Origin of the sequence: Streptomyces scabichelini, assembly GCF_011045015.1 — a bacterium.
In the GTDB taxonomy this organism is placed as follows: domain Bacteria; phylum Actinomycetota; class Actinomycetes; order Streptomycetales; family Streptomycetaceae; genus Streptomyces; species Streptomyces scabichelini.
Map to the genome: position 1 here is coordinate 1 of NZ_JAAKZY010000074.1, position 45,077 is coordinate 45,077.

A 45,077-nucleotide genomic window follows, 5' to 3' on the forward strand; every position below is an offset into this window, starting at 1 on the left:
GTGTCGGGGACGTCGGGGACGTCGGGGACGTCTTCGGTGGTCGCAGTGGTCATCGTCGTTGTCACCTTTGGATACGGCTGGGTCGGCTGAGCTGTCGTCTCTGGGTACGGCTGTGTCTCGTGCGGCGTGCCATCGGCGCCCGCGGCGGCTACCACGTGACGGGGAGCCCTACCGGGCCCCGCTGGATGCTGCCGACGCGCCAGACCAGCTCCTCGGGATCGACGGCCAGTCGCAGGGTGGGCAGGCGGGCGAACAGCGTGCCGATCGCCACCTGTAGCTCCATCCGGGCCAGCGCGGCACCGAGGCAGTAGTGCGGGCCATGGCTGAAGGCGATGTGCCGGTTGGGCGTCCGGCCGATGTCCAGGGTGGCGGCCGCGTCGAAGGCGCTCTCGTCGCGGTTCGCGGAGAGCTTCGAGACGAAGACCAGGTCGCCCTTGCTCATCTGCACGTCGCGGAACTCCAGGTCCTCGTCGGCCGCGAAGGGCAGGCCGGCGTGGCCGAGCGGCACAAAACGCAGCAACTCCTCGACGCAGGTGTCGATGAGTTCGGGATGCTCGAGCAGCCGCGTGCGCTGCTCGTCCGACCGCAGCAGCACCAGGCAGGAATTGACCATCTGCGTCATGGTCGTCTCGTGGCCGGTCACAAAGAGCAGCATCGCGAGCCCGACCAGTTCCGAGTCGCTCAGCGCGGTGCCGCCGTCCGTGCCGTCATCCCTCGCGTCCCGGATGAGGTCGCTGAGCAGGTCGTCACCGGGCTTCTCGCGCAGCTGCCCCACGTACCTGCCGAGATATCCGTAGACATGGGTGAACGCTTCGCGGATCTCGTCGCCGGACGTGCCCTCGATGTGCATGAGCAGTTCGACGCTGTGCCGGAGGGTGTCGCTGTCGGTCACCGGAATGCCGAGGAGTTCGCAGATGATCCGGATGGGCAGGGGGCGGGCGAGGCTCTCCAGCAGGTCGACCGGACCGCCCGCGGCTTCCATCCGGTCGATCAGGCCGTCGACGATCTCCTGCGCCCGCGGTCGCAGCGACTCGACCCGCCGGGTGTTGAAGTAGCGGGACACGAGTTTGCGGGACTCGGTGAGCAGCGGCGGGTCCGCATAGATGAGCGCCATCCGTCCCGCGGGCCCGGCAACTCCCATGGCCTGCACCGTCTGCGCGTCCAGTGTGCCGCCGCGGGTGAAGCGCGGATCGGTGAGTGCGGCCTTGGCGTCCTCGTACTGGGTGATCAGCCAGGCCCGCTTCCCGTTCTGCACGGTGACGGGGCAGACCGGGCGGCCGGCCCGCAACTCGGTGTAGCGGGGGTCGGGTTCGACGAACACGTCCCCTTCGAACGGGAACTTCGGTGTATTGACCTGCTCGGTGGTCATCGTTCCCTGCTCCCGGTGGTGTTGACGGCGGAATGACGATGCGCCGGGGAGTTCCCGGCCGACGCGGCGAATCGGCGCACGGTGTGCGCGGCGTCCGAGGCGGGGTCCAACTCACCCTCCTGCGCCGCCTTCTTGATCGCTGCCAGCGTCGCGCGGGCCTGCTCGGCGTCGAGTTCCAGACCGAGCGAGTCGGCCACCGCGCGGACGGCGGACAGTCCGGAGTGCTTGCCCAGCACGATGCGCCGCGTACGGCCGACGAGTTCGGGCCGGTACGGTTCGTACGTCTGGGGATCCTGGCTGATCCCGTCCAGGTGCAGCCCGCTCTCGTGGGTGAACGCATGGGTTCCGACGACCGGTTGGTACGGCGGAACGGGGACCTTGATGAGCCCGGAGACGTACTCGGCCAGCGGGTGCAGCGCCTTGAGGTCGAGCCCGGTGTCATGGCCGAGCGCGGCACCCAGGGCCATCACGACCTGCTCGAGCGGCGCGTTGCCCGCCCGCTCGCCGATGCCGAGCACGGAGCACTGCACGCCCGAGGCCCCGGCAGCCACGCCGGCCAGCGAGTTGGCGGTGGCGAGACCGAGGTCGTTGTGGCAGTGGACCGCGATGGGGAGCGGGCATCGGGCGGCGACCGTCCGGACCATCGCCGCCATCGACATCGGGTGGGCGATGCCCACGGTGTCGGCGAGGCCGAGGGAGTCGGCTCCGGCGTCGGCGGCGGCGAGGCAGACCCGGACGAGCATCTCGATGTCGGTCCGTGTGGCGTCCTCGGCCGCGAACACCACCTGCCGTCCCGCGCGTTTCGCACGCCGGACGGCCAGGTCCACGGCGATCAGCACCTCGTCCGGCGTCATCCGCAGCTTGCCCGACAGGTGGCTTTCAGAAGTGCCGATGAACACCGCGATGCTGTGTGCCCCGGTCTCGATCGCAGCGTCGACGTCGCGGTCCACGGGCCGGGCGATCACCTGCACCAGCGCGTCCCCGCCATCGTCGACGACGGCACGGATCGCTGCCGCTTCCTCGGCGGAGACGACCGGGAACCCCGCCTCGATCAGCGGGATCCCGAGGCTGCCCAGGCGTCGTGCGATCTCGCGTTTCTGCGCGGGAGAGAAGACCACGCCCGGCATCTGCTCACCGTCGCGCAGGGTGGTGTCACTGATCACCACGGTGTCCGGGAAGCCGGTCTCCGCGTCCGCGACGGCAGGCTGCGGTGCGTCCAGCTGCGGTGCGTCCAGCTGTGGCGCACCCTGTCGTGTTGCGTTCCGCCGTGTCGCGTTCTGGCGTGGCGCGTCCTGCCGTGGCGCGTCCTCCCGTGGTGCGCCCGAGATCCCGCCGGATGGTGATGGTCCGGATGGTGATGGTACGGAGAGCTGGCGGAAGCTGTTGAAGAGCTGGTTGAGGCGCATCATGTCGGCCGCGGACGCCTCCATCGTCAGCCGCCGGGTGAGGTAGGCGCGCCGCGGATTGCTTCTGCGCAGCAGGAAGATGTCGCGGAACACCTCGCCGGTGGTGGAGACGGACACGACGCGCGCAGCCGGGGGAGAGGCGTCCGGGTCGAGGAGTGTGACCCGGCCGTTCGCCGTCGCGAGCCGGACCCGTACCTCCGGCTCGCGCAGCCGGATGTCGATGAGGCGCTCCCAGCCGGCCAGACCGGACAGCGCTCCCTCTTGGGAGTTGAGCACGGCCAGCTGTCGCCGTACGAAGTCCTGGACCGCCTCGGGCGAGAGCGCGGCCCCGGCGGGGGCGGCCGAACCGGCTGTCGAGGGCGGTGCCGCCCCGAACTCGTAGCGCTCCCGGAGCAGTCGCTGACTCACCCAGGTGGCGCCCATCGCGGCGATGACCAGCACCGGACCCACACCCTCACCGAGCGTCCAGACCACAAAGGCCCCGGCCAGCAGGATGCGGGTGAACACCAGCACCTCATGGGCGTGGTAAGCGGGGCGACGCGTCTCCCCTGCCAGGCGGAACAGCGGGCCGACCGCGAACGCCGCGCTCGCGGCGGCCGACACCAGCAGGACGGCGAAGCCGGTGCGCCAGGGGCGGCCGAGGATCGCGGGGGCGGCCAGGGCCAGCGCGTAGGCACCGGTCAGGAGAAGTGCGGCCACGCGGGTGGCGGCGGAGGAGCCGTGGTTGACGGCGAACGTGAGGTAGCCGCCCTTGCGGTCGCCCTCGATGTCCCGCACGGTTCCGACCAGGTTGGACGCGGCGTCGTGCAGCCAGAAGACCAGAGCGAGCGGCAGCAGCCGGGCGGGCGGGTAGTCGGTGACCATCATCGCGCCGTAGAGGAAGGCCAGCGCGGTCATGCCGCCGCGCACGATGTTGCCGCTGAGACCGCGTGCCTTGAAGACGGTGCTGTAGGAGACCCCGGCGGCCAGCGCGACGAGCACCAGGAGGACGGTGCGCCAGTTGAGGGCGAGCGAGAGCAGTCCGCCCGCCACGGTGCAGGAGACGAAGCAGCACAGTGCGGTGTTCGCGGACATCCGCCCGGAGGGGATGGGGCGTTGGGGCTTGGCCTCCGCATCGAGGTGGCGGTCGAAGTAGTCACCGCCGTAGAGGCCGCCGAGCCATCCCAGCGTCGGTGTCGCCCAGGCCGCCAAGTACCGTCCGGGCGACGGGTGTTGATCGGCGAGGACGGCGCCCGCCAGACCGACAAGACCGATGTAGAACGCGGTGTACGGGCGCCAGGTCTCGAGGTGGGCGAAGAGCACGGTCCGGACCCTGGTGCGGTCCATGCGGTTCATGCGGTCCATGGGTTCTATGGGGTCCATGGGCTCTATGCCGTCTATCGGCATCTGCTCACCGCCGCCTTCGCGAAGTACTCCAGGCTTTGTCTGCTCGGGCTCCGGGGCAGCGGTACGAGCGCGCCGATGGCGTCGCCGGCGTACCTGCGCGCCTCCTCGGCCGCCCGCTCGACGGCTCCGTGCCGGGTCAGCAGCGCGGCCAGCCGCAGGTGCCGGTCCTCCAGGTCACCCTCACCGTTGACCAACTCGTCCAGTTCCGCGGCGAGTTCGGGGCCGGCTGTGGCCCGGCACAGCAGGAACGGCAGGGTGAGCCGCCGGTTGGCGAGATCGCTGCTGTGCGGTTTGCCGGTCTCCTCGGCGGTGGAGAGGTAGGGGAGGAGGTCGTCCTGGATCTGGAACGCGATGCCGAGCCCGGTCCCGTAACGGGCGAGCGCATCGGCGTCCTCGACGGATCCGCCGCCCAGCGTGGCACCGATGCAGCAGGCGGCGCGGAACAGGGCCGCCGTCTTGTTCTCGATCATCCGCAGGTACGAGGCGACCCGGCTGTCGTAGTTCTGCCGGATCTCCTCTTCCAGCATCTGGCCCCGGCAGAGTTCCGCTCCGGCCTTCGCCGCCCTGCCCATGGCCAGGACGATGCGCTGTGCCTCGACACCGTTGGCGGCGCAGGTGGCCAGGGCCGCGAACAGGTAGAAGATCAGCGCGTCCCCGCTCACGATGGCGTCGGCCTGGCTGTACTTCGCGTGGACCGCGGGCATGCCCCGGCGCAGTTCGTCGCCGTCGATGATGTCGTCGTGCATCAGGCTGGCCACATGGGCACCCTCGGTCCCGGCTGCCGCCGGCATCACCTGATGCAGGTCGCCGCCCACGGCCGCCGCGCTCTCCAGCAGCAGGATGGGACGGAAGTACTTGCCGGGGGACCCCAGCGCGTAGTTGCACACCTCGGTCAGGCGGTCGTCGGCCGCCCAGTCGCCCTTGAGCCGTTGCAGCACCAGGTCGACGAGGTACGCGGAACGGTCCCGGATCGACGCCTCCTCGGCTTCGCCGTACGACAGGATGCTGTCGTGGGGGTCGGTTCGTCCTGAGTCGGTTCCGCCCGATTCGGTTCGTCCCGAGTCGGGTTGTCCCGAGAGGACTGGCACGGATGGTTTGTGCATGGCCTACCTCAATTCATCAGGACCTGGGCAGGGCAGGTCGCGATGCCGGTTCAGTGAAATGCGCATGCGGGCGCCAATGCCCGAAGGCATGGGGAAGGGATACGCAAAAAAATGGGGAACCCTGCATTGCGCGGGGAAGGAGCGGCCGCCGGGTTCAGAGCGGGGCCGGAAGGTACCGAGGAAGTTCCTGTTCCTCGAAGTTCCTATTCCTCGATGGTGCGGCGATGCGGGTGACTGCGCGAATGAATCAGCAAGGAGAACTTCACTTTTGTGCCCCCGTGTTCATCTTGATGCTCTCAGCGAGTTCTGAGCGAGTTCTGAGTGAGTTAAGTCGGCGCAGATCCATCACGAAAGATCCATCACGTGATGATGGATCGTAGCGACTATATCCAGACGATGTCAAACAGTCGTCCGAACGGATCTTTGCCGTACCGTGGAAAAGGCCAAGAAAGCCCCATCGAATATTTAAGGGAGGCTCAAGAGGTTTCAAGAGGTTCCGGGATCGTGTGGGTATCACAGCAGGTCAGCGCGGTAATGGCGCGGTAATGGTTTCGGGAGCCCCAAGAGTTTCCCATCAACGGGAAACGGCTACCGCGCAACACGGTCGGCAAAGCTATTGTTCGCGACATGGCCAGGACCATGCACAGGTACGACGTCATTATTTGCGGTGCAGGGGCGGGTGGACTTGCAGCCGCGGTCATGTTTGGCCGTCAGGGGAAGCAGGTCCTCCTGGTGGACAAGCTCGGGGACACCGTCGAAACATTCAAGGGAGAGCTGCTGCAACCTGGTTCACTCGCCGTCCTCGACGGCTTGGATGCACTCGACACTCTCCGCAAGGCAGGGGCGCGAACCATCGACCGCCTGGCCTGTACGACGGCAGTCGGCGAAGAAATGTGCGCAATGGACTACCGGTGGCTGTCCGGCGACTACAACCACTGCCTCACGCACACGTACAAGGGGATACTCGACAACTTCATCGCCGCTCTGCCGGCCGAAGTCGAGTTCCGCCGTCACGTGTCGGTGGAATCGCTGGTACGGGATTCCGACGGCCGGGTGAACGGCGTGCGACTGCGTCAGGGCCAGGGCCAGGACCGGGAACAGATCCACGCCCCTCTGGTGATCGCGAGCGACGGCCACGGATCCAAGCTCCGTACGCAACTGGGCATCAGCATCGACACCATCCCCTACGGGCACCAGGTCGTCGCCGTCGACCTGGTCGACGAACCCCATCTGGCCACCCAGGCGACCACCTTCGTCACACCCGAGGGCATGCGCGTCATGTACCCGATGCCGAACGCTGGCGGACGCCTGTATCTCCAGGTGCCCAAGGGGTTCGTCAACCGGATCGGCAAGCAGGGGCTCACCCAGTGGATAGATTCCGCGCTGGCCTCGTGTCCGGCGCTGGAACCGGTGGCCGACTCGGTCCGCAGGGGCATGGCGACCTCGCGGGTGCTCTCCGCCCGCCGGTTCATCGCACCGGAGTTCCACCGCGACGGTGCGCCGCTGGTCGGGGATGCCGCACACGCGGTGCATCCGATGGCGGGACAGGGCATGAACGCCGCCATCGCCGATGCCGCCGCCCTCTCGCGGCTGCTGGAGGGTGTCGATCACGCGGACCTGAGCGGGGTCGACCGGGCGCTGGCCGCCTACGGCGTGCGGCGCCGTGCGGAGGTCCGGACGATCGCCGAGTTCAGCCATCGCTTCGCGGCGCTGTTCACCGAGACCGTCACCAGGTTCCGCTTCGCGCGCTCCGCCTACATCCTGCGGTGCCATGGGCGGAACGAGCGGCTCTGCTACAAGATCATGCACAACATCTCCGGGCTCGGCCACCAGCCGTTCAGCGTCCTCGACCGTCTGCAGCAACTCGGCCTGCCCGACCGCCACGCACAACTGCCGCCGGAGGCCCGGCTGCTCGGCACCGCGCACTGAAGCAGCGTCCCGAACCACGAACACCGATCGACCCGCTCGCTCATCGAGCGGGTCGATCGGCGTTCCGGAAGGCCAACCGCAGCCGACTCGGTCAGCCCGGCACGGGTGCCGGCCCGACGTCGTTCTGCCGGCGCGCCATGTCCGCCAGATGCGCTCGGTCCAGCTTGGCGTGCGCGGTGAGCCGGAACGGCTCCATGGCGATCACCCTGCCGGGGACCATGTATTCAGGCAGTATCCGTCCGAGTTCCCGGCGAAGTGCCGGTTCGTCCACCGACGGCGCCTCTGCGAACAGGACCAGCTCGACATCCAGGGGGCCGTCGGAGATCCGTAGCGCTGCAGTCCTGGCACCGCCAAGGAACCGCGAGGCGGCCTGCTCGATCTCGCCGAGTTCCACCCGGTATCCGCGAATCTTCACCTGGCCGTCGCTCCGGCCCCGGTGGTGCAGCAATCCGCTCGCGTCCCGGTCGACCAGGTCACCCGTGCGGTACCAAAGCCGTCGATCCTCCTGGGTGGACTGGGTGAACTTCGCCGCGTCGAAGGCCGGGTCGAGGTAACCGCCGAACACCTGAGGCCCGGAGAGCAGCAGTTCACCCGTCGCGTCGACCCGCACGTCCATGCCGGGCACGGGGGTACCGATCGGCACGATGCGGTCGTCGGCCGGCAGGGGCTCGTCCGGGGCGATGCGGTAGGTGGTGGCCCACACGGTCGCCTCGGTCGGCCCGTACACGTTGTCGATGATCGCGTGGGGAGCGGCCGCCCGCGCGAGCAGGACGGTGCTCACCGGCAACGGTTCACCGCCGATCACGATATGGCGCAGGCCGGGCATCGAGTCCGCGGCAAGGTGACCGGCGGCCGCGGCGGACTCGATCAGGCTGGGCGTGCACGCCCACACCGTGACCCCGTACGCGGCTGCCGTGTCCGCCGGGTCGAGCGCCTGGATCCGGGACACGGCCAGCAGCGCGGCGCCCGTGCTCCACGCCCCCCACATCTCGAAGACGGAGAAGTCGAAGGTCAGCCCGTGGCACTGGGAGAACACGTCTCCCGGCCCCACCACGAAGTCCGGGAGCGCCTGAGTGAGGAACGCATCGGCATTGCGATGGGTGATGCCGACGCCCTTGGGCCGACCGGTGGATCCCGACGTGAAGATGTAGTAGGCCACGGCGTCGGGCGAGACGTCCTGAGTCGCGGGGATGTCGGCGACAGTCGACGGCAGCACCAGACTGTCCACGACCTCCACGTCCCCCATCGCCGCGAGCTGCGCCGCCACCACCGGGTCTTCGCGCCGGTCGGTGACCACGACGCACCGCACGCCGGCCTGCCGGACGATGTCCGCGTTGCGCTCCGGCGGGAAGGCCGGCGACAGCGGGACCACCGTGGCACCCGCGTACAGCGCCGCCAGGTAGGCGCGGTACGTGGACGTCTCCCGCTCGCCGAGCACGGCGACCACGCCACCGGTGCCGATCACCGAGGCCAGCGAGGCCGCCTGGTCGGCCATCTCGGCGTACGTGAGGACGTTGCCGGCGTCGATGAGGCACACCGCGTCCGGGTGCAGACGTGCCGACTCGAGGAACCGGTCGGCCAGTCCGCGCACTGTTCCGTCGGCCGGCTGCCGAGCGGCCTGTGGGTGCGCGTCGTGCGCGTCGTGCGCGACGCCGGTGTGCCCCGGACCGTTCTCATTCTCATTCTCGTTCTCGTTCTCGCTGACGAAGGTCCACAGTGATCGCACGGTCCGAAACGCCCGCTCGTTGAACGAACGCAGGTCGACTCCGTAGTGCTGGGACAGCTGCCTGCCGAGTCGCAGACTCCCGAGTGACGTGAGCCCGTAGCAGGTGAGCGGTGTGTCGGGGTCCAGCTCCTCCACACCGTTGCCCGGACCGGTGCCCGGTTCCTTCAGTACGGACAGCAGCAGGTGCTCGAAGGTGGTGTCCCACGGTCCGCGCATGATCAGAGGTCCTCCACGATCTCGAGCACCGCGGCGGTGAGGGTGTAGCCGGTTCCGCCACCGAGCAGCAGCACCTGGTCACCCCGCCGCACCCTGCCGGTGGTGACCAGATGGTGCAGGCCGATGAACTGGTCGCCGGTGCCGACGTGGCCGGTGGTGCGACCGAGGTCCCAGGTGGACCGTTCGACCGGCAGGCCGAGCATGCGGTCCAGTTGGATCTCAGTCCGCCATTTCGTGGTGACCACCGGGATCACATACGACAGCTCCGCGGCGGTGACCCCGGCCTCGGCGAGCACCTGGCCGACGCAGTCGTGGAGCAGGGTCTCCATCCGTCCGTAGTGCTCGAGCATGGGCACCTCGGTGTCGTGGAACTGCTTGCGCAACTCCTCGAAGTCGATCAGCGAGAGATCGGCCCCGGAGCCGAACGCACCTCCGCGGGCCTCCGCCTCGAGCGAGTTCTCCGCCAGGGTGACCAGCGACCTCACCTTCGCGAAACCGCGCGCTCCGCTGAGTACGAGCGCACTGCCGCCGTCGGCGAGCACCGACTGGTCGCCGTACCACCGCTTCACCCAGGGGTTGTCGAACCGGTCCCCGGTGGTGACCAGCACCGCGTCCTCGGGCCCGGTGATGAACCGTCGCCCGAGTTCGATCGACCCCATCGCGCCGTTGCACTCCTGCACGATGTCGAACGACGGCACCGAAGGACCCACCGTGTGCAGGGCGACATACGGCGCGGCCTGCCAGTACCGCGCGCCCTGGTAGTCGACGTAGGAGTGGAACACCGCGCGCCAGGTGCCGATGCCGTCGCCGGCCATGTCCAGGGCGGCACGGCCTGCGGCGGCGGCCATCTCGGCGGGGAACAGCGTCGGCTCCACGCAGGCCGAGAGCACCTCGTCGGCGCGCGCGGACTCGGCGTCGTAGTGACCCGCCTCGATCGCCTCGGCCGCGGTTTCGCGGGCGGGCAGGTGGACGCCGACGCCGGCGACGTACAGGTCGTTCATGTCATCAACTGCCTCTCGCTCAGGAGGGTTTGCCTCAGAAGGGTTCGGCGAAGCGGCGTCCCGGCCGGGTCCGCACGGTCCACGTACCACCTCAACTCACGGAGGCCTGCGGGCTCTTGGCATCAGTGGGCTGCCATGACTGCTTCAGCGCCATGCGGTACTTGAGCAGCAACAGGACCGTGCGGGACAGCACCTCACACAGCGCCATGAGGATCAGGGCGGTCGGCCAGGTGTTCTCCGAGTGCAGGCTGAGCTTCTCGCTGAGCCGCCCGATCGCCTCGGCACCCCCATTGAGGGCGATGATGCCGAAGGCGAGCCGGCTGGACATGCCGGTGATCCACAGCGCCGCGGCCGGGACGGTCGCCCGCGCGACCACCTTCTCGCCGTCGTGATAGACCCGCGTCAACCCACCACAACCGAGTCCGAGTGCGAGACCCACCGCGGCCAGGCAGAGGGCGAAGATCCAGTCGGAGGTGTACGCCGGGAAGTCGCCCAGGTACTCGAACCCGGCCCACGCCACCAGGCCCACCGGCCACAGCAGGCTGGCCACGGTCAGCTTCTTTCCGCGGATCTGTCGCAGGACCAGTGCGATCAGCCCGAGCGAGATGGCCCAGTCGGTCCAGGTCATGATCCTCCTCCTAAAGCATCACCTGTGATGCATCTTAGGTGATGCATTGCTGATGGGAGGTGAATCACCAGGTCAATGACTCGCAAAAGCGGCGTCGCCCGCACGTGTAGGATCCGTCAGGTGGACGTTCTCCGACTGCACCGGCTGGCCAGACAGCTCCGGGAGATCGCGCTCAAGGCCAGCCAGGACGGAGCCGAGCTGCCGATCTCGGTCGGCGATCTTGCCGTCCTCGAGACCATCGCCCGCAATCCGAACAGCGCCATCAGCGAGATCAGCCGGAGCGTCGGCCTGGCGCAGAGCAGGGTCTCCAAGGTCGTTCACGAACTGACCAAGGCGGGCGTACTCCAGTCAAGCAAGGACCCCAACGACCGACGGCAGACCCGGGTGCGCCTCCACCCCACCGCACACCGGCAGACCTTCGAGGAGTACGGCAGGCGCCCGGTCGACGCGGCACTGGCCGAAGCCTTCCCCCACCTCGACGCGGCGAGCGCGGCCCGGGCCATGGAACTGCTCGGTGAGCTGTCCGACCTGCTGGACAAGGGGTCCACGTCCGGTACGGAAACCGCGTCCGGCTGAGGAAGCTCCAGCAGAGGGGACTCGCTCCGTCATTGGGTGTCGCGGTTCGCGCGCCCGCGGCGCCGGAGAAGGAGCAGGCCGCCCGCGAGGGCGGTGATGCCGGTGGCGGCGGTCCAGGCGGGGATGTCCGAGGAGCCGGTGGCGGCCAGGTCGCCGCCGTCCCTGCCGCCCTGCGGGGTGGCGGAAGCTGACGGTGTGGCGGCACCGGCACCGGCACCGGAATCGGAGCCGGAGCCGGACGCGGCGGAAGCCGAGGTCGAAGGGGAGGGCGAGGCCGGGGCCTCCGGCTTGGTGGACCGGTCGCGGGTGAACGCCAGGGTGCCGAAGCCGAGTTGGTCGTAGCCACCGCTGTTGGGGCCGTAGTCGCCACCGCCGCCCTCGGGCGCCGACTTGGCCGCGATCCGGGTGATGTACGACGTGGACAGGCCCCGGCGCTTGGTGTAGTGGTTGGCGATCATGGCCCAGATCGGGCGCGTCATGGCCGGGTCCACGGGAGCGGCCTCGGTGACGGTCTCCGAGCCCGACCAGCCGTTGATCGCACCCTTCGCGCGGGTGTTCGGCGTGAACGGCACGTCCCCGCCCAGGTTCCACCTGGCGACGTACTGGGCGCCCTTGAGGAAGCGGCTGTCGTCGTATCCGTACAGGTCGATGCCCTGGTTCCAGGCCATCTCGCAGAACGTGGCCATCAGGCCGACGCCCAGCAGGGCGTGGCCCTGGTCGCGGCCGGCCTCGACCCACTCGGCGAGACCGTCGTCCTCGTGCACGACCGGGATGGCGTTCTCGATGGAGCCCAGGCCCTCGCCGTGCTTGAAGTACTCGACCGCGGTGTCGACCTTGGCCCGGTCGTCGCAGAGGATGCCGACGGCGAGGACGCAGGCCATGTTCGCCAGGTCCCAGTTGGTCCAGTAGTTGGAGACGACGGCGCCGTTGTGGTTCTTGAGGAAGTCCTCGCTCGGCGGGGAGAAGACGTCTCGCATCATCTTCTGGAAGCGGGCCAGGTCGAAGTCGTCGTGGTCGCGGACGAGTTCGGCGGCGTTGGCGAACTGGTAGCCGTACAGGCCCGCCGCGAGGAACCGGTCCGCGGAGCCTTCGACGCTGGTCAGTTTCTCGGACCAGGCGTTGAGGATGGCGACGGCGGTGGCCAAGTGCGCGTCCTCGCCGGTGACATGGCCGCGGAGGGCGTTCTGGTAGGCCGCGTGGATGTCGTTGTAGAGGATCTGGTAGTTCTGCGGCGAGCCCACGCCCCGGTAGACCTTGGCCTGCGGGTTGGGCTTCCAGTCGGTCTGCGAGTGGCGGTTGGCGGTGAGCTTGGCGAAGCCCGCCGTGTACGGGGCCACGCCCGCCTTCATCTTCGCCGCCATGCGGCCGAGGTCGGCCCGGGTGTGCAGCAGTCCGGGGTGCGCGAAGGCGGCGCCTGCCGCTGATGCCGGGGCCGCGGGGACGGCGGCGCCGATGGCCGCCGCGCCCGCGGCCGTACCGGCGATCTTCAGCATGCTCCGACGGTTGATCTCTGCTCTCACGGCTTCGGTCCTCAGGGGTGGGGTGCGTGCCGATGCGTAGGCGTACGGACAGGAGACGCCCGGCCCCTCCGCCGATAACAAAAACCGAGCAGGAAGGCGGTGATTGGAAGGTTTGGGACGCCTGAGGGGCGCTATGGGTGTCCCGAACCTTCCAATCCCCCCCGGGGGGACGGGTGGGGCGGTGTCACGGTCCGGAAAAGTGATCGAAACCGAACCCGTCGCATCCATTGACGCTCCATACGCCTCACCTTTACCTTCTGGTCGAAGTTACGCACAGTGTTCGTGATCTCGAACGTGATGCTGTGCTGCCGCCCCAGAAGGGACTCACCGTGTTCCGCACACGCCACTGGTTCATCCTCGGGGCGGCGTTGCTGGCCCTGTTGGGGTCGCTCGTCACCGCCCAGCCAGGTGCCGCCGCCGAAGGGCGCCCGTACACCAATCCCGTCAAGACGCAGAAGGGCGCCGACCCTTGGCTGGAGTACTACAACGGCAACTACTACCTGGTCACGACCTCGTTCACTGGTGAGCTGACCATGCGCAAGTCGCCGACGCTCGCCGGGCTGAACACCGCGCCCAGCGTGCAGGTGTGGTCAGACAGCACCTCCAGCCGCAACTGGAACATGTGGGCCCCGGAGATCCACTTCTTCGACGGCAAGTGGTATCTGTACTACTCCGCCGGGCCGCGCGGCTCCGCCTGCTGCGACGACCAGCGCACCCATGTGCTGGAGAGCTCCGGCTCCGACCCGATGGGGCCGTACACCTACAAGAACACCTTCGCCGGCTCCAACCTGAACCCCAACGGCTGGCTGATCGACGCCAGCGTGCTCAAGCACAACAACAAGCTGTACCTGGTGGGCAGCGGTTCGGCCGGCGGCAGCAAGCAGAGCCTCGTCATCGCGCCGCTCAGCAACCCGTACACGCTCGCCGGCTCCACCTTCACCGTCATCTCCAGCCCGACGCTCAGCTGGGAGACGCAGAGCGGTGAGGTCAACGAGGGGCCCGAGCCGCTCTACCGCAACGGGCGCACTTTCCTCGTCTACTCGGCCAGCGCCTGCTGGGGCCCCGACTACAAGCTCGGCCAGCTGGAGCTGACCGGTTCCGACCCGCTCCTCGCCTCCTCCTGGACGAAGAAGCAGACCCCGGTCTTCCAGCGCAACGACGCGAACAGTGTGTTCGCACCGGGTCACAACGGGTTCTTCACCTCGCCCGACGGCACGGAGAACTGGATCGTCTACCACGCCAACGACGCGGCGGGCGACGGCTGCGACAACGGCCGTACGACCCGCGCCCAGAAGTTCACCTGGAACGCCGACGGCACCCCGAACTTCGGCACTCCGGCCCGCCTCGGCACGACGATGCCCGGCCCCTCCGGTGAGACGGCCACGACTCCGACCGCCTACACCATCGTCAACCGCAACAGCGGCAAGTGCCTCGACGTCAACGGCGGCAGCACCGCCGACGGCGCCAACGTCTTCCAGTGGACCTGCAACGGCGGGGCCAACCAGAAGTGGCGCGTCGAGGACCGCGCCGATGACACCAGCCGCCTCGTCAACGTCGCCACCGGCAAGGTCGCCGACATCGCCGACTGCGGCACCGCAGACGGCGCCGACGTCCGGCAGTGGTCCTGGCTGAACAACGACTGCCAGAAGTTCCGCATGGTCTACCTCGGCGGTGACTACGTGCGGATCGTCAGCGCCGCCACCGGCAAGGTCATGGACGTCGCCGACTGCGGCACCGTCAACGGCAGCGACGTACGCCAGTGGACCTGGCTCAACAACAACTGCCAGCAGTGGCGCATCCAGCCCACCACCGCCTGACCACCGCCTGAGCACTGTCTGACCTCGCCTGATCAGGAGACCCCCCATGTCCCCCATGAGACGCAGAACCTTCCTCGCCGGGGCGGCCACGGCGATGGCCGCCGGACCGGCCGTACTGGCCACCGGCACCCCCGCCTTCGCCGCCGCCCCCGCCTCGCCCGCCGTGACCTTCACCAACCCGATCGCCGCACAGCGCGCCGACCCCCACGTCTTCAAACACACCGACGGCTACTACTACTTCACCGCCACCGTGCCCGCGTACGACAAGATCGTGATGCGTCGGGCCACCACCCTCCAGGGCCTGTCGACCGCCTCGGAGACCACCATCTGGACCAAGCACGCCAGCGGTGAGATGGGAGCCCACATCTGGGCTCCGGAGATCCACTTCATCGACGGCAAGTGGTACGTCTACTTCGCCGCCGGCTCCACCAGCGACATCTGGAAGATCCGGCCGTACGTCCTGGAGAGCGGCTCCGCCAACCCGCTGACCGGGACCTGGACCGAGAAGGGGCGTATCGCCCTGCCGCTCGACACCTTCTCGCTCGACGCGACGACCTTCCTGGTGGGCGGCAGCCGCTATCTGAGCTGGGCGCAGAACGACCCGGCCGTGGGCAGCGGAACCAACCTCTATCTCGCGAAGCTGTCCAACCCGTGGACCATCTCCGGCACTCCGGTACGGATCTCCACGCCGACGCACGCCTGGGAGACCGTGGGCCACCGGGTCAACGAGGGGCCGGCGGTGATCCAGCGGAACGGCAAGGTCTTCATGGCCTTCTCCGCCGCCGCCACCGACGCCAACTACTGCCTCGGCCTGCTGACCGCCTCGGCCTCGGCCGACCTGCTCAACCCGGCGTCCTGGGCGAAGAATTCACAGCCTGTCTTCCGGAGCAACGACGCGACCGGGCAGTACGGTCCCGGCCACAACTCCTTCACCGTCTCCGAGGACGGCAAGTCGGACGTACTCGTCTACCACGACCGCAACTACAAGGACATCAGCGGCGACCCGCTCAACGACCCCAACCGCCGCACCCGCTACCAGAAGCTGTACTGGAACGCCGACGGCACGCCCAACTTCGGCATCCCGGTCGCGGACGGCGTGACCCCGGTCCGCTTCTCCTCGTACAACTTCCCGGACCGCTACATCCGCCACTGGGAGTACCGGGCGAAGGTCGAAGCGAACGTCACCAACCTCGCCGACTCACAGTTCCGCCTCGTCACCGGCCTGGCCGGCAGCGGCACCGTCTCCCTGGAATCGGCGAACTTCCCCGGCTACTACCTCCGCCACAAGAACTACGAGCTGTGGGTGGAGAAGAACGACGGCTCGACCACCTTCAAGAACGACGCCAGCTTCTCGCGGCGCGCGGGCCTGGCCGACTCCGCGAGCGGCGTCTCCTTCGAGTCGTACAACTTCCCGGGCCGCTACATCCGGCACTACGAGAACCTGCTGTACGTCCAGCCGGTGAGCACCTCACTCGACCGGCAGGACGCGACGTACTACGCGGAGTAGCCGACCCCCCTCACCGGTCTGCCGCCGGCTCCGGGCGGTGGACGCCGCGGGGGCGGTAGCCGAGGGCGTCCGAGCGGCCCAGCAGGTCGGCGAGCAGCCAGATGATGGCCAGCCACATCTCGGTGCCCTGAAGTCCTGGCTCCCGGCCCGGACCCGGATCCGCAGGACCGTGACCGAAGCCGAAGCCCTTGCCGTCCTGCCAGCGGGGCAGGGCGGCGGCGAGTTGCCGTTCGGCCCAGGCACGTATCTCGGCCGATCGGTAACCGCCGTTGCCCGCGCCGCCCGTACCGAGCTGCCGGGAGCACAGCCACAGCGGATGGGCGACGTCCAGCACATTGCAGGCGTTCTCCCGCTCCTCGCCGAAGTGGCGCACATCCCGGGCGTGGTCGAGGACCGCGTCCACGACCCGCTCGGGATGCGGCACCGGGAGCCCGAACTGGGCGAACGACCCGCGCGTCAGCCGGTAGTAGCCGTTGACGACCTGGAGCCGCCCGGCGTCGGGCGAGGGGCTGCCCCACATACCGGTCCAGGGATCGGCCCTGGTCAGCAGCCAGCCGAACAGCGCCTCCAACGTGCCAGGTTCGAGGCCGGGACCGGTATCACCTGAGGCCGCGTGCCGCAGGTTCCAGTGGGCCGCCGTGGCCCAGGAGTCGATCCACGCCCCGGCACCCCACGCACCGTCCCGCCACGGCAATCGCCCCAGCCGCGCGACGAGCTGCCGCGCGGTCATCTCCCGCACCCCGCGCACCGGATGGGGGAAGGAGGTGCCGAGCAGGTCGAGGGCGTAGCCGACGGACAGTACGTGGTACAGGGCCGCACCTTCGCCGATGAAGCCGTCCGCCGCCTCGTCCGCCGCCGTCTTGTCCGTCGTCGGCAGCGGCTCGTCGAACTCCGGTACCAGCCCGGTGTACGGGTCCTGGATGCCCCTCAGCCGCTCGCCGTGCTCCTCGGCGGTCAACTGCCCGGGGGCGGCGCCCAGCAGCAGGTCGGCGATCTCGATGGCGTCGCAGTGCGCCCGTACGGTGGGCTTCTCCCCGGGGCGGTCGGCGTACCGTTCGCCGTCCCAGCACCGGTCGAGGATGTCGGCGGCCTGAGCGCGGGCGGTGTCGGCGAACCGGGCCAGGGCATCACCGGCACGGTCCGCGGCGGCCGGCCGCACAGCGCTGTCCCGTCCCACAGCGCTGTCCCGTCGGTCGCGTAGCGGCCGTGCCGGATTGCCGGCGGCCACCGTCCAGTCCGGCAGATCCCTGGTGACCACCGCGCCCGCGCCGATCACGCAGTGATCGCCGATGGTCACCCCGTCCACCACGACCACGTGCGAGCCGATCCACACGTCGTCGCCGACAGTGATCCCCCTGCTGGTGAGGGGCTGTTGGAACACCGGCCGGTCGGGGGCCATGGAGTGGTTGAAGCCGAGCAGTGAGGTGTGCGCACCGATCCGTACACCGTTCCCCAGCGCGACGGTGCCGCGCACCACGGTGAACGGGTTCAGCGTGCAGTCCGTCCCGGTCGTCAACTCCCCGGTGACATAGGCATGCGCGGCGATGTACGAATCGTCCCCGAGCCGCAGCCGGTCCGTGAACACCGCCGCGGACTCGGCGACGTAACACCGCTCGCCGGTCTCCCGGTCCCCGCCGATCGCCTCCTGCCGCTTCCGCTGCCCGCCGCGCTGCTCCTCGGACGCCTCGGCGGCGAACAGCCAGGGGCAGTGGTCGAAGTACCGTGCGGCCTGCCACGATTCGGAATCCATGGCCGGAACATTACGACGGCCGGAACATTACGACGGGGCGAAGCGCAGCCCCGAACGGACGGACAGCAGATGGAACTTGGTGACGCTGCCGTTGAAGCCGAAGTTGTCGTCGGCGACGAGGACGAGCGAGCGGGAGCCGTCGGGCAGGGTCGGCCCCCAGGTCATGCCCTCGACGTTGTCGGCGTCGATGCCGGAGGTGGTGAAGTCGTACAGCAGCTTCTTCGGCATCGGCTTCTCGGAACCGGACAGGGCCTCTTTGCCGCTGACGTCCGTCGCGCCGATGGTGCTGGTCCAGTACAGCCGGATGGCGAAGCCGACGCCGGAGGCGAAGGACCGCTCGACGGTGAGGTAGTCGGTGCCGTTGATCGCGAGGATCTCGGAGACGCCCCGGTCCGCGGAGTACGTACCGACCGGGGCGGGCAGCGGGGCGGTGGGCGCGTCGGAGATCGGGTCGACCTCGTAGACGTGCTCGGCCCGCGGCGCGCCGGACTTGCGGTCCATCACCAGCAGTCGGGACGGACTCTTGGTCGTGAGTCCGGCGGCGGGGCCGTCCTGGACGAGGGCGTTCTCCGTGATGGTGACGGCTTTGCTGCCGTCCGGGGAGAGCGTGAGCCCTTCGAGGGCCTGGTTGTTGCGGACCCCGGCGGTGAGCGTGCCCGAGGCGGACCTGACCGGTGCGTACGCCTTGGGCAACGGCAGTTCGCGTACGTACCCGCCGGAGGTGGTCGTCTCGCGGACGAAGGCGGGCTGTCCGGAGTTCGAGGCGCCCTCGCTGGTCCACAGCAGGCTCTTGCCGCCCGGCGTCCAGCGGATCGCCTCGGGGTCGGCCGCCTTGGCCGCGAAGGGTTCGCCGGTGGTGTCGTCGAGCACCGTCAGACCGTCGAGGGCCGGCTTGTCGTCGGCGAAGGCGGCGCCGTCGAGCGGCAGGCGGAGGGTGTAGAAGCGGGCCTTGCCGTTCTCCGAACGGTCGTCGCTGACGGCCGCGTACGCACCGGATTTCCGGTCGTAGTCGATCCCGGACAGCCCCCCGAACGGCATGCCGAACTCCGTCGTCCCGGCGGGCACGGTGAGGGTGTCGAGCAGACGCACGGCCTGCGGCCTCTTGGCGGTGTCCGCCCCGGTGACCGCTCCGGTCTCCGCCGCGAACCCGTCCGTGAGGGACAGGCTGCCGAGGAGTCCGGCCACGGTGAGGGCGCCGAGGAACGCGCGTCCGCGGCGCGCTCGGGGTCTGTGTCGCATGGGTGTCCTTCCGGAGGGCAGTGAGTGGATAGGCCGCGGCAGTCGTCAGAGTGAGGCGGCGACCTCCGCGGTCGCGCCCCGCCGCTTCCGCCGCCAGGCGTACACCGCGAGTGCGACCAGCGTCAGCGCGTACGGAATCGTCGACACCAGCTGCGGCGGCACGTCCAGCGTGCCGAGCTGTACGGCCAGGGCCTCCGCCGCGCCGAAGCCGAGCGCCGCGAGGAAGACGCCCCAGGGCCGCAGCCCGCCGAGGAAGACGGCGGCGAGGGCGATGAAGCCGCGGCCGGCCGTCATGTCCCGTACGAAGAAGGACACGTAGCCCATGCTGAGGAAGACACCGGCGAGTCCGGCGAGCGCGCCGCTTAGGGCGAGCCCCGCGTACTGCACGCGCCGTACCGGAATCCCCACCGACGCGGCGGCGTCCGGCATCTCGCCGACCGCCCGCAGGTGGAAGCCGAAGCGCGTCCGGTAGAACAGCCAGGCGACGAACGGAGCGGCCAGGAAGGCCAGCCAGGTGACCATGTTCTGACCGCTCACCACATCGCCGACCACCGGGATGCTCTCGATGCCGGGCAGCGTGACCGTCGGCAGGGTGCCGCTCTTGAGGCCGGAGGTGCCGCCCTTGTCGTCGAGGAGCGTGTAGACGGCGAACGCCGTGCCGCCGGAGGCGAGCAGGTTGAGGCCGATCCCCGCGATGATGACGTCGGCGCCCAGCTCCAGGCGCAGCGCGGCGAGCAGCAGGCCGAGAAGCGCGGCCACCCCCACTCCGCTTGCCGCACCGGCTGCGACGGAGCCGCTGTATCCGGCGACCAGGGCACCCGTGCAGGCGGCGCTCAGCATCTGGCCCTCCAGGGCGATGTTGCTGATGCCGGCGCGTTCGGCGACCAGGCCGCCGATGGCGGCGAGCAGGTACGGGGTGGCGACCCGCAGCACGGCCGCCAGGAAGGCGCTGCTGAGGACGACGTCGACGACGGAGTTCATCGGGCGCCCACCTGCTTCCGCGCGATCCGGCGCTTGAGCAGGTCCGGCAGGGCCTGCGCGGTGACCAGCAGCACGATGACCGCCTGGATGACCACCACGATCTCGGTGCCCACGTCCGTCTGCTGTTCCATGATGTCTCCCCCGGAACGGAGGTACGAGTAGAAGAGCCCGGCGACCACGACGACCAGCGGATTGTTGCGGGCCAGCAGGGCCACCACGATCCCTTCGAAGGCGAGGCTGCCGGCCAGGCCCGGTTCCAGCCGGCCGTACACGCCCTGTACGAGGTGTGCTCCGGCGAGCCCGGCGACGGCGCCGCCGATGACGAAGCTCCACTCGATGGCCCGGGGCACCTTGATGCCGCCGTACTCGGCGAAGTCGGGGTTGGAGCCGGTCATCCGGATGCGGTAGCCGAGCGGGGTGCGGGTGATCAGCAGCCACAGTGCGACGGCGGTCAGCAGCATCAGGAAGAGGCCCACATTGGCGCGGCCCAGGGGGACGCCGAACCACTCCTGGAGCGGGGTGAGGGCGGAGTCCGGCCGGATGGGCCCGGAGTGGACGGCGCTGCTGCCGGGCTGCTTCAGCGGGCCGTTGACCAGGTAGTCGTAGACGCGGACGACGATGGCGTTGAGCATCAGCGTGGCCACGATCTCGTTGGCGCCGAGGCGTGCCTTCATCGAGCCCGGCACCAGGCCCATCCCGGCGCCCGCCGCGGCAGCCGCGACGAGCGGGACGAGCACGGCGGCGACCGGCGGCAACGGCAGGAAGATCGCGACGGTGGCGGCCGCCAACGCCCCCGCGTACAGCTGGCTTTCGGCGCCCAGGCTGATCTGCCGGGCCCGGAAGGGGATGGCCACCGACAGTCCGAGCAGGGTGAGGGTGGTGGCGTCCTCCAGCCAGCGGCCGACGCGGAAGGAGCGCTCCAGCGGGCCGGTGAGGAGTGCCTCGTATGCGCGGACCGGGTCCTTGCCGGTGGCGAGCATGACGAGGAAGCCGACGACGAGGGCGGCCAGGACGGTGGCCAGGGTCATGCTGAGGTCGACGGCGAAGTCGCGGCGGCGGGTGGCGCGGAACTCCCGGCGGTCCTCGGTCTCGACGAGGGTGGCGGTCATGCGGCGGGCGCCTCTCCGGAGTCGTCGAGACCGGCGGTCAGCCGCTCGTGGTCGTGGTGCTCCACGCCGAGCATGTAGAGCCCGACCTGCTTCTCGGTGAGGCCGGCGGTGTCGTCGAACCGGCCCACCAGGCGACCGTCCTTGAGGACGAGCAACCGGTCGGAGAGCGCGAGCAGTTCGGTGAGGTCGGCGGAGATCAGCAGCACGGCGGCGCCCGCGTCGCGCGCGGCGACCAGCCGTTCGTACATGAACCGCATGGCGCCGACGTCCACGCCACGCGTGATCTGGGAGGCGATCAACAGGCGTGGCCCGGCGGAGAGTTCGCGGGCGACGATCACCTTCTGCATGTTTCCGCCGGACAGCGAACGGACGGGGACGGACGGGTCGGGCGTGCGGATCGCGTAGTCGGAGACGAGCTGTTCGGCGTGGGCGCGCAGGGCCTTCGGCCGCAGGAGGCCGCGGCGGGCAAGCGGCGGGCGGTCGTGCCGGTCGACGACGAGGTTGTCGGCGATCGACTCGTCCAGGGCCGCTCCGTTGTGCAGCCGGTCCTCCGGCACGTAGCCGACACCGGCCCTGCGGTGGCCGGCGACGTCGAGTCCTGCCGTGTCGGTGCCGTCGACGCGGACGGTGCCCGCGGTGGGGCGGCGCAACCCGGCCACGATCTCGGCGAGTTCGGTCTGGCCGTTGCCCTCGATGCCGGCCACGCCGACGATCTCTCCGGCGGCGACATCGAAGCCGAGGCCGTGCAGGGCCTGGCCGGCAGCGGCCTGGTACTCCAAGTGCCTTACTCGCAAGGCGACTTGGGACGGACGAGCAGGGGTACGGTCCACTTCCAGTGACAGGTCGCGGCCCACCATCATCGCGGCCAGCGAGCGTTCGGTGGCGTCGGCTGTCGCGACGGTCCCGACCAGCGAACCGGCGCGCATCACGCTGACCTTGTCGCTGATCTCCCGTACCTCGCGCAGCTTGTGCGAGATGAACAGCACGGTCATCCCGGCGTCGCGCAGCCGGCGCACGGCGGCGAACAGGTCCTCCGTCTCCTGCGGGGTGAGCACGGCGGTCGGTTCGTCGAGGATGAGCACCCGCGCCCGGCGGTGCAGCGCCTTGAGGATCTCCGTGCGCTGGCGCATCCCGACCGACACCTCGTCCACCCGCGCCCTGGGGTCGACGGCGAGCCCCGACTCCTCGGCGAGCCGGGCGGTCGTCTCCACGGCCGCCTTCGGGTCGACGAGGCCGCGGCGGCCGGGTTCGACACCGAGGACGACGTTCTGCGCGACGGTGAAGGAGGGCACCAGCATGAGGTTCTGGTGCACCATGCCCACGCCCAGGGCGATCGCCGCGGCCGGACCGCGCAGGACCCGGGGCCTGCCACCGATCAGGATCTCGCCGGAGCCGGGCTGCTCCAGACCGTAGAACATCTTCATCAGCGTGGACTTGCCCGCGCCGTTCTCGCCCACGACCGCGCGGATCTCGCCCGGCGGGACCTCCAGGTCCACACCGCGCACCGCACGGACGCCGTTGCCGTACGTCTTGGTGACCGCGCGGGCGGCCACGGCCCCTCCGGCCGCCTCGTCCCAAGTCTCGTTCATCTCAAGGCCGTTCGGGCTAGAAGGCGCTGGGGACCGTGGCGGAACCGGACTTGACCTTGTCGGCGGCCGACTGAAGTTCGGTACGGATCTTCTCCGGCACCAGCTCCCGGAAGTGGTCGTCGTCCACGTAGCCCACGGCGTCGTCGGCGAGGCCCACCGTGTCGACGGCGCCGTACTTCAGGGAGTCCTCCTGGTCCGCGCGCGCCGCCTTGTAGAGGGCGGTGCCGACGTTCTTGAGGATGGAGGTGACGACGGTGTCCTTCTGGGCCTGGTCGGTGAGGGTCCGGTACTGGTCGGAGTCGACGCCGAAGGTGTACCGCTTCGCGGTGACCGCCGACTCGAAAGTGCCCAGTCCGGAGAGTCCGGCGACCGGCCACACCAACGCGGCGCCCTGGCCGTACATGGCGGTGGAGATCTCCTTCCCCTTTGCGGGATCACCGAACGGCTTGTCGCCGCCCACGTACTGCACGAGCACATCGGAGTTCTTTCCGCCCGCGTCCTTGAATCCGGCCTTGAAACCGACGACGAAGTCCTCGATCACCGGGGTCTTCACGCCACCGATGACACCGACCTTCCTCGCGGATTCGGCCCCCTTGAGCGCTTTCTCGGCCACCAGCTTCTCGGCGAGGAATCCGGCGAGATATCCGCCCTCGTTCTGCTTGAAGGTCACGGAGTACACGTTCTCGCACTTGTTGGAACACGTGCCGTTCGCACCGCTGTAGTCGACGGGCGCGTCGAACACCCAGAACTTCTTGTCCGGGTATTGCGGGGCGAGATCACCGATGAAGTCCGTGACCTCGAAGGTGCCTGAGGCGAGGATGTCGTAGTCGTCGGCCGCGGCGGCGTCCTCGAATCCGGGCTGCCACTTGGTGCGGTCGGAGCCCAGTTCAACCACCTTGAGCTCATAGTCCAGATCCTTCTGACCCTTCTTCAGACCCTCGTGGGCGGAGTCGAAGAACGACTTGTCGCCGAGCCCGCCATTGATCACCAATTTGATGCGCGGCTTGCCGGACCCGCCCGCACCGGACTCCTCTCCGCCCCCACCAGAACCCCCGCACGCGGTCACCGCGAGCATCGCCGCCACCATGAGGGCGGCACTTCTTGCGTATCGCATCATTGATCTCCTGATCTTTGAGTTACAGGTCCGTGAGTTACAGGTCCGGCGGATGCGTTGACAGTAGGAACTGCAAAACGTTTTGGCTATGCTGCCGGGTTTCCGTCTCATTTCCTCCGGGGGAAATTCAGACATCGCCGAGCAGTGCCGTGGCGGCGGTGCGTACGGCGGTGTCGAAGCGGGTCTCGCGTTCCCCGGCGGACAGGGCCTCGCCGGTGCGGACGTGGTCGGAGACGGTCAGTACGGCGAGCGCTTCGCCGCCCTCCGTGCCGGCCACGGCGTACAGTCCCGCCGCCTCCATCTCGACGGCGAGGGTGCCCCTGCGTTCGAGCGCGTCGAAGAGGGCCGGCCGGTCGAGGTAGAAGTGGTCGCTGGTGAAGACCGGGCCCACGTGGACCGTTCCCCCGTCCTGCCCCGCGTCCCGTTCCGCAGCCGTCGCGGCCGTGGACAGCAGGCGGTAGGAGGGGGCGAGGGACAGGGTCACGCCGTCCAGCAGGACGCGGCCGATACTGGAATCCGTGTGCGCGGCCGAGGCGATCACCACGTCCCGTACGGACACCGAGGCCGGCAGCGCTCCGGCCGTGCCGACCCGGACGATCCTGCGGACGCCGTAGTACCGGAACAGCTCCGTCGCGTAGATGGCCACCGAGGGAATGCCCATGCCCGAGGCCAGGACCGACATCGGCTCGCCCCGGTGGGTGCCGGTGTAGCCGAGGACGCCGCGGATGTCCGTGACCAGCCGGGCGTCGTCGAGGAACGTCTCGGCGATGCGCCGGGCCCGGCGTGGGTCTCCGGGCATGAGCACGAGGGGGGCGAACTCGCCCGGGGCGGCGGCGATATGTGGGGTTCCGACGCCGGGCGCTCCGCCGGAAAGGCGGTTCGACGACTGCGGGTCGGCTGTGGCTGGTCGCGCAGTTCCCCGCGCCCCTGACGGGGCGCTGGGCGCAGGCTCGGGGCCAGGGCCAGGGCCAGGGCCAGGGCCGGAGCCGGAGCCTGGGTCGGAGCCGGAGCCGGAGCCGGAGCCGGAGCCGGAGTCGCAGCCCGGGCCGGAGCTGGAGCCGGAGCCGGAGCCGGAGCCTGGGCCTGGGCCGGAGTCGGGGCCCGGGCCGGGGCCCGGCACAGGCCCGGGCACAGGCCCGGGTGCAGGCCCCGAACCTGAGCCGGACGGGGGCTCGGAGGCGGAGGTAGGCATCACAGTTCCGCCCCCGCGAGCCAGTGCACCAGGCGGTCCCACAGTTCCGCGTATCCGTCCCAGGCCAGGAACGGTGGCGGTGCCCAGTGCGGTGCCACGTCGGAGGTGAACGCCGCGGATCTGCCCGTGCCGTGGTCGCCGACGACGAGCAGCGGGTGTCCGGCGCACTCGGCCAGCAGTGACGCCTCCGGCCGCGCCGTGACCTCGTTGAGGCCGAGCAGCGCGGGCCAGGAACGCTCAAGTCCTCGTACGATCCCGTGCTTGCCCACCACCTCGGGCGTGGCACCGGCCGGCAGCTCCACCCGGTCGTCGCGGTCGGCGATCAGCACCGGCATGGCCGCGGCGAGCGGAGTACGCCCCCAGCGCGCGCGGGCGTCGATGCCGCTGAACGTCAGGTAGCCGCCGATCATCAGCACCCCGCCGCCCCGCTCCACGAACGCGCGCACCAGCTCCGAGCGGTCGGGGGAGGGCACGGAACGGCTGAAGGTCTCGGGCGGCAGCTGGAAGCTGTTGGCGCCCACATCGCTGATGACCACGACGTCGTACGCGTCGAAGCCGTCGGCCGAGTCCGGGACCCGGGTGGGGATCTCGTGCGAGGGGACGTACGTCACCTCGTGGCCGCGCGAGCGCAGCGCGTCGAGGAAGACGCCGCCGCCCTCGGTGTACTCCGCGGTGTGGAAGGCGTCGAAGCCCTTTTGATGGACCGTGTACGTGAACCAGGACTCGCCGACGACGAGGACTCTGGGCATGTCTGACCGACCGCCTTTCCGGGGCAGGGCATGGGGGTATGGCCGCGTGGCACGGCGGGTCCGTACGCGCGGTGGTGGGCGAAGCGAACTCAGGCGAAGGAACTCAGCGGGCCGGCGGCGCCGTGCTGCCCCGTACCTTGAGTTCGACGGGAAGGGTGTGGCGGGACGCGGGCGGGACCTCGCCCCGGGTGACGTACTGGAGCAGTTGCGCGGTGGCGGTGCGGCCCACGTCGTAAGCCGGCTGGTGGACGGTGGTCAGCGGCGGGTGGGCCAGCGAGGCCGCGCGGATGTCGTCGAAGCCGACCACGGAGACGTCCTGAGGAACCGAAAGACCCGCCTCTCTGAGCGCGGTGAGGGCTCCGAACGCCATGAGGTCGTTGGCCGCGAAGACAGCCGTGCAGTCGAGGCCGCCCTCCTTGGACCCGCCCTCCTTGAGGCGTTCGGCGACGAGTCGGTAGCCGGAGGCTTCCTTGAAGTCGCCGACGCATTCGACGACTTCGCCCTGGAAAGCCCGCACGAAGCCGTTCGCCCGGGCGACGCTGCTCCTCAGAGCGCGTGGACCGGTCAGCATCAGGGCCCGGCGGTGCCCGAGCGCCCGCAGGTGCTCGCCGACGAGCCGCCCGCCCGCCTCATGGTCGGCGGTCGCGATGAGGGCGCGTTCGAGCCCTTCGACCTCCTCGTCGGCGAGCGCGATCGGGAACTTGCCCATCAGGGCCTCCAGCCGCCGCCGCGACGGCGGGGACCCCGACGCGTACACCATGCCGTCGATGAACCGGCTGCGGATCATGCCGAGGTAGCGGTCCTCGCGGTCGGCGTCGAACTCGGTGTTGCACAGGATCAGTCCGTAGCCCAGGTCGTGGGCGGCGTCCTCGGCGCCCTTGGCGAGTTCGGCGAAGAAGGTGTTGCTGATGTCGGGGATGAGCAGGCCGATCACCGAGGTGGAGCCGGCCTGGAGGCTGCGGGCGAGCGAGGCCGGGACGTATCCGAGCCGGTTGACGACGCTGCGGACCCGTGCGGCGGTCTGTTCGTTGACCGGCCGGTTGCCGCTGAGGACATGGGAGACGGTGGTGGCGCTGACCCCGGCCGCCGCGGCGACGTCCTTGATGGACGCGGGCCTGCGGACGGCCGCCCGGCGGCCGGGCCCGTGGGACTCGTAGGCTCCCTGGGACTCGTAGGCCCCGCGTGACTCGTACGCCCCGTGGGATTCGTACGCTCCGTAGGACTCATGGGTCATAGTGCTGCACCGCCCGTCCGTGGGAGGTGTCGAGGATCCGGGCCACCCGGGCGTCGGCCTCGGCGAGCAGCGCGGGCTCGTCCACGGTGAGCAGCCTGCCGTCACGCATCAGCACCCGGCCGTCGACGACCACCGTCCGCACGTCACTGGCACGGGCGCTGTAGACGAGCGCGGCACGGGGGTCGTGCAGCGGGCGGCAGTGCAGCCCGGTCAGGTCGGTGAGGACGATGTCGGCGCGCATCCCCGGCTCCAGCGCCCCGACGCGGCCCTGCAGACCGAGCGCGCGGGCCCCGCCGCGCAGGGCCAGGCGCAGCGTGTCGGAGACGGTCATCCAGGTCGCGTCCCGCACGGCCTGCTTCTGGGTGAGGGCGACCAGCCGCAGCGCCTCCCACACGTCGAGCGTGTTGTGACCGGCGGCGCCGTCCGTACCGACCGCCACCGTGACGCCGGCGCCGAGCAGTTCGCGGACCGGGGTGAGCGGGGACAGCGCATGCTTGAGATACACCTTGGGGCAGCAGGCCACGGCGGTCGTGCCGGCGTACTCGGCCAGCAGCGGCAGATCCTGCTCGACGATTCCGCAGCCGTGCGCGATCAGCGCTCCGGCCGCCAGCACCCCCGTCTCGTACAGCACGCGGACGGGTGTGATGCCGCGCCGTTCCACACTGGCCCGGGTCTGCTCCAGGTGTTCGGCGGCGTGAATGTGCATCCGCAGGCCGAGGCGCCGGGCGTGCCCGGCCAGGGTCCGCAGGTCCTCGTCGTTCACGGTGTACGGGGCGTGCGGCCCGAGCGACACGGTCACCCGGCCGTCGGCTCCGCCGTGCCACCGCTCCGCGAACTCCACGGTCGCTTCCAGGGCCTCCGGGCCCCGGCTGCTGAAGTAGGTGGGCGCGATGTCGGCCCGCAGACCGGTCTCGGCGACCGCCTCGGCGATCTGGTCGGGGAAGAAGTAGTGGTCGGCGAAGGTCGTGACACCCGAGCGGATCATCTCGGCGCAGGCAAGCCGGGCGCCGGTCCGTACGTCGGCGGGGGTCAGGTTGCTCTCCATCGGCCAGACGCGGTCGTTGAACCAGCCCTCGACCGTCACGTCCTCGGCCGCGCCGCGCATCAGCACCATGGCGCTGTGCGTGTGCGCGTTGACCAGGCCGGGGACGGCCAGCAGACCACGGCCGTCGATCACCTCCTGCACACCCGCCCCGCCCTTCGCGCGGGCGGTGCCGGGCGCGGGCGCGGCGGTCGGCCGTACGTCCTGGATGACGCCGTCCGCGACGACGATGTCCTGCGCCCGCAGGATCTCGCACTCGCCCTCCGGCGGAACGCGCAGCACATCGCAGCCGGACACGAGAAGGCCGCCCGTCGACACGGGCGCTGTCTCACTCATGGCGCTCACTCATGGCGCACAAGCTAGATATCCAAAACGTTTTGCACAACAGGCCGCCAAGCGCTCCGCTGGGGGCGCGGTTCTAAGCCGCGGGTTCGTCGTGGCTGGTCGCGCCCGCGCGGCGGAGCCGCACATTGATACAGCCCCGCGCCCCTTACGGGGCGCGGTACCGCACCGGACTCAACCAAGCCCGCTCAGTGGGTCGCGCGCCCGCCCCGTGGTGGGGGGTGCGTGCCGTGTGTGCCGTGCGTGCCGTGGGTCAGCAGCAGCGGCTCTGCGGGTGGTTCTCACGATGGCGCGTCCGCAGAACCTCGTACTCGCGTCGGCTGGGCGCGGGAGCGTGCGGGTGCCGGCGCCGCTGCCGCTCGCAGTAGCGGTCGTACTCCGACTCGCCGGTCAGCTCGCGCAGATACCAGCGCACCCAGCGCACCCAGCGCACCGTCCGCGCCCAGTGCCGGGCCCTCATGAACGGGCTCCCGCCAGCGGTTCCCCCGCCTGCTCGGGAATGTCGATACGGGACTCGACGTAAGGCGCCTCGGTCGTCGGCAGTGACCCCGGAGAGCGGACGGCACGTACGCAGACCACCGCCGCGTTGACGATCACCACGGCGACCAGCAGCAGGAACAGGGCGATCAGGACCCCGTCGACCGTGGAGTTGGTGACGACGGTGTGCATGTCGTCGAGGGTCTTGGCGGGCGGCAGGATCTGGCCCGCGTCGATCGCGTCGGCGTACCGGGTGCGCTGGGCGAAGAAGCCGATACGCGGGTCGTCGGAGAAGACCTTCTGCCAGCCGGCGGTGAAGGTGACGGCGACCACCCAGGCCAGCGGGATGCCGGTGACCCAGGCCCAGCGCAGCCGCCCGGACTTGATCAGAACGGTGGTGCAGACGGTGAGGGCGATGGCGGCGAGCAGCTGGTTGGCGATGCCGAAGAGCGGGAAGAGCTGGTTGATTCCGCCGAGCGGGTCGGTGGCGCCGGTGTAGAGGAAGTAGCCCCAGGCGGCCACGACGAGTCCGCTGCACAGCCAGATACCCGGCTTCCAGTTGACCCGCCCGATCGGCTTCCAGACGTTGCCGAGCATGTCCTGGAGCATGAAGCGTCCGACCCTGGTGCCCGCGTCGACCGTCGTCAGGATGAACAGTGCCTCGAACATGATCGCGAAGTGATACCAGAAGGCCTTCATCGCCGTGCCGCCGAAGACACCCGAGAAGATCTCCGACATGCCGACCGCGAGGGTGGGCGCCCCGCCGGTGCGGGCGATGAGTGTCTGCTCCTCGACGGCCTTGGCCGCCTGGGTCAGCTGGTCGGGGCTGATGGTGAAGCCCAGGCCCGCCACCGCCTGAGAGGCGGACTCGGCCGTCGTGCCGAGGAGCCCGGCGGGTGCGTTCATCGCGTAGTAGAGGCCTGGTTCGAGGGTGGCCGCCGCGATGAGCGCCATGATCGCGACGAACGACTCCATCAGCATGGCGCCGTAGCCGATCGCCCGGACCTGGGACTCCTTCTGGATCAGTTTCGGTGTCGTCCCGGAGGCGACCAGCGCGTGGAAGCCGGAGAGTGCGCCGCAGGCGATGGTGATGAAGAGGAAGGGGAAGAGGGATCCGGCGAAGACCGGACCGGCACCCGAGGAGGCGAAGTCGCTGACCGCGTCCGAGCGCATCACGGGTGCGGCCACGACGACCCCGACCGCGAGCAGTGCGATGGTGCCGATCTTCATGAAGGTGGAGAGGTAGTCGCGCGGCGCGAGCAGCATCCACACGGGCAGGACGGAGGCGACGAAGCCGTATCCGACCAGGCAGAAGACGAGGGTCGTCGGGCTGAGGGTGAAGGTGTCGGCCAGTGAGGACTCCTGGATCCAGCTGCCGCCGACGATCGCGAGCAGCAGCAACGCCACACCGATCAGGCTGGTCTCGACGACCCGGCCAGGGCGGATGACGTGCATCCAGAAGCCCATGAAGAGGGCGATGGGGATGGTCATGGCGACGGAGAAGGTGCCCCAGGGGGAGTGAGCGAGGGCGTTGACGACGACCAGGGCCAGTACACCGAGCAGGATGATCATGATGGCGAAGACCGCGATCAGGGCCGCCGCGCCGCCCGCCCGGCCGATCTCGTCGCGGGCCATCTGCCCGAGCGACTTACCGTCCCGCCGCATCGACAGGAACAGCACCACCATGTCCTGCACTGCTCCAGCGAAGATCACTCCGGCGACGATCCAGAGCGTGCCGGGCAGATAGCCCATCTGCGCCGCGAGCACGGGCCCCACCAGCGGTCCGGCTCCGGCGATCGCGGCGAAGTGGTGGCCCAGCAGGACCCGGCGGTCCGTGGGCTGGAAATCGACGCCGTCCTCGAGCCGTTCGGCGGGAGTGGCCCGGCGGTCGTCCGGCTTCAGTACGCGCCGGGCGACGAAGCGGGCGTAGAAGCGGTAGGCGATGGCGTACGAGCCGAGGGCGGCCAGCACCAGCCAGACGGCGGAGATCCTCTCGCCCCTGGCGAGGGCGAGGACACCCCAGCTGACGGCGCCCACCAGGGCGACGGCGGCCCACAGCAGGATCGACCGCGGGGTCATACGGGACCGGATCGACTCGGGGGAGGGCGGGTCTTCCGGTGCCGGAGGAGCGGTTTCGGGCATGGCTGACGTAGGCATGGCGGCTCCTGGCCGTGGTGGTGGTGTCGGGTGGTACGCGGGGGGTGGTGGCGTTGGGCGGTACGCGGGGCGGTGCGGATCAGGGATCGTGCCGGTCGGGCCGGTTGGTCAGCGCGTACGCGGCCAGCAGGCACAGGCCGCAGCCCGGCACCCAGGCGAGCTGGTACCAGTAGAAGAACGGCGTCCCGGCGAGCCGCGGGCCCTCACCGGCGTACCAGGGAACCCACAGCAGTCCCGCGGCGGGCGCGAGGAGCAGTACGGCGATCGCGACGCGCCGCAGTCGGTGATGACCAGTGGGACCAGTGGGACCAGTGGGTGCCATGACGTGCGCTCCTCTCCCGCTCGCTGTCGGTCTGTGCAAGAGTTGCCCGCCGCCCGGAACTGGTTGACAGGGAATTTCCAGAAGATTTCCCGCCGGTTTTCTGTCCTCCGGACCGGCCCTCCGCGCAACTCTCCCGCAAGGCACAGCACACCAAGGACGGTGACCCATGGCGGACGGCGCCATGACCGCGACGTTCCTCGCCGTGACCGGCGGAGCGTCGCTGCTCGCCGTCACCGCGCCCCGTCTGCGTCCCTCCGACCGGCTGCCTTCCCTGGAGGGCTGGGCACTGGCCGACCGGAACCTGGGCCCCGTCTGGACCTGGATGCTCCTCGGCGGCACGATCTTCACCGCGTACACCTTCACCGCCGTACCGGGACTGGCGTACGGGAACGGGGCGCCCGCCTTCTTCGCCGTGCCGTACACGGTGATCGTCTGCCCGCTCGCCTTCGTCCTGCTGACCCGCCTGTGGGCGGTGGCCCGCCGCCACGGCTATGTCACCGTCGGCGACTTCGTGCGCGGACGGTACGGATCGCCGCCGCTCGCCCTGGTCGTGGCCCTGACCGGGATCCTCGCCACGATGCCCTACCTGGCGCTGCAACTGCTGGGCATCCGCGCGGTGCTCACCGCCGGGGGCGTCTACACGCGCGGCGCGACCGGCGATCTGGTGATGGTCGCGCTCTTCGCGGGGCTCGCGGTGGCGACGTACCGGCACGGGCTGCGCGCGCCGACCGTCATCTCCGCGTTCAAGGCGGTGGCCGTCTTCGTCTCGCTCACCGCCGTGTGCTGGCTGGTCCTCGCCCGGCTCGGCGGACCCGGCGCGGTCTTCGACGGCGCGGCACGACGCCTCGGCGGCACCGGCGTGGCGGACTCCGCCCTGCTCCTGTCTCCCGAGCAGCAGCCCGCCTACGCCACGCTCGCCCTGGGCTCGGCGCTGGCTCTGCTGATGTACCCGCACGTCCTCACCGCCGGGTTCGCCGCCGACGGCCCGCGCACCCTGCGCAAGGTCTCCGTGGCACTGCCCGCCTGGACAGGACTGCTCGCCCTCTTCGGCTTCCTCGGCATCGCGGCACTCGCGGCGGGCGTACGGGCGCCCGAGGGCGGCGCCGAGACGGCCGTACCGATGCTGGTCGACCGTCTGATGCCGGGGCCGCTGGCCGGCCTCGTCTTCGGGGCGATCACCGTGGGGGCGCTGGTTCCGGCGGCCGTGATGTCGATCGCGGCCGCCACCTGCTTCGTACGCAATGTGTACGTCGAGTACGTCCACCCCACCGCCACACCCAAACGGCAGGTGCGCATCGCCAAGACGGTCTCGCTCACCGCGAAGGTGGGCGCGGTCGCGTTCGTGTTCGGGCTGCGTGACCAGGACGCCATCAACCTTCAACTGCTCGGCGGCGTATGGATTCTGCAGATCTTCCCCGCCGTGGCCGTCGGCCTGTTCACCGGCCGGCTGCACCCCCGGGCGCTGCTGGCCGGGTGGGGCGTCGGCATGGCGGCCGGCACCTTCCTCGTGGTGCGCGAGGGCTTCTCGTCGATCGTGCCCTTCGGGGGCGGCGACCAGCCGCTGGAGATCTACGCCGGGCTCGCGGCCCTGCTGCTCAACCTGACCGTCGCGGTGGCCGGCACCGCGGCCCTCGAACGCTTCGGCGTCCCACGGGGCGCCGACCTCACCGACCTACCGTCCCGCCTGACCGTCAGGCGGCGCCCCGAGACGGGAGCGAGCAATCCGTGAGACGCAGACAGCCCACCCGAGTGCCGCTGGCGCAGGCCGCTCCGGCCGCCGTCACCGAGCCCCGCATCCCGCGGCCCGCCACCACCGGCGAGACGGCGGCATCCCCGCCGGCCGGCGACGAGGTGCTGTCCCCGTCCATGAGCGATCCGGCCGACCTCGAGCGGGAAGCCGCCCTGGCCCGCCTCTTCGAGCTGCACTACGCCTCGATGCTGCGCCTGGCGGTACTGCTCGGCGCGGACGACCCGGAGAACGTGGTGGCCGAGGCGTACTACCAGATCTACCGGAAGTGGCGGCGCCTGCGGGACGCCGAGGCGGCGGAGGCGTATCTGCGCTCAACGGTGTGCAATCTGACCCGGATGCGCATCCGCCACCTCCAGGTCGCCCGCAAGCACGTCCAGCACGTCGAGAACCCGCCGAGCGAGGTCGTCGCCTCCGCCGAGAGCACCGCGCTGCTCCACGACGACCAGCGCGTACTGATCGACGCCCTCCAGCAACTGCCCGCCCGCCAGCGCGAGGCGCTGGTCCTGCGGCACTGGCTCGGGCTGAAGGAGAGCGAGATAGCCGCCGCGATGGGGATCTCCTGCGGATCGGTCAAGACACACACCGCGCGCGGTATCGCCGCCCTGACCCAGGCGATGGAGGCCCGGCGATGAACGACATGTCTCCGAACCCGACGGAACGGGATCGTACGGAGCAGGCGCTGCGCGAGGCGCTGGGGACGCTGGCCGACGGGGTGCGGGCCGCGCCCGACGCCTACCGCACGGCCCGCGGTGACTGGGTGCGCCGCGAGCGCCGTCGCCGCCTGGTCCTGGCCGTCCTGATCGCGGTCGTCTTCACCTTGGCCACGCTGATCGGCCTCTGGGTGCTGAACCGGGCCCCGTCGGACCCGGGCGTCATCTTCTCGAACGTCTCGGACGTCTCGAACATCTCGAATGTGAGCCTCTCCGGCGAGGGACCGGCTCCTGGGTGACCGTGGCCGGGGTGACCGTTCCTGGGATCCGCCCCCGGACGGGGGACCGGCGTGCCGGGTCGCCTCGGCTGATGGAGCATGCTGTTTTGAGGTCGAGGGCGGTCGGGCAGGCGCCGGGTCGCCATTCCTCATCGGAAAGGAACCCCCATGGACGAGCAGGGCGAGCAGGGCGAGCACTTCGACGTCGTCGTACTCGGAGCGGGCCCCGGCGGATACGTCGCCGCCGTCCGAGCCGCCCAGCTGGGCAAGCGCGTGGCCGTGGTCGAGGAGAAGTACTGGGGCGGCGTCTGTCTCAACGTCGGCTGCATCCCCAGCAAGGCCCTGCTGCGCAACGCCGAGCTGGCGCACATCTTCACCCGCGAGGCGAAGACGTTCGGCATCAAGGTGGACGGGCAGGTCTCCTTCGACTACGGCGAGGCGTTCCGGCGCAGCCGCCGGGTGGCGGACGGCCGGGTCAAGGGCGTCCACTACCTGATGAAGAAGAACAAGATCACGGAGATCAGCGGCCGCGGCACGTTCCGCGACCCGCACACCCTCGACGTGGCCCTCTTCGACGGCTCGACGCAGACGATCGGCTTCGACCACTGCATCATCGCCACCGGCGCCACTCCCAAGCTGCTGCCCGGCACCCGCCGCACCTCGCGCGTGGTGACGTTCGAGGAGCAGATCCTCGCCGAGGACCTGCCGCGCTCGATCGTGATCGCGGGCGCCGGCGCGATCGGCGTCGAGTTCGCCTACATCCTGCACAACTACGGCGTGAAGGTCACCGTCGTGGAGTTCCTGGACCGGGTCGCCCCGACCGAGGACGCCGACGTCTCCGCCGAACTGGCCCGGCAGTACCGGAAGTTGGGCATCGACGTGCTCACCTCCACCCGCGTCGAGGCGATCGACGAGTCCGGCGAGCAGGTCCGTGTCACCGTCACCGGCAAGGACGGCAACCAGCAGATCCTGGAGGCCGACAAGGTGCTCCAGGCGATCGGTTTCGGGCCGAACGTCACCGGCTACGGCCTGGAGAACACCGGCGTGCGCGTCACCGAACGCGGCGCCATCGACGTCGACGGGCGTTGCCGCACCTCCGTCCCGCACATCTACGCCATCGGGGACGTCAACGCCAAGCTGATGCTCGCGCACGCCGCCGAGGCGATGGGCATCGTCGCCGCCGAGACCATCGCGGGCGCGGAGACCATGGAGCTGGAGTACGTGATGATCCCGCGCGCCACCTTCTGCCAGCCGCAGATCGCCAGCTTCGGCTACACCGAGGCGCAGGCCCGTGAGAAGGGCTACGACGTGCAGGTGGCCAAGTTCCCCTTCACCGCGAACGGCAAGTCGCACGGCCTGGGCGATACGTCCGGATTCGTGAAGCTGATCAGCGACGGCACGCACGGCGAACTCATCGGCGGCCACCTCATCGGCCCGGAGGTCACCGAACTGCTGCCCGAGCTGACCCTGGCCCAGCAGTGGGACCTGACGGTCCACGAGGTCGCCCGCAACGTCCACGCCCACCCCACGCTCGGCGAGGCGGTCAAGGAGGCGGTCCACGGACTCGCCGGACACATGATCAACATGTGAGCCGGCTAAGGCAGTTGCCCCGGCCCCAGCGAACGTTCCCGTACCCGGTCCAGGTGTGCCGCGAAGACCTCGCGGGCCTGGGGCGTGAGCGTGCGCAGGGCGACCGCCGCGGTGATGATCACGTCGCACAGTTCCGACTGGACGTCGTCCCAGGAGTGGGTGGTGCCCTTGCGGGGGTTCTGGCCGGTGGCACCGATGACGGCCTCGGCGACCTCACCGACCTCCTCCGAGAGCTTCAACATCCGCAGGAGCAGGGCCTCTTGAGGGGGACGGGACGGCTGGGCGCGTACGAGCCACTCGTGAAGGTGGCCCACCGTGTCCCACATCTCGTCGTACGTGGTCGGCGCATCGTCGTACGTGGTCGGGGGCGCCGTCGGGGCCGCCGTGCCGTCGTGATCGCTCATGCGGGCCAGCCTGCCATGGGCCCACGGGCCCACGGTCCCGGGTGGGCGCCCCCGTCGCCGTACGGCATCTCCTAAACGCCGTACGGAATCCCGCCCTCGTCGAACAACTCCCCCTGCTCGCCCTCCCGTTGCCGTCGCAGCCGCTTGTTGCGCATCCCCACCACCGCCAGGGTCGTGGCCGCCGTACCGGCCAGGGCCGCCGGGACCATCCAGCCGCGGTCGGCGGCGTGACCCAGGGCGTGGTCCAGGGACAGGCGGCCGGGGCCCGACACGGCGAGGCCCGCCGCCGTGAGGCCCAGGCTGGCCGCGTACTCGTAGCCGCCGCTCTGGTTGAAGAACCCGTTGGGCACGTGGACGGCGGAGGCGCCCGCCATCGCGCCGGCCGCCGCCGCCCCGGCCGCCGGTGTCGCCAGGCCCAGCGCGAGGAGCGTGCCGCCGCCGGTCTCCGCCAGGCCGGCCGCGACCGCGCTCTCCTTGCCGGGCTCGTACCCGACGGACTCCATGAACTCGCCGGTCCCCGAGATCCCGCCCCCGCCGAACCAGCCGAAGAGCTTCTGCGTCCCATGCGCCGCCAGCACGCCACCCGCGCCGAGGCGGAGCAGCAGCAGTCCCAGATCACGTCGGTCGAAAGAGGCCACGGTCCTCGTCACTCCTCGAAGGTCCCACTCGAACAGTCGCATACGTCTCGTCCGACCCCGTGTGCCCACCGTCGCACCGAACAGTCACCCGAGCCCCGGCCTGCGCGACCGTTCGGGTGGCGGGGGTGCCGGAGCGGTGTGAGTCTGCGGACATGGCGATTCAAGTGACCCGACTCAGCAACCCGGCCGTCCGGGACTTCGTCAGCGCCGTGAACGCGCACGACCGGGACGCCTTCCAGGCCGTACTGGCACCGGGCGCCACCATGTCGGACGACGGCGCCGAACGTGACCTCGACGAGTGGACCGAGCGGGAGATCTTCTCCTCCAACGGCCACATGGAGGTCGACAACGAGTCGGACGGCGGTCTGTCCCTCCTCGTCCGGTACCGGAACGACACCTGGGGCGAGATGCGGACGAGGTGGCACTTCGTCGCCGAGGGCGACAGGATCATCCGCTTCGAGACCGGCCAGGCCTGAGGCTTCGAGCCTTCTCCGCCGAGCCCGAGGGCAACAATTCCCGCGCCCGCCCTTGCCTTTGTGCGCGCTCCAACTCCTAGCGTCCGCAGGCATGGAGAGCACGGAGAGCACAGAGACCATGGCGAGCACGGCGAGCACGGGACTCAGGGCATTGGGTCGCAGCGGTATCGAGGTCAGTGCGCTCGGCTTCGGCTGCTGGGCCATCGGCGGGGAGTGGCAGTCCGTCGACGGGCGGCCGCTGGGCTGGGGCAAGGTCGACGACGATGAGTCCGTACGGGCGATCCGCCGCGCGCTCGACCTCGGGGTGACCTTCTTCGACACGGCGGACGCGTACGGCACCGGACACAGCGAGCGCGTGCTCGGCCGCGCCCTCGGCAAGCGCCGTGCGGACGTCGTCGTCGGCACGAAGTGGGGCAACGTCTTCGACGAGGCGACCCGTACGAGGACCGGCCAGGACGACACGCCCGCGCACGCCCGCCGGGCGCTGACCGCGTCCCTGAAACGCCTCGGCACCGACTACGTCGACCTGTACCAACTGCACATCTCTGACGCCGACTTGGAGACGGCGGCCCAACTCCGCGACACCTGCGAGGAGTTCGTGCGCGAAGGGCTCATCCGCGCGTACGCCTGGAGCACCGACGATCCGGAGCGGGCCGCCGTCTTCGCGCAGGGGCCGCACTGCGCGGCCGTGCAGCACCGCCTCAACGTGCTTCAGGACGCGCCCGAAATGCTCGCGCTCTGCGAGGAGTCGGGACTCGCGAGCATCAACCGCAGCCCGCTCGCGATGGGGTTGCTGACGGGCAGGCATGCCGCCGGCCGGCCCCTCGAAGCCGGCGACATCCGCAATGCCCCGCCCGAGTGGCTGCCCGGCTTCTCGCGGGGTCAGGGCGCCGACCCGGAGTGGCTGCGGCGCGTCGACGCCCTGCGGTCCGTCCTCACCAGCGAGGGCCGTACGCTCGCCCAGGGCGCCCTCGCCTGGCTGTGGGCCCGCAACTCGCGCACCATCCCCATTCCGGGCTTCCGCTCGGTGGCGCAGGCCGAGGAGAACGCCGGGGCACTCGCCCAAGGTCCGCTCACAGCAGGCCAGTTGGCCGAGATCGAGGAAATCCTGGGCCGTCGGCCCGTCTCGTAACCAGGGTCATCGGCGTTGATCATGCGGCAGCCGTTCCGCGGCCCGGGTCATCCCGCGGTCCCACGCGGGATCCCTCCCACCCGCTCCCGGAACGGCTGCCGCCTCCCCGCTCCCCCTTGAATGTGGCCAAGGAAGCTTTGTGCTCCAAATGTGAAGCTCTGGTGGAGGGAAGTCGAGCATAAGCCCGCTACCGGCCGAGATGGACCGGAAGCGGACCATCCGCTTGTGCAAGTTGAGTCCAGCTGTCCGCGCCCCAAAGGGGCGCGGGGAACTGCGCGACCAGCCACAGACGCCGTGCACCCGACCAACTGCTCATCCAGCGGAGCTACCCGCGGAGCTACCCGCGACCGATGAACGGCATCGTCGTCGCAAGTACCGTCGCGAACTGCACGTTCGCCTCCAGTGGCAGCTCCGCCATGTGCCGCACCGTACGGGCCACGTCCGCGACGTCCATCACGGGTTCCGGGACCAACTCGCCGTTCGCCTGGAGGGCTCCCGTCTGCATGCGCTCGGTCATGTCGGTCGCCGCGTTGCCGATGTCGATCTGACCGCAGGCGATCCGGTACGGACGGCCGTCCAGGGACAGTGACTTGGTGAGACCTGTCAGCGCGTGCTTGGTCGCGGTGTAGGCCGCCGAGTGCGGGCGGGGCGTATGCGCCGAGATCGAACCGTTGTTGATGATCCGGCCGCCCTGCGGATCCTGCTCCTTCATCTGCCGGTACGCCGCCTGCGCGCACAGGAACGCGCCGTCGAGGTTGGTGCCGACCACATGGCGCCAGGCGTCGTAGGGCAGTTCCTCGAACGGGACGCCGCCAGGACCGAACGTACCCGCGTTGTTGAAGAGCAGGTCGAGCCGCCCGAAGCGCTCGCGCACGGCGGCGAAGAGTCCGGCCACGTCGTCTGGTTGTGAGACGTCGGCGCGTACGCAGAGAGAAGCGCCCTTCTCCGCCAGGGCGTTCGCCCGCGCGTCCGCCAGGGCCGCCGTCTCCTCCAGCGTCTGTGTGCGGCGGCCCGCGAGCGCCACGGACCAGCCGCTTCCCAGGAGTTCGACGGCCACGGCACGGCCGATGCCGGACCCCGCCCCGGTGATCACCGCGATCTTCGTTTCCTTGTCGTCCATGTCGTCCATGGGCCCGCAGCGTACGTGAGGGCCCGCCATGCGGATCTCATCCTTCCGACACCCCGCTGTTGTGTACGCGACAGGCTGCCGTCGACCCCGGCCACTCCAATGCCACGTACAACAACCGTCAGGGGAGGGCCAGATGACACCCGCAGGCCATCAGACACCGCCGCAGCACACCCCTTCGCGTCACGCCCCCGAGCTTCGTGCCGCCGCCCGTCACCTCGGCCGGCGCCGCTTTCTCACCGTCACCGGCGCCGCCGCCGCGCTCGCCTTCGCCACCAACCTGCCGACCGCGGGCGTGGCAGGCGCCGCCGAGCTCGACGCGGCGAAGATCACCGACGACCCGTTCACTCTCGGCGTCGCCTCCGGCGATCCGCAGCCCGGCTCCGTACTGCTGTGGACACGCCTCGCGCCGGTCCCGTTCGAGGCCGACTCCGGCCTGCCCCAACAGCGCGTCCCCGTGCAGTGGGAGCTGGCCCACGACGCGAAGTTCCGCCGGATCGCCAGACGCGGTACGACCGCCGCGCACCCGGAGTTCCACCACACCGTGCACGTCGAGGTCACCGGCCTCGACGCCGACCGCGTCTTCTACTACCGCTTCCGCACGGGCAGTTGGATCAGCGAGACCGGCCGTACGCGCACCGCGCCCGCGACCGGTGCCGGCGTCGCCGGCCTGACGCTGGCCGCCGTCTCCTGCCAGGCGTACCACGACGGCTACTTCACCGCGTACAAGCACCTCGCCGAGGACGACGTCGACGTCGTTTTCCACCTCGGCGACTACCTCTACGAATACGCCGTCAACTCCGTCGGCGGCGCCCGCAACTACACCGACCGCACGCTGCCCGACGTCTTCAACCGCGAGACGATCACCCTGGAGGACTACCGGCTGCGGTACGCCCTCTATAAGACGGACCCGGACCTGCGGGCCGCGCACGCCGCGCACCCCTTCGTCGTCACCTGGGACGACCACGAGACCGAGAACAACTACGCGGACGACATCCCCGAGAACGACGTGCCGCCGGAGGAGTTCCTGCTGCGCCGCGCCGCCGCGTACCGCGCGTACTGGGAGAACCAGCCGCTGCGCCGTCCGCAGCAGCCCGAAGGTCCCGACATGCAGCTCTACCGGCGGCTGCGCTGGGGGCGGCTCGCGCAGTTCGACATCCTCGACACCCGGCAGTACCGCACCAACCAGGCCAACGGCGACGGCTGGAAGACCCCCACGCCCGAGTCCGAGGCCGAGTCGCAGACCCTGCCCGGGCTCGCCCAGGAGCGCTGGCTGACCGACGGCTGGAAGCAGTCGAGCGCGCTGTGGAACGTCGTCCCGCAGCAGGTCGTCTTCGCCCGCCGCAACCACGCCACCCCCGGCAACACCACCCGCAGCATGGACTCCTGGGACGGCTACCCGGCCTCCCGCGAGCGTCTCCTCAAGGGTGCCGAGGCGGCCGGCGTGGAGAACCTGATGGTGCTCACCGGCGACGTCCATGTGTCGTACGGCTTCGACATCAAGCGCGACTTCGACAACCAGAACTCCCGCACCATGGGTACGGAGGTCGTCGCCACGTCGATCAGCAGCGGGCAGAACGGTGCCGCGCAGCCGCCCAACTGGGCGGGCTATCTGGCCGCGAACCCGCACATGAAGCACTACAACGGGCAGCGCGGTTATGTGACCGTCGCGCTTGGTCAGGGTGCGGCGAACGTGGACTTCAAGACGGTGAACGCGGTGACTACGCCGGGGGCGCCGATCACGACCGCTGCTTCGTTTGTCACCGAGGTGGGGGATCAAGGGCTGAAGCCCGCGTAGGCGCTCCGCTGGGAGGGGGTGGGGGACTGCGGTTGTTCGTTGGCTGCGGGTTGTGTGTGGCTGGTCGCGCAGTTCCCCGCGCCCCTGAGGGGCCTCGGCCCCTGAAGGGGCGCCCCTGAAGGGCGCCCCTTCAGTTGGCCTCTGCTGGATAAGTGACGCCGATGTGCTTTCTTACCGTGTCCAGCGTTCGCATTACCGCGAGGGTGCCGTCCAGTGGGACCAGGGGTGACTCGGTCTCGCCGGCGCGGAGGCAGCGCATGACCTCTATGGCCTCGTGTTTGAGGCTGGCCCTTGTCGCGTCGGCCGCGGTGAACTCCTCCGGGTCGCGGCCGTCGCGGTGCAGTACGAAGCGGTCGGCGTGGAAGAAGCCGTACGGGATGTCGATACGGCCCTGCGATCCGGTGACCGAGGCGGAGGTGGACGTGCCGCCGACGAGAGAGCAGTGCAGCGAAGCGAGAGCGCCGCTCTCCCAGGAGAGCAGCATTCCCGTCTGGAGATCGACGCTCTCCTCGGAGAGCACCGCTCTCGCCATGACCTCCGAGGGCTCCCCGAGCAGCAGCTGCGCGAACGACACCGGATAGACGCCCAGATCGAGCAGCGCGCCGCCGCCCTGCGCAGGGTCGCGCAGCCGGTGAGTGGGCGGGAAGGGGCCGGACAGGCCGAAGTCGGCCTGCACGGTGCGGACTTCACCGATGGCGCCGTCGTCGACGAGTTCCTTGAGGCGCCGGATCAGCGGGTTGCAGTACATCCACATGGCCTCCATCAGGAAGCTGCCGCGCTCCTTCGCGAGGGCGACCAGCTCCTCGGCCTCGCGTGCGTTGAGCGTGAACGCCTTCTCGCACAGCACGTTGCGCCCCGCCTCCAGGCACAGCCCGGCCGCGGCCCGGTGTGCCGAGTGCGGTGTCGCGACGTACACGACATCCACGTCCTCGTCCTGCGCGAGGGCGCCCCACCCGGCGTACGCCCTGGGTATCCCGAACCGGTCCGCGAACCGCTGCGCCGACTCCTCGGTCCGCGACGCCACCGCCACGACCTCCGCGTCCGGCAGATCCACCAGATCCGCCGTGAACGCCGCCGCGATCCCTCCGGTCGCCAGCACACCCCAGCGCACGCGCTCTTCAGCCATCCCGACCCCTCGCTCCTTGGCCTCGAAGGCCTCGACGACCTCGATCACCTGTCCGAGCTGAGAGCATAGGTGTCGGATTCAACAGACAGGGAGGGGCACATGCCCGAGCAGGGCAGCACGAGACGGGACCAGGACGGTCAGGACGGCCTGGATGGGCTGGACGGCCTGGACGGCCAGGGGGGCCGAGAGGGTCACATGCCGAGCGCGGCGGTCGCCTCGATCACAGAGGCGACCGCCGCCGACGCGCCCCCCGTACCGCCATCGGTCGCCCGTCGCTCCGTAGGGCTGCTCGTCACCCTCATTCTCGGCGGCCTCACCGCCGTACCGCCGCTGTCCATGGACATGTACCTCCCGGCGCTCCCGGAGGTCACCGACTCGCTGCACGCGACCGCGGCCACCGTGCAGTTGACGCTCACCGCGTGTCTCGCGGGGATGGCGCTCGGGCAGCTGGTCGTCGGGCCGATGAGCGACAAGTGGGGGCGCAGGCGGCCGCTGATCGCAGGGCTGCTCGTCTACATCGTCGCCACCGCCGTCTGCGCGTTCGCGCCCGGCATCGAACTGCTCATCGCCTTCCGGCTGCTCCAGGGCCTCGCGGGCGCCGCCGGGATCGTCATCGCACGGGCCGTCGTACGCGACCTGTACGACGGCATGGACATGGCGCGGTTCTTCTCCACGCTCATGCTGATCTCCGGAGTCGCCCCGATCATCGCGCCGCTCATCGGCGGGCAGGTGCTGCGGATCACCGACTGGCGGGGCGTCTTCTACATCCTGACGGCCGTCGGCATCGTGCTGACCGCGGTCGTCTGGCGGCTGCTGCCCGAGACGCTCGAGCCCGAGCGCCGGCACAGCGGTGGCACCGCCGAAGCCCTGCGCACGATGCGCGGCCTGCTCGCCGACCGCGTCTTCACCGGCTACATGCTCGCCGGCGGTTTCGCCTTCGCCGCGCTCTTCGCGTACATCTCCGCCTCGCCGTTCGTGATCCAGGAGATCTACGGCGCCTCCCCGCAGACGTACAGCATCCTCTTCGGCGTCAACTCGGTCGGCCTCGTACTCGTCGGCCAGATCAACGGCAAGATCCTCGTCGGCCGGGTCAGCCTCGACAAGGCCGTCTCCGTCGGCCTCGCGATCATCACCGCCGCGTCGGCCGCGCTGCTCCTGATGACCACGGGCGTCTTCGGCGAGGTGGGCCTCGTCCCCATCGCCGTCGGCCTGTTCGTCCTGATGTCCGCGATGAGCCTGAGCCTGCCCAACATGAACGCGCTCGCCCTCATGCGCACCCCGCACGCCGCGGGCTCCGCGTCCGCCCTGCTCGGCACCGCCTCCTTCCTCGTCGGTGCGATCGCCACCCCCCTCGTGGGCATCGCCGGGGAGCACACGGCCGTCCCGATGGCCGTCGTCCAACTGGCCTGCGCACTGGTGGCCGTCGGCTGCTTCATGGGACTGTGCCGTCCCTGGCAGAGACACGCGGACGCGAAGGGAGCAGACAGCTGAGCGCACCGAGACTGCGCCCCGGCACACCGGAACGTGCCGGGCTCGATCCCGATGAACTGGCTCAACTCGTACAGGAGGTCCGCGAACTCACCAGCGGGGACCGGCCCTGGGCCGCGGGCGCCGTGGTGGTCGCCGGGCGCGGCCCCGTGATCGCCGTCGAGGAAGCGGCGGGCTGGGCGGTGCGGTACTCCGCCTACGACGAGGAGACGGACCGCGCCCTCGAACTGCCGCGCAGGGCATGGGTGCCGATGAGTGTGCACACCGCCTTCGACCTGGCGTCCCTCACGAAGCTCTTCACGAGCGTCGCGGCCGTCCAGCAACTGGAACGCGGCACGCTCGGCATCGACGCGCGCGTGGCGGCGTACCTGCCGGACTTCAGGGCGGCCGCCGAGCACGGCATCACCGTACGGCAGCTGCTCACCCACACCTCCGGGCTGCGGCCCGAACTCCCGCTGTACGACTGCCCGAACGACGCGGCGCGGCTCGCGCTGCTGCGGGCGGAGGAGCCGGTGTCGCAGCCGGGCGGCGCGTACTGCTACTCGGACCTGAACATGCTGCTCCTCCAGCACGTCCTGCAGCGGATCACCGGGCGACCGCTCGACGTCCTCGTACGGGACGGCATCACCCGGCCGCTCGGGATGACGGCCACCGGGTTCGGACCGTGCCCGCTCGCGGCCGCCACCGAGGACCAGCGAAGACCCTGGGCCAAGGCGGACCGGGGGATGCTGCGCGGCGTGGTCCACGACGAGAACGCCTGGTCGCTCGGCGGCGTCGCGGGCCATGCCGGACTCTTCTCCACCGCCCGTGACCTGGCCGTCTTCTGTCGCACGCTGCTCGCGGGCGGCTCGTACGGCACGGCCCGCATCCTCGGCCCCGACTTCGTCGAGCTGCTGTTCACCCCGCCCGGCCTGGGCTTCGCTCTCGACCAGCCGTGGTTCATGGGCGAGCTGGCGGGGCGGGGTGCGGCGGGGCATACCGGGTTCACGGGTACGTCGCTGGTGCTGGACCCGGCGACGGACACGTTCCTGGTGCTGCTGACGAACGCGGTGCATCCGCGGCGGCGGCCCGTCCCGGACAACGGGCCGAGGGCCAGGGCGGCGACGCGGTTGGCGGGGGCGGTGCGGGGGATCTGAGGGG

Annotated in this window: 37 protein-coding genes; 13 read left to right on the forward strand and 24 right to left on the reverse strand. The window is 70.2% G+C overall.

Going from position 1 to position 45,077, the window contains the following annotated elements:
- Nucleotides 1-148 precede the first annotated feature (148 nt).
- The 3 genes from G5C60_RS23165 to G5C60_RS23175 are packed head-to-tail and all read right to left on the reverse strand — an operon-like array spanning nt 149 to nt 5,249.
- Nucleotides 149-1,369 carry a cytochrome P450 gene (locus tag G5C60_RS23165; protein WP_165262362.1) on the reverse strand — a complete coding sequence of 407 codons (1,221 nt, stop codon included), beginning with the start codon at nt 1,367-1,369 and terminating at the stop codon, nt 149-151.
- Entirely contained in the window at nt 1,366-4,137 is a 2,772-nt protein-coding gene (locus G5C60_RS23170) for a UbiA family prenyltransferase (RefSeq protein WP_206439892.1), read from the reverse strand. The genes G5C60_RS23165 and G5C60_RS23170 overlap by 4 nt, the downstream gene beginning before the upstream one ends.
- 14 nt (nt 4,138-4,151) lie before the next feature.
- Nucleotides 4,152-5,249 carry a polyprenyl synthetase family protein gene (locus G5C60_RS23175; RefSeq protein WP_165262366.1) on the reverse strand — a complete coding sequence of 366 codons (1,098 nt, stop codon included), beginning with the start codon at nt 5,247-5,249 and terminating at the stop codon, nt 4,152-4,154.
- Nucleotides 5,250-5,903: 654 nt separating this feature from the next.
- On the opposite strand from G5C60_RS23175, the gene G5C60_RS23180 reads away from it, so the two are divergent.
- Nucleotides 5,904-7,193 carry an FAD-dependent oxidoreductase gene (locus tag G5C60_RS23180; protein ID WP_241267006.1) on the forward strand — a complete coding sequence of 430 codons (1,290 nt, stop codon included), beginning with the start codon at nt 5,904-5,906 and terminating at the stop codon, nt 7,191-7,193.
- A gap of 91 nt (nt 7,194-7,284) precedes the next feature.
- Here G5C60_RS23180 and G5C60_RS23185 read toward each other — a convergent pair whose 3' ends face one another.
- From G5C60_RS23185 to G5C60_RS23195, 3 genes are all read right to left on the reverse strand, one after another.
- Nucleotides 7,285-9,135 carry an AMP-binding protein gene (locus G5C60_RS23185; RefSeq protein ID WP_165262370.1) on the reverse strand — a complete coding sequence of 617 codons (1,851 nt, stop codon included), beginning with the start codon at nt 9,133-9,135 and terminating at the stop codon, nt 7,285-7,287.
- Nucleotides 9,136-9,137: 2 nt separating this feature from the next.
- Entirely contained in the window at nt 9,138-10,136 is a 999-nt protein-coding gene (locus G5C60_RS23190) for a 3-oxoacyl-[acyl-carrier-protein] synthase III C-terminal domain-containing protein (protein WP_165262372.1), read from the reverse strand.
- Nucleotides 10,137-10,227: 91 nt separating this feature from the next.
- Complete coding sequence (locus tag G5C60_RS23195; RefSeq protein ID WP_165262374.1) at nt 10,228-10,764, reverse strand: DUF1453 domain-containing protein; 537 nt, start codon at nt 10,762-10,764, stop codon at nt 10,228-10,230.
- A 120-nt stretch (nt 10,765-10,884) separates the two neighbouring features.
- Here G5C60_RS23195 and G5C60_RS23200 point away from each other — a divergent pair, with 120 nt between their 5' ends.
- Entirely contained in the window at nt 10,885-11,340 is a 456-nt protein-coding gene (locus G5C60_RS23200) for a winged helix DNA-binding protein (protein WP_165262376.1), read from the forward strand.
- Nucleotides 11,341-11,369: 29 nt separating this feature from the next.
- Here the strand turns inward: G5C60_RS23200 and G5C60_RS23205 are convergent, their stop codons facing one another.
- Nucleotides 11,370-12,833, reverse strand: a complete 1,464-nt coding sequence (locus G5C60_RS23205) for an alginate lyase family protein (RefSeq protein WP_165262378.1) — start codon at nt 12,831-12,833, stop codon at nt 11,370-11,372.
- A gap of 356 nt (nt 12,834-13,189) precedes the next feature.
- On the opposite strand from G5C60_RS23205, the gene G5C60_RS23210 reads away from it, so the two are divergent.
- Both G5C60_RS23210 and G5C60_RS23215 read left to right on the forward strand, forming a co-directional pair.
- A complete protein-coding gene (locus G5C60_RS23210; protein ID WP_165262380.1) occupies nt 13,190-14,677 on the forward strand; it encodes a family 43 glycosylhydrolase in 1,488 nt (495 codons plus the stop codon).
- 94 nt (nt 14,678-14,771) lie between these two features.
- Entirely contained in the window at nt 14,772-16,184 is a 1,413-nt protein-coding gene (locus G5C60_RS23215; RefSeq protein WP_165262426.1) for a family 43 glycosylhydrolase, read from the forward strand.
- Nucleotides 16,185-16,194: 10 nt separating this feature from the next.
- On the opposite strand, the gene G5C60_RS23220 is transcribed toward G5C60_RS23215, so the two are convergent.
- The 13 genes from G5C60_RS23220 to G5C60_RS23280 form a co-directional block, all read right to left on the reverse strand.
- A complete protein-coding gene (locus G5C60_RS23220) occupies nt 16,195-17,934 on the reverse strand; it encodes an acyltransferase (protein ID WP_165262382.1) in 1,740 nt (579 codons plus the stop codon).
- A 27-nt stretch (nt 17,935-17,961) separates the two neighbouring features.
- Nucleotides 17,962-19,173, reverse strand: coding sequence for an esterase-like activity of phytase family protein (locus G5C60_RS23225; protein WP_165262384.1), 1,212 nt, complete (start codon nt 19,171-19,173; stop codon nt 17,962-17,964).
- Between the two features lie 45 nt (nt 19,174-19,218).
- Nucleotides 19,219-20,154 carry an ABC transporter permease gene (locus tag G5C60_RS23230; protein ID WP_165262386.1) on the reverse strand — a complete coding sequence of 312 codons (936 nt, stop codon included), beginning with the start codon at nt 20,152-20,154 and terminating at the stop codon, nt 19,219-19,221.
- A complete protein-coding gene (locus tag G5C60_RS23235) occupies nt 20,151-21,263 on the reverse strand; it encodes an ABC transporter permease (protein WP_165262388.1) in 1,113 nt (370 codons plus the stop codon). The genes G5C60_RS23230 and G5C60_RS23235 overlap by 4 nt, the downstream gene beginning before the upstream one ends.
- Nucleotides 21,260-22,852, reverse strand: coding sequence for an ABC transporter ATP-binding protein (locus tag G5C60_RS23240; RefSeq protein ID WP_165262390.1), 1,593 nt, complete (start codon nt 22,850-22,852; stop codon nt 21,260-21,262). Before G5C60_RS23240 ends, G5C60_RS23235 begins: the two co-directional genes overlap by 4 nt.
- A 16-nt stretch (nt 22,853-22,868) precedes the next feature.
- Nucleotides 22,869-23,969 carry a BMP family lipoprotein gene (locus G5C60_RS23245; RefSeq protein ID WP_241267003.1) on the reverse strand — a complete coding sequence of 367 codons (1,101 nt, stop codon included), beginning with the start codon at nt 23,967-23,969 and terminating at the stop codon, nt 22,869-22,871.
- Nucleotides 23,970-24,093: 124 nt separating this feature from the next.
- Complete coding sequence (deoD, locus tag G5C60_RS53220) at nt 24,094-24,804, reverse strand: purine-nucleoside phosphorylase (protein ID WP_165262430.1); 711 nt, start codon at nt 24,802-24,804, stop codon at nt 24,094-24,096.
- Between the two features lie 353 nt (nt 24,805-25,157).
- Nucleotides 25,158-25,907, reverse strand: a complete 750-nt coding sequence (locus G5C60_RS23255) for a glutamine amidotransferase (RefSeq protein WP_165262392.1) — start codon at nt 25,905-25,907, stop codon at nt 25,158-25,160.
- Nucleotides 25,908-26,010: 103 nt separating this feature from the next.
- Complete coding sequence (locus G5C60_RS23260) at nt 26,011-27,141, reverse strand: LacI family DNA-binding transcriptional regulator (protein WP_165262394.1); 1,131 nt, start codon at nt 27,139-27,141, stop codon at nt 26,011-26,013.
- The gene (locus G5C60_RS23265; protein WP_165262396.1) at nt 27,131-28,519 is read right to left on the reverse strand and encodes an amidohydrolase family protein; all 1,389 of its coding nucleotides are present in this window, start codon (nt 28,517-28,519) and stop codon (nt 27,131-27,133) included. Before G5C60_RS23265 ends, G5C60_RS23260 begins: the two co-directional genes overlap by 11 nt.
- Nucleotides 28,520-28,778: 259 nt before the next feature.
- Complete coding sequence (locus G5C60_RS23270) at nt 28,779-28,985, reverse strand: YbdD/YjiX family protein (RefSeq protein ID WP_165262398.1); 207 nt, start codon at nt 28,983-28,985, stop codon at nt 28,779-28,781.
- Entirely contained in the window at nt 28,982-31,159 is a 2,178-nt protein-coding gene (locus tag G5C60_RS23275; protein ID WP_165262400.1) for a carbon starvation CstA family protein, read from the reverse strand. Before G5C60_RS23275 ends, G5C60_RS23270 begins: the two co-directional genes overlap by 4 nt.
- A 79-nt stretch (nt 31,160-31,238) precedes the next feature.
- Entirely contained in the window at nt 31,239-31,481 is a 243-nt protein-coding gene (locus G5C60_RS23280) for a DUF3311 domain-containing protein (RefSeq protein WP_165262402.1), read from the reverse strand.
- A gap of 166 nt (nt 31,482-31,647) precedes the next feature.
- Between G5C60_RS23280 and G5C60_RS23285 the strand changes: the two genes are divergently transcribed.
- The 4 genes from G5C60_RS23285 to lpdA all read left to right on the forward strand — a co-directional run bounded on the left by G5C60_RS23285 (nt 31,648) and on the right by lpdA (nt 35,749).
- Nucleotides 31,648-33,210: a sodium:solute symporter family protein gene (locus G5C60_RS23285; protein ID WP_165262404.1), complete on the forward strand. Its 1,563-nt coding sequence runs from the start codon at nt 31,648-31,650 to the stop codon at nt 33,208-33,210.
- Nucleotides 33,207-33,863, forward strand: coding sequence for a sigma-70 family RNA polymerase sigma factor (locus G5C60_RS23290; RefSeq protein WP_165262406.1), 657 nt, complete (start codon nt 33,207-33,209; stop codon nt 33,861-33,863). The genes G5C60_RS23285 and G5C60_RS23290 overlap by 4 nt, the downstream gene beginning before the upstream one ends.
- Nucleotides 33,860-34,180, forward strand: a complete 321-nt coding sequence (locus G5C60_RS23295) for a hypothetical protein (RefSeq protein WP_241267005.1) — start codon at nt 33,860-33,862, stop codon at nt 34,178-34,180. The genes G5C60_RS23290 and G5C60_RS23295 overlap by 4 nt, the downstream gene beginning before the upstream one ends.
- Nucleotides 34,181-34,327: 147 nt before the next feature.
- The gene (gene lpdA, locus G5C60_RS23300; RefSeq protein WP_165262408.1) at nt 34,328-35,749 is read left to right on the forward strand and encodes a dihydrolipoyl dehydrogenase; all 1,422 of its coding nucleotides are present in this window, start codon (nt 34,328-34,330) and stop codon (nt 35,747-35,749) included.
- Between the two features lie 5 nt (nt 35,750-35,754).
- Here lpdA and G5C60_RS23305 read toward each other — a convergent pair whose 3' ends face one another.
- Both G5C60_RS23305 and G5C60_RS23310 read right to left on the reverse strand, forming a co-directional pair.
- Nucleotides 35,755-36,153 (reverse strand): MazG-like family protein, encoded by a 399-nt coding sequence (locus tag G5C60_RS23305; protein ID WP_165262410.1) that lies wholly within the window; start codon nt 36,151-36,153, stop codon nt 35,755-35,757.
- 71 nt (nt 36,154-36,224) lie between these two features.
- Nucleotides 36,225-36,791, reverse strand: a complete 567-nt coding sequence (locus G5C60_RS23310; protein ID WP_165262412.1) for a DoxX family membrane protein — start codon at nt 36,789-36,791, stop codon at nt 36,225-36,227.
- Between the two features lie 152 nt (nt 36,792-36,943).
- Between G5C60_RS23310 and G5C60_RS23315 the strand changes: the two genes are divergently transcribed.
- Both G5C60_RS23315 and G5C60_RS23320 read left to right on the forward strand, forming a co-directional pair.
- The gene (locus tag G5C60_RS23315) at nt 36,944-37,267 is read left to right on the forward strand and encodes a nuclear transport factor 2 family protein (protein ID WP_165262414.1); all 324 of its coding nucleotides are present in this window, start codon (nt 36,944-36,946) and stop codon (nt 37,265-37,267) included.
- Between the two features lie 91 nt (nt 37,268-37,358).
- Nucleotides 37,359-38,399, forward strand: coding sequence for an aldo/keto reductase (locus tag G5C60_RS23320; protein WP_165262416.1), 1,041 nt, complete (start codon nt 37,359-37,361; stop codon nt 38,397-38,399).
- 337 nt (nt 38,400-38,736) lie between these two features.
- Here G5C60_RS23320 and G5C60_RS23325 read toward each other — a convergent pair whose 3' ends face one another.
- Nucleotides 38,737-39,519, reverse strand: coding sequence for an SDR family oxidoreductase (locus G5C60_RS23325; RefSeq protein WP_165262432.1), 783 nt, complete (start codon nt 39,517-39,519; stop codon nt 38,737-38,739).
- A 142-nt stretch (nt 39,520-39,661) separates the two neighbouring features.
- Between G5C60_RS23325 and G5C60_RS23330 the strand changes: the two genes are divergently transcribed.
- Nucleotides 39,662-41,323 (forward strand): alkaline phosphatase D family protein, encoded by a 1,662-nt coding sequence (locus tag G5C60_RS23330; RefSeq protein WP_165262418.1) that lies wholly within the window; start codon nt 39,662-39,664, stop codon nt 41,321-41,323.
- Nucleotides 41,324-41,453: 130 nt separating this feature from the next.
- Here the strand turns inward: G5C60_RS23330 and G5C60_RS23335 are convergent, their stop codons facing one another.
- Complete coding sequence (locus G5C60_RS23335; protein WP_165262420.1) at nt 41,454-42,449, reverse strand: Gfo/Idh/MocA family protein; 996 nt, start codon at nt 42,447-42,449, stop codon at nt 41,454-41,456.
- A gap of 99 nt (nt 42,450-42,548) precedes the next feature.
- Between G5C60_RS23335 and G5C60_RS23340 the strand changes: the two genes are divergently transcribed.
- The gene (locus tag G5C60_RS23340) at nt 42,549-43,940 is read left to right on the forward strand and encodes a Bcr/CflA family multidrug efflux MFS transporter (RefSeq protein WP_165262422.1); all 1,392 of its coding nucleotides are present in this window, start codon (nt 42,549-42,551) and stop codon (nt 43,938-43,940) included.
- Nucleotides 43,892-45,073, forward strand: a complete 1,182-nt coding sequence (locus G5C60_RS23345) for a serine hydrolase (protein ID WP_165262424.1) — start codon at nt 43,892-43,894, stop codon at nt 45,071-45,073. Before G5C60_RS23340 ends, G5C60_RS23345 begins: the two co-directional genes overlap by 49 nt.
- Nucleotides 45,074-45,077: the final 4 nt, after the last annotated feature.

What these genes read in the sequence shown, in the direction of transcription:
- G5C60_RS23165 (WP_165262362.1), bottom strand. Translation starts at nt 1,369, where the DNA reads ATGACCACCGAGCAGGTCAATACACCGAAGTTCCCGTTCGAAGGGGAC.
- G5C60_RS23170 (WP_206439892.1), bottom strand. Translation starts at nt 4,137, where the DNA reads ATGGACCCCATAGAACCCATGGACCGCATGAACCGCATGGACCGCACC.
- G5C60_RS23180 (WP_241267006.1), top strand. Translation starts at nt 5,904, where the DNA reads ATGCACAGGTACGACGTCATTATTTGCGGTGCAGGGGCGGGTGGACTT.
- G5C60_RS23185 (WP_165262370.1), bottom strand. Translation starts at nt 9,135, where the DNA reads ATGCGCGGACCGTGGGACACCACCTTCGAGCACCTGCTGCTGTCCGTA.
- G5C60_RS23190 (WP_165262372.1), bottom strand. Translation starts at nt 10,136, where the DNA reads ATGAACGACCTGTACGTCGCCGGCGTCGGCGTCCACCTGCCCGCCCGC.
- G5C60_RS23195 (WP_165262374.1), bottom strand. Translation starts at nt 10,764, where the DNA reads ATGACCTGGACCGACTGGGCCATCTCGCTCGGGCTGATCGCACTGGTC.
- G5C60_RS23205 (WP_165262378.1), bottom strand. Translation starts at nt 12,833, where the DNA reads ATGCTGAAGATCGCCGGTACGGCCGCGGGCGCGGCGGCCATCGGCGCC.
- G5C60_RS23215 (WP_165262426.1), top strand. Translation starts at nt 14,772, where the DNA reads ATGGCCGCCGGACCGGCCGTACTGGCCACCGGCACCCCCGCCTTCGCC.
- G5C60_RS23220 (WP_165262382.1), bottom strand. Translation starts at nt 17,934, where the DNA reads ATGGATTCCGAATCGTGGCAGGCCGCACGGTACTTCGACCACTGCCCC.
- G5C60_RS23225 (WP_165262384.1), bottom strand. Translation starts at nt 19,173, where the DNA reads ATGCGACACAGACCCCGAGCGCGCCGCGGACGCGCGTTCCTCGGCGCC.
- G5C60_RS23230 (WP_165262386.1), bottom strand. Translation starts at nt 20,154, where the DNA reads ATGAACTCCGTCGTCGACGTCGTCCTCAGCAGCGCCTTCCTGGCGGCC.
- G5C60_RS23235 (WP_165262388.1), bottom strand. Translation starts at nt 21,263, where the DNA reads ATGACCGCCACCCTCGTCGAGACCGAGGACCGCCGGGAGTTCCGCGCC.
- G5C60_RS23240 (WP_165262390.1), bottom strand. Translation starts at nt 22,852, where the DNA reads ATGAACGAGACTTGGGACGAGGCGGCCGGAGGGGCCGTGGCCGCCCGC.
- G5C60_RS23245 (WP_241267003.1), bottom strand. Translation starts at nt 23,969, where the DNA reads ATGATGCGATACGCAAGAAGTGCCGCCCTCATGGTGGCGGCGATGCTC.
- G5C60_RS23255 (WP_165262392.1), bottom strand. Translation starts at nt 25,907, where the DNA reads ATGCCCAGAGTCCTCGTCGTCGGCGAGTCCTGGTTCACGTACACGGTC.
- G5C60_RS23260 (WP_165262394.1), bottom strand. Translation starts at nt 27,141, where the DNA reads ATGACCCATGAGTCCTACGGAGCGTACGAATCCCACGGGGCGTACGAG.
- G5C60_RS23265 (WP_165262396.1), bottom strand. Translation starts at nt 28,519, where the DNA reads ATGAGTGAGACAGCGCCCGTGTCGACGGGCGGCCTTCTCGTGTCCGGC.
- G5C60_RS23270 (WP_165262398.1), bottom strand. Translation starts at nt 28,985, where the DNA reads ATGAGGGCCCGGCACTGGGCGCGGACGGTGCGCTGGGTGCGCTGGGTG.
- G5C60_RS23275 (WP_165262400.1), bottom strand. Translation starts at nt 31,159, where the DNA reads ATGCCTACGTCAGCCATGCCCGAAACCGCTCCTCCGGCACCGGAAGAC.
- G5C60_RS23280 (WP_165262402.1), bottom strand. Translation starts at nt 31,481, where the DNA reads ATGGCACCCACTGGTCCCACTGGTCCCACTGGTCATCACCGACTGCGG.
- G5C60_RS23285 (WP_165262404.1), top strand. Translation starts at nt 31,648, where the DNA reads ATGGCGGACGGCGCCATGACCGCGACGTTCCTCGCCGTGACCGGCGGA.
- G5C60_RS23295 (WP_241267005.1), top strand. Translation starts at nt 33,860, where the DNA reads ATGAACGACATGTCTCCGAACCCGACGGAACGGGATCGTACGGAGCAG.
- lpdA (WP_165262408.1), top strand. Translation starts at nt 34,328, where the DNA reads ATGGACGAGCAGGGCGAGCAGGGCGAGCACTTCGACGTCGTCGTACTC.
- G5C60_RS23305 (WP_165262410.1), bottom strand. Translation starts at nt 36,153, where the DNA reads ATGAGCGATCACGACGGCACGGCGGCCCCGACGGCGCCCCCGACCACG.
- G5C60_RS23315 (WP_165262414.1), top strand. Translation starts at nt 36,944, where the DNA reads ATGGCGATTCAAGTGACCCGACTCAGCAACCCGGCCGTCCGGGACTTC.
- G5C60_RS23320 (WP_165262416.1), top strand. Translation starts at nt 37,359, where the DNA reads ATGGAGAGCACGGAGAGCACAGAGACCATGGCGAGCACGGCGAGCACG.
- G5C60_RS23325 (WP_165262432.1), bottom strand. Translation starts at nt 39,519, where the DNA reads ATGGACGACAAGGAAACGAAGATCGCGGTGATCACCGGGGCGGGGTCC.
- G5C60_RS23330 (WP_165262418.1), top strand. Translation starts at nt 39,662, where the DNA reads ATGACACCCGCAGGCCATCAGACACCGCCGCAGCACACCCCTTCGCGT.
- G5C60_RS23335 (WP_165262420.1), bottom strand. Translation starts at nt 42,449, where the DNA reads ATGGCTGAAGAGCGCGTGCGCTGGGGTGTGCTGGCGACCGGAGGGATC.
- G5C60_RS23340 (WP_165262422.1), top strand. Translation starts at nt 42,549, where the DNA reads ATGCCCGAGCAGGGCAGCACGAGACGGGACCAGGACGGTCAGGACGGC.